Below are 57,671 nucleotides of genomic sequence, written 5' to 3' on the forward strand. Positions count from 1 at the left end.
AACAACTTATGCGACTGATGTTGCCAAAGGTTACGATGTGCCTATTATGCACGTAAATGCTGATGATGTTGAAGCAACTATCGAAGCTATTGATATTGCTATGGAATTTAGAAAGACCTTTAATAAAGATGTTGTCATTGATTTAGTAGGTTATCGTCGATTTGGTCATAATGAGATGGATGAGCCGACTTTAACGAATCCATTACCATACAAAAACATAAAAAAACATGACACTGTTGAAATTATTTATGGTAATAAATTGATTGAAGAGGGCATCATTAATAAAGAAGAGATGGATGAAGTTATTTCAAATGTTCAAAAAGAAATGCGTCAAGCGCATGATTCTATCGATAAAAACGATAAAAACGACAACACAGAAATGGAGATACCTGAAGGAATTTCTAAACCTCTTCAAAGTAATGAAAGTGAATTGTCCTTAGAACGTCTCAAAGAAATCAATGAGGCGATGCTCAACTATCCAGAAGGATTTAACGTATTTAAAAAATTAAATCGTATTTTAGAGCAACGTCGCAGTCCTTTTGAAAGTGAAGATGGATTAGTGGACTGGGCGCATGCAGAACAACTTGCATTTGCAACAGTGATGCAAGAAGGTACACCTATCCGTATGACTGGACAAGATAGCGAGCGAGGAACTTTTAGTCATCGTCACGCGGTCCTACACGACCAAGAAAATGGAGATGTTTTCATTCCATTGCAACATGTTCCTCAACAAAAAGCGACATTTGATATTCATAATTCACCGCTTTCAGAAGCTGCTGTCGTTGGCTTTGAATATGGTTATAATGTGGAACATCCAGCTTCATTTAATATTTGGGAGGCACAATTTGGGGACTTCTCGAATATGGCTCAAATTTACTTTGACAATTTTATTTTCTCTGGCAATGCCAAGTGGGGTGAACGTTCAGGTTTAACATTCTTTTTACCTCACGCTTTTGAAGGTCAAGGACCAGAACATTCATCTGCGAGACTCGAGCGCTTTTTACAACTCGCAGCTGAAAATAATATGACGGTTTGTAACTTATCAAGCTCAAGTAACTATTTCCATCTTTTACGCGCTCAAGCAGCAAGTTTAAATACTGAGGCAATGCGACCATTGGTTATCATGTCACCTAAAGGCCTATTACGTAATAAAACAGTTGCTAAACCAATTAGCGAATTTACACAAGGTGGTTTTGAACCAATTTTAGTAGAAGACTACGATGCTTCTAAGGTGAAAAAAGTTATTTTAGCAACAGGTAAAATGTTTATCGACCTTAAAGAACGACTTCAAAAAGAACCTAACTCAGAAATTCTATTAGTCGCTATCGAACGATTATACCCATTCCCAGAAGATGAAATAGCTGAGTTATTGCAATCAATTAAAGGCTTAGAATCCGTGACTTGGGTTCAGGAAGAACCTCAAAACCAAGGGGCATGGCACTATTTATATCCAATCCTTACACGCTTCCTTGGTAAAGATCTTCCACTACATTATGAAGGCCGTAAACATCGTGCAGCGCCTTCAGAGGGTGATGGAGAAATACACAAACTCGTTCAAAATATTATTATTGAAAATAGTTTAAATATTTAGGGGGCATATAAAAATGGCAGAGGTTAAAGTTCCAGAATTAGCTGAATCAATTACAGAAGGTACCATAGCTGAATGGTTAAAAAAAGTTGGCGACACTGTAGAGAAAGGTGAAGCCATTCTCGAATTAGAAACAGACAAAGTCAATGTTGAAGTTGTTTCAGAAGAAGCAGGTACGTTACAAGAATTACTTGCTGAAGAAGGGGACACAGTTGAAGTAGGTCAAGCGATTGCTGTTGTTGGTGAAGGTAGTGGTAATGCAAGTTCAGAACAATCTACATCATCAGACGACGATTCCAAAAAATCTGAAGAGACTGCGTCAAAAGAACAACAAGATAATCAATCAAAAGATCAACCTACTCAAAAAGAGGAAACTTCCTCTAACGACCGTATCAATGCGACACCTTCAGCACGTCGTGCCGCTCGAGAAAAAGGTGTAAGTTTAAATGAAGTTCAAAGTATTGTGCGAAAAGAAGATGTTGAACGCGGCCAACAAGCTAAAAGCGCTTCATCAAACACATCTTCTTCTAATCAAGATACAAAACCACAAAAATCGGCAACACCATCTAAACCTGTCATTCGTGAGAAAATGAGTCGCAGAAAACAAACTGCAGCAAAAAAATTACTCGAAGTAAGTAATAACACTGCAATGTTGACAACGTTCAACGAAGTCGACATGACGAATGTCATGAACTTACGAAAACGTAAAAAAGAAAAATTTATGGAAGATCATAATGGTACTAAATTAGGCTTTATGTCTTTCTTCACTAAAGCCGCTGTAGCAGCATTGAAAAAATATCCAGAAGTCAATGCTGAAATCGACGGTGACTATATGGTTACTAAACAATTTTATGATATTGGTGTGGCAGTTTCGACACCAGGTGGATTATTAGTACCGAATGTACGCGATTGTGATAAGAAAAATTTTGCCGAAATTGAAGAAGAAATTGCGAACTTAGCTGCCAAAGCACGTGATAACAAGCTCTCTTTAGATGATATGATGAACGGTTCGTTTACAATTACAAACGGTGGTATTTTTGGTTCTATGATGTCAACACCAATTATAAATGGTAACCAAGCTGCCATCTTAGGTATGCACTCAATCATCACAAGACCTATTGCTGTTGATGGCGATAAAATTGAAAACCGACCAATGATGTATCTTGCATTAAGCTATGATCACCGTATTATCGACGGTAAAGAAGCTGTTGGTTTCTTAAAAACGATTAAAGAGTTAATCGAGAACCCTGAAGATTTACTATTAGAATCTTAATATCTATTTTTAAATTAGCCTCCACCTAGCGAGCTGTTAGGTGGGGGCTATTTAATATGGGATCTATTTGAGGAGCTATAGTAAATTTTTCTAGCTATCATTTGTTATGGCTAAGCATTCACATATATTATTATATAGATCATTTATATCTCCATTTCTTATAAAAGCGAGTGCTAATTCACAGATAATCGTTTTCTTTATTAAGTTTTAATCTGTAAACTCAACAATCCTCGTTCTTTATGTTAAACTAAAGCATATACTCACTTTAATTAGAGGTCAGTGGAGGTCGTATCATGACGGGTATTCGAAGTATAACTCTAGCAACTCAAAATTTAAATCAAACAATCCAATTATTTCATCAAAAGTTAGGACTACATTTTGAAAAACGCGAAGGAGCCGTTCAATTTGGCGATGCTCTTCTTTCGCCTGGGACACGTATTCAGTTTGTCGAAATACCTGGAGGATTAGCTGAACAATATCAGCATTTTGATGCTATAGGTTTAAGAACACCTTCTGATGAAGGCATACAAACATATACTTCTATCTTGAACGAAGCCAACATCCCAACTTCTCAGCCAAGTCAATTAAATGGTCATGTATATATCGATTTTAAAGATGAAATGCATCAAAAATTTTCTATCTTTTCAAATGAACATAACACAGGTATCGGTCTTGGTGTCCCTGTTGAAAACAGTACCGTTAATCCACTACATCAAATTCAAGGCTTAGGGCCGGTTATTTTAAAAACAAATGAGATGATGATTACTTACTCACTTTTAACAAAAGTGTTTGATTTTGAACCTCTGGGTGAATACACTATAAATGATGGTCAAACGAAGGTCATTGTTCTACATAAAGACAATGGAGGCTTAGGTTCTGAAATTCATCTTTATGAACCTTCTGTACCAATTCAATTTCCTGAAGTAGGGATTGTAGAACAAATCGAGTTCACTGCTAAAGATGCAACGCAATTTGAAAATGCTTTGCAACAACTTGAGATGAATGAACTTCCGTATCAACAATTAAAAAATGAACAAGCGAAAACACGTGCTCTCCGTATCAGTGATGTGAGTGGTATTTCGTTTATTTTAACATTAGATGAATAATTGAAAGGTGATGCGTATGTTACATCAAACATGGAAAAATAATACACCTATTAAACAGGTGAAAGTTGTCCACACGGATGCAAAAAAATTCACAGTCAGTGATATGTTAACTGTTGGAAAAGTATATGATGTGGTTAATGAAACAGAAGAGTATTATCAAATTATAGATAATTCCGGTCTCGTCGGTGGCTACTATAAAGACTATTTTGAAGAAGTAAAATAATGAAAAATCAAAAGCGGGAGTACATTTGTACTCACGTCTTTTTTCTTGTAAGGAAAGGTGAATGAAAGTGACACAACAATTTAAGGGATATATAAACTCAGACGAAAACATTTTTGGGGACGCTGCTAAATTATTTGAATTAAACAAAAATATTTTACTAAAAGGGCCTACAGGTTCTGGCAAAACAAAACTTGCCGAAACTTTAAGTCAAACTTTGAATATACCTATGCATCAAGTGAACTGTTCCGTTGATTTGGATGCCGAAAGTCTGCTTGGATTTAAAACAATAAAAACAAGTGAAAACGGGCATCAGGAAATTGTTTTTATAGATGGACCCGTCATTAAAGCAATGAAAGAAGGTCATATTTTATACATTGATGAAATCAATATGGCTAAACCAGAAACACTCCCTATTTTAAATGGCGTTTTAGATTATAGACGTCAATTGACAAATCCATTTACTGGAGAGGTTATCCATGCTGCTGAAGGCTTTAAAGTCATTGCAGCAATCAATGAAGGTTACGTTGGAACATTGCCGATGAATGAAGCATTAAAGAACCGTTTTGTTGTGATTAACGTGGATTATATTGATGGAGAGACATTGCACGATGTTATTCGTGAGCAAAGTTTACTTAAAGATTCTCAATTGATACATCAAATTATCAAATTTAATGAAGACTTGAGAACGATGACTAAACAAGGACAATTGTCAGAAGAAGCAGCAAGTATTCGTGCATTATTAGACTTGAGTGACCTTGCAACTGTAATTCCAATTGAAAGGGCGATTCAAAGAACAATCGTTGATAAATTGGAAGATGAAAGAGAACAACAAGCTGTTCAAAATGCCGTAGAATTAAACTTTTAGAAGGTGATTACATGAGTGATCGTTTTATCTTATTTAATGATGAACAGTTAGATGCTATGAAAGTCATGATGCTACAAGATTTATCCCGTTTATTATTAAAAAATTCAGCTACACAAGTAAAAATTCATAAATTTCCATACTATGATGCACTTCAAAATGAAGTGATCTGTAGTTCATTTTGGTCTCATCGACCTGAACACATTGAAAAAACAGGATTAAAAACAGATGTCTTACTTGCAACATATAGTTACTTTAATATGTCGCCTCAAATCGTCAATGAAATCCTTAACAATGATGAAGGTTTCGAACACCCAAAATTCTACCGACAATTATTCAAACTCATTGAAGAAATGCGTATTTTAAATATTATTGAAAACCAAAGACCACGCACCTCTAAAATGATTAAAATGCGACGTGAAATTCGTCTTCAATATTGTCAGACACAAATTAATGTTTATCGTACAAAAACGATGTATACAGATCTTCTTTTTTTAAATTTAGAACAGGCTTTTTTAAACGAAAACTTTTATGATGTGCCTTTTGTTCACGATGATTTATCAGGGATTTTGGAACATATGTATCAGTACTTGCCTGACTTTTTTAATCTTCAGAGTAGTGAAGATGCGATGTATCTTACGCAACGGATTATGTTTCAAGTTGATCAATGGCTCAATGAGGATATGCTAAATGAATATTATCATATCCCTCGAAAAGTGTATGAAGTCCTTAGTGATTATACGTTGGACGATATTAAACGCATGGATGCTGCTAATGTTGATGGAGGTACTGATGAGTCTGACGAAGTAGAAACAGAATCTGTTGAAACTAAATCAGCTGATAGTGAAACTTCTGGTGGCGCTTATTTAGAAATGGAGTTACATGAAGGTCAAAATAGCGACGTATTAAATGATAACGAGACTGCAAGAGAAGGGGACAGTACAGACGACATGACAAATGTGTCTTCCAAAAAAGGCCAAGGTTCAAACGATGTACTTGATAGCGAAGAAGGCGGTTCACAGTATGGTCGATATCCATTATTAGCACTAAACGGCATTAATCAGTATGTCGATATACGTTGGCATCAGCCAGAGATACAACCCGAACATTTTGATGCCTATAAGCAAGTCCAACAATCCGTCCAATATGAAACACGTGATTTAATCGAAATCATTAAAAAAACAATTGACCGTGAATATCAAGATAAACGTGTTAACTTAATGAAAGGGCGCTTGCAAAAAAACTTAATTAATTGGTTTGTTGATGATCAATACAAAGTCTTTTATAAAAAGGCAGATTTAAGTCAAAGTTTTGATGCGACATTTACGCTATTGATAGATGCTTCAGCAAGTATGTACGATAAAATGGATGAAACAATTAAAGGTGTTGTCTTATTCCATGAAACATTGAAAGCATTGAACGTTCGCCACGAAATACTCGCTTTTAACGAAGATGCTTTTGATGCTGATGAAACGCATCAACCAAATATCATCGATGAAATCATACAGTATCATCAATCCATTTATCCCAGCGAAGCCCCGCGTATTATGACTTTACGTCCACAAGACGATAATCGTGATGGTGTCGCAATCAGAATTGCAAGCGAAAGATTGTTATCGCGCTCTGAAAAGCAGAAGTTTTTAATTGTTTTTTCAGATGGTGAACCTTCTGCCTTTAATTATAGTCAAGATGGTATTTTAGATACCTATGAGGCAGTTGAGAACAGTCGTAAGCTAGGGATAGAAATATTTAATGTCTTTTTGAGCCAAGACCCTATCACTGAAGCAACTGAGCAAACCATTCATAATATATATGGCGCTTTTGCAATATTTGTAGAAGGGGTGGAAAACTTACCAAGTTTACTGTCTCCATTGCTTAAAAAACTATTACTGAAATCATTTTAGCGCATTAAAGCTCAAAATGGCGAAAATATTTTCTAATTTTCAGAATTTTTATAGACGTTATAATTTTTATGTGATAGAATGAAGCATAAATTTCAAAAGTTGGATTGAAGGAGCAGCAATATGAACAAAAATACACTTGTCATTGGGTTTATGTTATTCGCCATTTTCTTTGGAGCGGGTAACTTAATTTTTCCACCAAATTTAGGTCTTTCGAGTGGTCAATACTTTTGGCCCTCCATTATAGCATTTGTTTTAACTGGAATAGGATTACCACTATTAGGTATTGTAGTTGGGGCAATTGATAAACAAGGTTATATAGGTGCAATCAACAAAATACACCCTGCATTCTCAGTGATTTTCTTAGTCGCTATATATTTGACGATTGGACCGCTTTTTGCGATTCCTCGTACTGCATCAACATCATTTGAGATGACAATTACACCGATTATTGGGACGAGTAATCCAATTGCTTTATTTATTTTTACAGTTATCTATTTTGCACTTGTACTTTACTTGTGTTTAAACCCAGGTAAAATTGTAGATCGTATCGGTGCAATTCTCACACCATTATTACTGATTACAATTTTAGCAATGATTGTAAAAGGATTCATCGATTTCGGGGGCGGCCCTCAAAATCAGGCAGATCCAAAAATTTATTCATCAAATTTAGCAGGTTTTTCTAAAGGGTTTACTGAAGGCTATTTAACGATGGATGCCATTGCGGCCATCGCATTCTCGATGATTGTGATTAATGCGATAAAAGCTACAGGGGTTAAACATGCCAACCAAATTTTTAAACAAACTGCACTTGCTGGCTTAATCGCTGCTTTTGCATTAGCCATCATTTATATTTCATTAGGATTTATCGGTAACCATATTATTTTATCTGAAGCAACAATGAATAAATTGGTAGCCAACAATCAAAATATTGGTGCACATTTACTTGTCACAATGGCCAATACTGGTTATGGCGCATTTGGTAAATATTTACTAGGTATTATTGTGGCACTGGCTTGTTTAACAACAGCTTGTGGATTAGTCGTTTCCGTAAGTGAATATTTCCATAGTTTATTCCCTAAAGTTTCATATAAAATTTTCGTGATTATTTTTATATTAATTAGCTTATTCTTATCAAATCTAGGACTCAATGCAGTGATTCAATTATCTGTCCCTGTTCTTTCAATTGTGTATCCAGTCGCTATTACTACAGTTTTGCTTATATTAATCGCGCGTTTTATTCCAACACGTCGTATTACACAGCAAATCACTGTAGTCATTGTATCAATTGAATCTATTTTAAGTGTGATGCATACTAATGGATGGGCAAACTTTGGTTTTATCAGCAAATTGCCATTACACCAATTTGCACTTGAATGGTTTCCAATCATGATTGTTACATTAATTATTGCTTATGTTATTGGTGCTTTTGTCAAAAAATCAAAAGTCATCGTCTACGAAAAAGAATAGATACAAAAATCCCCATTTCGTTGGAAAATGGGGATTTTTATTCTCTATAAAAACATTAAAGTAGGGCGTAAAACATTCAATTTCAAACCATTGATGCTATTTTCCGCTAATTAGAAACTCAATCTCTAAAATGCTCTATCTATATAAGTCCGTTTGGTTACGCTGATGTTCTGCATCACTTAAACGGCGACGAAGATTTGATTCCAATTGTTGCAAGTCTTTTTCAGCTTGCATTCGTTTTTGTCGACCTTCTGCTTGAATTTGTAAAGTTTCTTCAATCGTTTGAATAATATTATCTTGTGTTGTTTTTAGTGTTTCAATGTCGACAATGCCACGTTCATTTTCTTCTGCTGTCATTCTTGCATTTTGACGAAGCATTTCAGAATTTCGAATTAAAATTTCATTTGTGGTATCTGTCACCTGTTTTTGAGCGATAGCCGCTTTATTTTGTCGTTGCAATGTGAGGGCAATCGCCATTTGATTTTTCCATAGTGGAATACTCGTTAAAATCGAACTTTGGATTTTTTCGGCAAGCGCTTGATTGATATTTTGGATCATACGAATTTGTGGTGCAGATTGAAGTGTGATTTGACGAGATAACTGTAAATCATAAATTCGTTTTTCTAGACGATCCACAAATTGTTCCATGTCTGCAACATCTTGAACAGCCATTTGGTTGTCCTCTTGTTGAACCTTCGTGCGCATTTCAGGCAATACTTTAGTTTCTATTTCTTGTTTCTTTTGTTCTGCTGCTGCAATATAAAGGTTGAGGACATCGTAGTAATCTTTATTTTGTGTATAGAGTTGATCTAGCAATTTAATATCTTTAACAAGTAATGATTTATTTTTATCAAGTTCAACCGAGATTCTATCCACTTGTGCACTGACGGACTGCATCCGCGAAAAAAGCTGTTGCATAGAATTTTTAGAACGTTTAAATAATTTCTTTAACATGCCATCGTTTTTTTGAGATAGCTCTTCTGGATTCACTTCTTTTAACTTCTTCATTAAACTTTCTAACGTATCTCCAATAGGGCCAACGTCCTTAGATTGAATTTCGTTTAACATTTGATGAGAAAATTGCGAAAGATGTGATTGCGCATTGGCTCCGAAATGTAATAAGCTATCATGATCTAAGGGCTTAATTTGATTAGATAAACTTGTAATTTTCTCTTGATCTTGCTTTGAGAATTTAGGTTGACTAGATTGCGCAAGTCCCGTAGTTTCTTTTTGAGAATGATGCGGTGACAATGTATCATTTTCAAAACTGTTAAAGTATGAATCTAGGGGATGATTTTGCTCTGAGTTTGATAAATCATTTTCTCTCATTTTTCATGCTCCATTTCTTTCCGATTTTGATAAATCTTATTTAGCCTCATCTCTGTATCAAGTTGTTCATAGTCTTGTGCATTGACCTGTTTCAAATCAGCCACTAACGTACGTCTAACTTCTTCCAAAGTAATTCTTGTTTGTTGTAACATCTGACGCTCATCTTGAGATTTAACTGGCATCTTAGCTAAACGCGTGTAACTTTCAATTAAATTGAGCGCATTATCGATATGAGTATAATAAAAGCTTTCTACATTGAAGAATTGATTAGGGCGTTGACGTACAGTCATATTCACCGTTTTTGAAATACGATAAATATCATTCACTAATTTGAAATCATTGATTGAACGAACTTTTATAAACGTCTTAAATATGCGCTTTATTTTACTTTGTGCTGTGTTTACTTGATGATTAATATATCTGTAATCTTTTCTAGATAATTTTAACTCTTTCAAATAGCTTTTCGATGTTAATCTTTGAGTAGGGATATAACCTAATACAAATCCTGCCGAACCGATTAACATGTCATAAATAAAAGATATATCAAAAGTTAAAATACTTGTAAAAAAAGCAATAACTGCTACAGGAATCCCTACAAGTCCTCCGAAAAGTCTTGAAAATTGATATCTCATAGTCATCTTCCTTTTATATTCATTCAGTTTTAAATGTCGTTAAATGCTTGTTAATCTCACGCTCTTCAATAGTATAATCATTGACTTCTGATGCAGGAGACGCCCCGTGAGTCACCTCTTGAGTAAATGAAGATAAATCCTCAATTTCTCCTTGAGCATCTATTTCCACATGATCTTGAACATTTTTAACATAGCCTGTAATGTTGTATTTTTGTGCTAATTTTTGTGTAAAATAGCGAAAACCTACGCCTTGGACACGGCCATATACTTTTATGAATTGATGTTTCATATTAACCACCTCTTACTTCTAATTATACGGATTTCTTCGTTAAAAAACTAATAATTAGCCGGCGTTAAACGACTTCCTCATTTGAATAAAAACAAAACTTAATTGACTAACGATTAAAAATTTCATTACGGAAAAAGCGTCGAGTATTGCATAAGTAGCTATTGTTTTAATTCCTCAAGCGTTTCATTGGAAGTTGTGCTATTTTAGCGTGATAATAGGGCAATAGACAATCATTTACATTTAGCGTTATGATATTCATACATATTCACTTGCATTCTGGTAAAAAAAAGATTATTTTGAGAATTGCTATATTAGAATTATTGGAGGCTTTACATATGTGGACAGTAACAAAAATACGTACTGATTATGAGGGCTGGTGGTTATTTGAAGATTGGAAAAATCATATAATTGAAACTTATTGCTTTGACACATATGACTCATTTCTAAAAAATTATGAAAAACTTATCAAAGAGGCTAAAGCGAATTATGACAATTGTATAGTAGGGAAATATAACATGTATGCTTTTTATAATAATTGCGATATGAATTACTGTGAACATTGTGATGAAGATTTGCAAATATTTGATAGCTTTATCATTTTGAACAATGAAAAAATTTATTATAATTTACCTTTAATTGACTAAACTAAAAATTTTCATTTCGTTATTGCAAATCGTGTAGTGTTAACGTATAATAGTTTTTAAGCAATTGCATTATTCCATATTGCAAAGAATATTTTATCTGTTTACATTGTAAAAATAGTATTTTTTGTAATATGCGAATAGCGCATATTGAATTTTAGTCTTGGAGGTTTCACAGATTATGAAACAAGGTACAGTAAAATGGTTTAACGCTGAAAAAGGTTTTGGATTTATCGAAGTTGAAGGAGAAAACGACGTATTCGTACACTTCTCAGCTATCAACCAAGAAGGTTACAAATCATTAGAAGAAGGTCAATCAGTTGAATTTGAAGTAGTTGAAGGCGACCGCGGTCCACAAGCTGCAAACGTTGTAAAACTATAATAAATAGATGCAATATTGACTTATACAAAACAGTGAGGACTGCTTCACTGTTTTTTTATTTTTTTTAAATACTTTTCTTTTTAAAAGCATCTACAGTTTCTTTGAAGTCTATTTGAAATTATAACCTCTTTTAGAGTAGGGGAGCACACCTAAGCAATGTACGAATTTTATTTCAAAAAAGCATATAAGCCCGTTATAGTAAAATGTTGAGGGGCTTATATGCTTTTGGACAACGATGAAGTATTCAATTGTATTATTTAATGTCGTTAATAATTAGTTGGCGAAGGGATTGACGTTTAATCACTTCACGGGCTTTGCCGTTAGAAACAAAAAATACAGCTGGTTTTTGTATTTGATTATAATTTGATGCCATACTATAGTGGTATGCACCTGTTGATAAAACAGCTAAATAATCTCCACGTTTTACACTTTGCGGAAGCTGTGCTTCATGAATGAGAATATCTCCCGATTCACAGAGTTTTCCAGCTATTGTCACCGTTTCATTAGCTTCTTCATTTCTATTCACGAGTTTTACTTGATATTTTGCATCATAAAGTGCCGTTCTAATATGATCACTCATTCCACCATCAACAGATACATATTTGTTGACGTTTGGAATCTCTTTGATAGATCCTACTTCATATAAAGTAACTGCTGCTTCTGCCACTATCGAACGGCCAGGTTCAATACTAATTGTTGGAACAGGGTAAGATAATGAAGTACAAGTTGACTTTATATTCTCCACAATTTCAGGAATACCTTCTTCAATATTGAAAGCGCGATCTCCATCGACATAATGAACACTAAATCCGCCTCCAATATTTAACAGGTCAATGTTTAAATCAATTTCTTTTAGCCATGTCAAAACGATTTTCGCCGTTTCTTTCATGCCTGTGGTTTCTTCAATTTGCGATCCAATATGAAAGTGAATACCTTTAAGATTTAAATGTTCACTCTTCTGAATTTGTTGTACGGCTTTATCTGCTAATCCGTGTTTTATCAAAAGACCAAATTTACTTTTTTCTTGGCCTGTCTGGATAAATTCATGGGTATGTGCCTCAACTCCAGGGTTTACCCGAATGAGCACATCTACAGTTGAAGTAGCCAGTTCATCAATCAATTCTATTTCATCTAACGCATCAATTACAAAGTAGCCAATGCCACTTTCTAATGCGTACTGTATTTCTTCTTTAGTTTTGTTATTACCGTGAAAATGAATGCGTTCAGGTGCATATCCTGCTTCTAGAGCAGTATAAAGTTCACCTATAGAAACAACATCTAAATCAAAATTTTCTTCTTCAGCTAATTTAACCATTTGTATACATGTAAATGCTTTAGAGGCGTAGGATAATATATAATCGACACCCGTTGTACTAAATGCCGTATGGTAGCGCCGCATTTGATGTCTTATCTGTTCTTCATCATAAACAATGGTAGGTGTGCCAAAGCTTTGCGCTAGTGTTTTTAAATTGGTATTCCCGAGTGTTAACTCTCCATTTTGATTATATTGTATCGTCATGATTGATACTCCTTTATTAAAGAATCTATGTTTAATGCACTTAATTGTTCCGAATTAGCTCCAACGCCTTTAAATGTATAATCATCTATGCGTAGTTCTGGACTGTATATCACAACTTCATCATTTGCCATCACGTCATCGTCAACTTCAACAAACATATGACTCATCATAAGGGCGCGAATAGGGTAACGCTTACCATGAATAAGTACTTCATGTTGCGCTCTTGTACGTAAAATGCCATCACCATACCCTACGTCAACAACAGCCAGCTGTGTCTTTTTTGGCGCAGTATAAGCAAAGCTGTACCCACAATGATCTCCTTCATTCACTGTTCGTACTTGAATAACATTGGCTTTGACGGTTAACGCTTGTTGTATATGTTCACGAGGCATTTGAGAATAAGGACGAGAACCGTATAATGCAATACCTACGCGTGCATGCGTATGATGAGGGAAAAGTTGTTTTTCGCGCATATAACTTGCACTATTTTGCGCATGTATAAATTCAAATTGATAACCTTCTTGAGTGAGCACACTCACAATATTGAGCCATGCTTCTTTTTCTATTTCATAATCATTTACATCAAATTCATCTGCATAACCAAAATGAGTCCAAAGGCCTGTGATTTTCATTTTTTCATCTTGGTTTTTTTCGTGATCACGCAAAACATCTTGTATTTCTTCTAAGTTTTTCAATCCAGAACGATGTAATAAATTCTCAAATTCTAAGTGAACTTGAATATCATAAAGTTCATTTTTATATTGAAAGTAAAATTCCTTTGATGGTAATGTCATATGAATATTGTGCTTACGTAGTAAATCAAACTCTCGACTCACATTCATTAGAAAAATAGTGGCGTGGGGGGCAATTTCTCTAATACGAATCGCTTCTGAAAGTGACGTCGTACTGAAAGTATGAATACCTTCATCTAAAAATGTACGCACTGCAAAAGTTAAACCATAATTATAAGCATTATTTTTAACTACCGCCATTACAGTGTTATCCTGAACAACATTTCTCACATTTTGTCGAAAAACTTGTTCATTTAATTGCCAAACTGCTGTCATAGTCACACCTCATTATAATTAAATAAAAGTCGTTCGTAATAATTAGCAATACGAATTAAAATATGTTCATCAAAGTTAAGATGTGGCGTATGTAAACCACTCACATATTGTTTTAATTCGTTTTTAGTCCCTACAAACACAAAATAGCTAGGCGCAATTTGGCCGTAAAAACTAAAGTCTTCTCCAAATAAATAAGGCGTTTCGTTTTCAATGACGGTGTTCCCATTGTATTCAATGCTTTCAACCACATATTTTTTTAATGACGGATCATTCATCGTAGGGGGATAGCCTTCTGCAAAATCTACTTTGCATTTGACCCCAAACAAACTATGAACGCTATCTGCAATCTTTTGCATTTGCGTTTTTATAATACTTAAATCATCCATGCTATAAGTTCTGATTGTCCCTTCTAGGTAGCCATTTGATGGGACAGTATTGATGGCTTCTCCCGCATTAAAATGACCAATATGAACGATATTTCGCTGTAAACCATTTAAATGATACTGTTGAATTTGTGATAATTGCGTTATGACGTGATGTAAAGCTTCCCCAGCTGAACGTCCTTGTTCTTTATTGGCCACATGGCTCGATTGACCTTCTAAGTAAAAGCGATACTCTGTTGCGCTTGCCGTAATTTCGTCATTTCTTATAGCAATCGCTCCTTCTTCTACAAATGGCATGACATGGACGCCGTAAATAGCGTTGATTTGATAACGCGCAAGGGCATTGGCTTTTATAAGAAGGTTCGCACCTCCACCTGATTCTTCGGCAGGTTGAAAAATAAATACTACATTATGGGGGAGTTCGCCTTTATCGAAAAGGGCTTTGCAACGTTTGGCAAATAACATTAGTGCTGTTGTATGCCCGTCGTGCCCACACGCATGCATTTTATTATCGTATTTGCTTCGGTAATCCACCTCATTTTGCTCATGGATGGGTAGGGCATCAATGTCTGCACGAAAGGCCAAAGTTTCGTCACTTTCACCTTCTAAATATCCAATAATTCCAGTTTCTAATGGCCGTTCGTAAGGAATTTGAAGGGATGATAAAAAGCGTTCTAAATAAGCTGTTGTTTCATATTCTTCTAAACTTAGTTCCGGATATTGATGTAGATGTCGACGATGTTCTGTTACAAATTGAAGTTCATCCATTGAATTTCACCTCTTTGTTTATGTAAAAAGGGGAGAGGAATGCTCTGTCAAACACGGTCTTTAGACAGTAGCTTCTACTCATCCCCATCAATGTGCTTTATCTTATTCTATTTACCACTTTTCTTATCACTCACTTCATACATATCTGAAGTAAGTAGAACCTTGGAATGGTTTTCTTTGTTTCGCTTTAGTCATCTAATTTTCGCAATGCAGATACAATCTCACGTTTTGAGTCGGCAACTTCATGAGTTTGTTTAATCACTTTAGCAGGAGTTCCCGCTACAACGGCTCCAGCAGGTACGTCTTGTGTAACAATAGCACCGGCTGCTACAATAGCACCTTCACCTACACGAACACCTTCTAAAATCACCGCATTCGCACCAATTAATACGTTATCTTCTATCACTACAGGTTCAGCACTTGGTGGTTCAATAACTCCAGCTAACACTGCGCCCGCACCAACGTGCACATTTTTACCAGTAGTGGCACGACCCCCAAGTGTGGCATTCATATCTACCATAGTACCTTCGCCAACCACTGCACCAATATTGACAGTAGCGCCCATCATAATGACAGCACCATCGCCAATCACAGCATGTTCACGAATAAAAGCACCCGGTTCAATGCGTGCATTAGTATTTGTTAAATCTTTTAAGGGGATGGCTGAATTTCTGCGATCCATTTCGATTTCTAGATCTTCGATGAGCATATGATTTTGTTCATAAAATTTTTTCCAGTCATCCGCTTCACAAAAAATGACTTTAGAGTTTTCCGAACCAAAAACATTGAATTGATCTGGAAATGTGATTTCACTAAATTCACCGTTAATGTAGACTTTAATCGGCGTCGACTTTTTAGCATCACTAATATATTGAATGATTTCTTCAGCTGTGAAATTTTTTACCATATTTTGATTCTCTCCCTTTATAAGTTATCAAATGTATAATACCCATTTTCTTTATGAATTAATTGTGTTGCCGCTTCTAGCGCTCCATTTGCAAATATATCTTTCGATTGCGCCCGATGCGTTAATGTAATTGTTTCGTCAATTCCAGCAAATAATACATCGTGTTCGCCAACGATTGTGCCTCCACGAATGGCATGAACACCTATTTCATCAGCATCACGTTTTTCTTGCTTTTCATCACGGTGATAGACAGGATAGCTTTTTTCACGTAATGATTTAATGACATCATATAATTTCACAAGCGTTCCACTCGGGGCATCAACTTTCTTATTATGATGTGCTTCCGTCAGCTCAATATCATAATCTTTAAGAAGGGGGACAGCCACTTCTAAAAGTTTTGTAAGAACATGAACGCCATAACTCATATTTGCGCTAAAAAAGACAGGCATCCGTTCACTTAGTTGTTGTAATTTGTCAGTAATTTGTTCTTTTTCACCAGTAGTCGCAATCACTAGAGGTAATTGGAAATTATCTTCTAACACTGGTAACAATAAGTCTGGATGCGAGAAATCAATAGCGACATCCGCAGAGTCTACTTCACTAATTTTAGTGAAAGTAGGGTAGGGAAGGTCCTGATTTTGTTGGCGCGCAATCACACCAACGATTTCGTGTCCTTTTTCTTCTGCTAATCGTGCAACACGTTGGTTCATTGCACCATAACCTATGAGTAAAATTTTCAAGATTGAACACCTACTTTGAATTGTTGATAAGCTTCTTTTAATTGTTGCTGTTCTGACTCATTTAATGGAACTAGAGGTAAGCGCAATTCATATTTGCCAAATCCTTCAAGTGAGGCTAAATATTTAATAGGTATTGGATTAATATCGATAGCCAATGCCTCTAAAAGTTCTGAGATAGGACGGAAACGAGATTCACGTTGATTAGCATTTGTATAGATTTCTTGAAATGCTTTTGGAATGACGTTTGCTACGACGGAAATAACGCCGTGACCTCCTTGTGCATAATAATTAACAATGTTATCGTCATTGCCACTATAAAGTGCAAATGTATTCGTATCGATTTTACTTTGAATTTCAGACAAGTAGTCAAAATCGTTTGTTGCATCTTTAAGTGCGACAATATAAGGATTTTTACTCAAATGAACTAGCGTCTCGACTTCGATCGTTGAGTTTGTTCGAGAAGGGACATTATACAAAATTACTGGTAATTCTACCGCATTAGCAATCGATTCAAAATGCGCAATTAAGCCACGTTGACTTGTTTTCAAATAATAAGGGGTAATGAGCATTATTGCGTCAGCTCCGAGCGCTTTTGCGCGTAAAGATGCTTGTATTGACTTGTCAGTATTATTTGTGCCAGTGCCTACAATAATTGGCACACGTGATGCGTTAGTTTCTATCACTGTTTTCAAAATTTGATCTTTTTCATCATCAGTCAGTGTTGGATTTTCAGCCGTTGTGCCATTCACCACAATGGATTGTATGTCATTATCTATTAAAAAGTTTACTTGATTTTTAATCGCTTCATAATCCACTTTACCATTTGAAAAAGGGGTAATTAATGCCACGCCCGTTCCTTCAAAAATATGTGTCATAATATCCGACTCCCTTCAAAATTACGCTCTAAGTTTTAATACTTGTTCTAACACTTGTACAGCGTTTAGAGCTGCACCTTTTAATAGATTGTCTGACGTGCACCAAATATGAAATGTATTTTCTAAAGAGTCATCTTTACGTATACGCCCCACAAACACTTCATCTTTGCCAGTAGAGTGAATCGCTAATGGATACGCATTGCTTGATGGATCATCCACTAAAACCACGCGATCGTCTTTTTCAAACAAGTCGCGAATTTGGTCTACTGTCGTAGGTTGATCTAGCGTTACATTAATATGCACACTATGACTATCTTGAACAGGGACGCGAACGCAAGTTGCTGTCACTTTTAAATCAGGTGAGTTTAAAATTTTACGTGTTTCATCAATCATTTTTTGTTCTTCTTTAGTGTAGTCATTTTCTAAAAAAACATCGATGTGAGGTAACACATTATTATAAATTGGATGTGGGTATGCTTTAGGTTCAGCGCCATGTGCGCCATCTTCTAAATCTTTCTTTCCTTGCATTCCTGAACCTGATACCGCTTGATACGTTGTATAAGCGACCCGTTTTAAACCGAATGTATCTTGAAGGGGTTTTAATGGCACGACTGATTGTATTGTTGAACAATTAGGGTTGGCAATGATACCACGTTTAAACGTCGGCTCATTGACTTCAGGAACAATGAGGTCAATATCTTTAGTCATTCGCCATTGACTTGAGTTATCAATCACAAGCGCACCATGTTTTTCAAAAAGAGGGGCGAATTTTTCACTTGTACCACCACCAGCGCTCATTAACACGTAATCAAATTCGCCGTCAGTCGCTTCTTCTGTCAATTCTTGAACAGTGTAGGTTTTACCTTTAAAAGACACTTGTTGACCTGCTGAACGTTTTGAAGAAAATAAAATCAATTCATCAAAAGGGATTTCTTTACGTTCAATTGTTTCTAATATTTTTGTTCCAACTAATCCTGTTGCACCTACAACTGCTAATTTTGTCATATCATTCACTCCATTTAATTTAATGTTTAATTGATGAGAAACATGTCACTCATGCATGATTGATACTCTTGAATATACAAAAAAACAAGTTCGGTGTGCGAACTTGTTAGTCTTTATATACAAGTGATGCACTCCATTATCCGCAAATAATGACAGATTCTCAGCTCTTAACCATAGAATCCAACAAACAGTCCCTGCAAATTCTGTTTATTTCGGCATCTCACCCTTTCGACATATCTTGCTTGCAGACAAAAACGATATGGCTACTCATGATTAATGCGCCTCATCAATAATGATTTAATTGTTATGAGTCTCATTATACATAGCGCAACTCTTCATGTAAACAGAAAAGGGGGATTTTTTGAAATTTACTGAAAATTGAAAGGTAAAAAAATGTTATCCCATACGAAAGTACGAGATAACATTTTTCTCTTAACCATTAAATTCATAATGGGGTTATTTTGTTTTTAATAAGCCTTTTTCTTCTAAATAACGTTCATATGAAATTTCTTTTGACAGTCCGCCTTTTTCATCTAAATCTATCACTCGATTTGCAATCGTATTTATAAACTCAAAATCATGTGAAGTAAAGATGATGGAACCTTTGAAAGATTTTAATCCTTCATTGACTGAAGTAATACTTTCTAAATCTAAATGGTTCGTCGGCTCATCTAATAATAAGACATTTGCACTTGAAAGCATCATTTTACTTAACATACAACGTACTTTTTCTCCACCTGAAAGTACACTTGCTTTTTTCTTAACTTCTTCGCCACTAAATAACATACGGCCTAGGAAACCACGTAAAAATGTTTCCGTTTGCTCATCCTCAGGTGCATATTGACGTAACCATTCAACTAAGTCCATATTTACATTATCAAAGTATTCAGAGTTATCTTTAGGGAAGTAACTTTGTGATGTTGTTACACCCCATTTAACAGAACCTTCATCTGGTTCCATTTCACCGGCTAAAATTTTAAGAAGTGTTGTTTTAGCAATCTCACTTTGACCCATTAATACGGCTTTATCATTTGGATTCATTGTAAATGATATATTATCTAACACTTTTTCTCCATCAATTGTTTTTGAGACATTTTGAACAAATAATAAATCATTTCCAATTTCACGTTCAGGTGTGAATTTCACGAATGGATAGCGACGAGATGAAGGTTGAATATCATCAAGTTCTATTTTTTCTAATTGTTTTTTACGACTAGTTGCTTGTTTAGATTTTGAAGCATTTGCTGAAAATCGCGCAATGAAGTCTTGCAATTCTTTAATTTTTTCTTCTTTTTTCTTATTTTGTTCTTGAGCCATTTTTTGAGCCAACTGACTTGATTGATACCAAAAATCATAGTTACCGACATAAATTTTTATTTTGCCAAAATCTAAGTCTGCAATATGCGTACATACATTGTTTAAGAAATGTCGGTCATGCGAAACAACAATAACTGTATTCTCAAAATTAATTAAAAAGTCTTCCAACCAACTGATAGCTTGGATGTCAAGACCATTGGTAGGCTCATCCAGTAACAGAACATCCGGTTCACCAAATAAACTTTGGGCAAGGAGTACTTTTACTTTTTGATTATTTTCAAGTTCTGACATTTTTTTATCATGCAAGTCTGTTGAAATACCAAGACCTGATAAAAGGGTAGCTGCATCAGATTCTGCATTCCAACCATTCATTTCAGCAAATTCGCCTTCTAATTCAGCCGCACGTATACCATCTTCATCACTAAAATCAGGTTTCATGTAAATGGCATCCTTTTCTTGCATTACTTCAAATAAGCGCTCATGTCCTTTAATTACCACATCTAACACACGTTCATCTTCATAGGCAAAGTGGTCCTGTTTTAATACGGCTAAACGTTCGTCTTTTCCTAAAGAGACGTGGCCTGTTTGTGAATCAATCTCTCCAGAAAGAATTTTTAAAAAAGTAGATTTTCCTGCACCATTTGCACCAATTAGTCCATAACAGTTGCCAGGAGTGAATTTTATATTAACATCTTCGAATAATTTACGATCACCAAAACGTAAACTTACATCAGTAACTTGTAGCATGCATTTTCTCCTTTTTACATTAATAGTAACGGAAGCATTATACCATATAATTTATAGCGTTTCGATAGAAGGATTTGAATCGTACCATTGAACACTTAATGATTATAGGTTCTAGTCATGATATAATAGAACCATTAAACATTAGAGGAGTAAATTATGTCTTTTAAAGAAAATGAAATCGCTGGGACAATAGACTTTTTAGAAGTAAAATCCCAAGAAGGATCTACTTATATTTTAGAGGGACCAAATAAAGAAAAGGTAAAATTGAATCCGTCTGAAATCAATGACGACGATGAATTAGAAATAGGGGAATCCTACAGTTTCTTTATTTTCCCAAACCGTTCAGGCGAACTATTCGCCACGCAAAATATGCCAGATATCACTGTAGGCCGTTATGATTTTGTCAAAGTCATCAGTACTGATCGTGATGGGGCACGTGTCGACGTTGGCTTACCTCGTGAAGTACTTATCCCTTGGGAAGACTTACCGAAAATCAAGACTTTATGGCCACAAAAAGGGGATGAAGTCCTTTGTACATTACGTATTGACCGTGAACGTCAAATGTTTGCACGTTTAGCTTCTGAGACCACTGTACAAAACATGTTCACTCCTGTGCATAATGATGAATATCAAAATAAAACCATCAAGGCGAGACCTTATCGCTTACTCCGTGTCGGCACCTTTTTATTATCCGAAAAAGGACACAAAATTTTCGTGCATGAATCCGAACGTAAAGAAGAACCGAGACTTGGAGAATTAATAGAAGTACGTATCATTGGTCATAATGAAAAAGGAGAGCTTAATGGGTCATTTCTACCTTTAGCTCATGAACGTTTAGATGACGATGGCGAAAAGATTATTAGCCTTTTAGTAGAATACGATGGGGAACTTCCATTTTGGGATAAGTCTAGCCCTGAAGCCATCAAAGAAGTCTTTCATATGAGTAAAGGTGCTTTCAAACGTGCAATTGGTCACCTTTATAAAAAACGTCTCATTAATATAGAAACAGGTAAAATTGTGCTCACTAAAAAGGGGTGGGCGCACAGTGAAAATCATGCATAAATAAACAGAGAGGCCGGGACTATGTCCCAGGCCTCTCCGTTTGTATAAGTAAGTTTTTATAAAGCCACTACTGAAATTTTTGGCAACAAATTTTCAAAATCTTGAACGTCCACGTGACCTGTTTCATGTTGTAAAGCATTCGCCATACCTGCTGCCATCGCATATTGCGTTGCTTTTTGAATGTCGTTCGTTTGTATAAGCCCTAAACAAAAGCCCGCAATAGAACTGTCACCTGAACCTACGGCATTCACTGCATCAATACTTGGAATAATCACTTGATAAAATTGATTTTTATGTTTTAATAACGCTCCGTTTTTACCTAAAGTGACAAACACATTGGGTAAATGATCAAAAATAGGTTGCTTTAACGCATCTTTTAATGCATCTATAGACGCAAGATGAGACGCGCCCGTTAGTTCTGCTATTTCTTCTTCATTCGGTTTAATCAAGTCTGGTTTAACAGAAGCATCCATTTGTAAAACAGAGGCGAGGGTCTTCCCATTAACATCTAAAATGACAAATTTATCTTGTTTTTTCGCAATTTGAATTAACTCATGATAAATTTCTGTTTGTAAACCAGGGGGAATACTGCCAGAAATAGCAACGATGTCATAATCCTGAATAAGCGTTTCATAAAAATTAATAAATTGTGCCTGTATAGATGCATCTAAAGGAAGTCCACTTTCTAAAATTTCCGTTTGCGCCTCTTCCGTAATCATGGCTATACAAAATCTAGACTCTAATCCACTATCTAAAAACTGATGAGGAATATGTAATCGATCTAATTGTTGTTTAATAAATAAGCCTGATGTACCACCAACTATGCCACTTGCTGTAACGTCTAAGCCTAGCTGATGACCTACGCGTGTCACATTTAAACCTTTGCCTCCAGCAGTTTTTGAAACATTGGAGACACGATTAGTTGTATTGATTTTTAAATTAGGTAAATGATATGAAATGTCAATTGATGCATTTAAGGTAATAGTTAGCACTTTTTTCATTTTGATCATCCTTTATTGTACGTGTTCGTTTTTGTTTGATTGTGTTGTTTACATGTTAAATATATAATGATTATATGTTTAAGTCAAACACAAATAGCACCAATGCGCCTAGACACATTGAGTGCTTCTTTAATTATATCTTTTTAATTACTTTCAATAATTTGTGTTAATCGTTCAATTTCATCTACCATTTGGCCAATATATCGAATTGTATCTCTTAAGGGTTGATCGATAGACATATCGATACCAGCTTGTTTAATCAATTCAAGAGGGGACATATTGCCACCTGATTTTAAAACATTGAGCCAATCTTGAACAGCTACATCTCCTTCATTTTCAATACGTTGTGCCATCAACGTCCCAATGGTTAAACCTGCTGAATAGGTATAAGGGTATAATCCCATATAATAGTGAGGTTGGCGCATCCATGTTAACTCTGCACCTGAAGTTAATTCAACACCATCTCCCCAAAAAGTAGCAATGACTTGTTTTTTTAGTGCATTTAACTTTTCAGCAGTTAAGTGTTCACCGCGGTCTACACAATAATAAACTTCACGCTGATAGGCCGCCTCAAGTAAATGCGTCACCATATTATGATAATACGTACGTGAAATCATTGAACTTAACACCCAACGTTTAAAACGTGCGTTATTAGGACTAGTCTTTAACAAGTAATGCGCCATTAACATTTCATTCATCGTAGAAGGGGCTTCCACAAAATACATGGAGGCTTCAGATTGTAATATGTTTTGATGTTTTTGCGCTAAATGAAAATGACCGGCATGTCCCAATTCATGCGCAAGTACGAACACTTCGTTCATCTTACCCGTCCAAGAGATAAAAATATAACTATGTGTAAAATATGGGCTTGCACAATAAGCACCCGTTTCTTTTCCTTTGTTTTGTGGAAAATCAATCCAACGCTCACGATACGCTTTTTCTGTCATCGCTAAATAATCTTTACCTAATACACCTAAGGCGTTATAAATATATTCCTGAGACTCTTGGATAGAAATCTCTGGTTCATATTCAGGATCAATTGAAATTTTTAAATCTTCATATCTCAAAACATCTAAATGGTGAGCTTTCTTTAAGAGACGCGCGTAACGTCGCATAATAGGGGCGAGCTCCGTCATAATGATATCAATTTGTCTATGATACATTTCAGGAGTTACATCTTGTTCTTCTAATAAAAAGTCAATTACAGACGCATATCCTCTTAAGTTAGCCTCAAGTTTTTCATTTTGAACGTGTGCATTATAAGCAGCCGCTATAGTATGTTGATATTCTCTTAATTTACGGCTAAAATGCGCAAAACTTTGATGTCTTAATTCTTTATCTGTACTGTCCTCATAAATCCCTTCAAATGTTGTATAATCCATATTATAGACTTGTCCATTGGCTTCAAACTGGCCAAAATCAATATCCAACATTTTTGTCACTTCATAAATTTCTGAAGGTACATTCATCGCATGAGCCATATGAGCAAGTGTTTTTTCAGCTTCAGGATGTAATTGATAAGGTTGTTTTTTCAACAATCTTGTTAAATAATAAGGATATTTTGTCGTCTTAATCGCGTCTTTTATGATTTGTGGGTCAAGTTGCAATAGTTCTGATTCTATAAAAGTTAAACAACTGCTTATTTCACCATAATTTTGACTAAACAGGGCACTTAGACGTTGTTTTTCAGCATCTGTAGTATCAACGCTATATTGTAACTGTGCATAATTTCCTACACGATCAATCTCGATAAGTAAGTCACAATATTCATCCAAGACTGTTTCAATAGACTGTTTATCAGTTAAAGTATTTGTAAAGTGATTTTGAAAATTTTTTGCACGTGTAACAAGGCTTTTGATAGCATTTTCATAGGCTTCATCACTTTCAAAGATATCTGTTAAGTCCCAAGTTTCTAAAGGTTGTACGTCATCTCGGGAAACAAGTTTTTGTGTCATCAAAATTCCTCCTTTTATGGCTCGTTTAATCTATTATACATTATAATATAAGAAAACTATTGTTTACACATGCACACACGTACCTTGAAGTCATGTATAATGAAAAAATGATGGTAAGGAGGGTCAAACAATGTCCATTTTAGATATGCCAAATTACCTATGGATTTCCATAGCGTTTATGATTGTGCTTACAGTTTTTTGTACCTTGGTCTTAAATAAATGGTTTTTCACAGCAATCTTAAGTTTTATTATTCTAGGAAGTCTAGCTTTTGTTTTGCCTAATTTTTATGATATTACGTATGAGCCATTATTAGGATTTGCTGCATTCGTAGCTGTACTAAGTTTAATCATTAGTTTAATACTTTGGTATTTAACACGCTCTTGGCGCAAACAACGCCAAAAGAAAAAATATGAAAAAGAACTATCACGTGTCGAACAAAAATACAAACCATAACAAAATTCAAAAGCCTCGCTAGCATGTGTACATTGCATTGCTAACGGGGCTTTAATTAGGGAGAAGATTTCAAAGTAAGTCGCTATAGTTAACTTCCTATAATATATATTATGTAAACTAATTTGTTTTTTCGAAATTACACATACACTTTATATACTAATTTGCTTTTTACTAATGAACCAAAAATTATGCGTCATTTATGTGTACTAAACTCATATATATACCTATACATATACTACGGTTTTTATGGTGTTTTATTTACTTTTATTTGTAAGATGCCGCATCTCAGACGATTTTCCGATGAGTTTAGCGTATCTTTTTATTTTAATACTTGCTAAAGAAATAGTATAAGACTATTAGGTTTACATAACATAAATATGTTCAAATTTTTGATTTTTAAATTTCTATTGATTTAGAACTTCATTTTCATTACTGTACATTTTCTCTCTCTATTCCTGCTTAAATTACGTTTTTTGAAAAAAAAACGGTCAGTGACTTATTTCACTAACCGTTAAATAATCTCTAAAGCTATTTTTTTATTTTAGTGCGTATCTTGTTTAAAGTATTAAACAGAATATACTTCGGTTTATTAATCGGTTTATAGAAATCTCCAATTAACTCTTCAATTTGAACGTTAAATCCACGTTTAAAGCGATAAACACCATAATCCTCACTATTTTCAGTGAAGTCTCCGGATAAGCCATAAAAATTATAACGTTCATAACCGTGTTCAAAGCAATAATTAATCATATACCAGTGCATTGCATAAGGTCCCATAAAGTGATTGTACTTTTCACTGGAGCCTCCTGAAAAATAATTGATTTCGTAAGCGTTCGCAAAATACACACCTGAGGCAAGATTTAAAATTTGACCATCTGTTTTGCGAAGTTCACTTACTTTTAGCATTTCACTTTTATCATGATCGATTTGCTTGTCGAGTTCAGCAATTTTTTTCAATTGCTTATCTGACTTGTTTTCATTCGCCATCATTTGATCACGACGATTTTCTTTATCATTTAAGCTTTCTTGCAACGTCGTAATATACTCGTCCAAATCAATGTAAGCTAAAGGTACAAGCGCCTTGCTACCATAATTTTGAATGAAATTTCTAAAGTACTCATCCGTTTTAGACACAAATCCTGCACGCGCTTCAGTTTCACGATAAAGTTCTAAAAATTGATCAAATTCATTTTCTTGTAAAAATTTAACACGAATACCATAATTAATCGCTTTATTCACATTGCGCTTGCGTTGACTATCAAATTTCTTTTTAATCGTTGAGGGCGTCTGATCTTTTAAATTTAAAACTCCCATCCAGCGCACTTGACTTGAAGTGTCATAGCTTGTAGTGAAACCATGATGTTCATAACCATGTGATTTAAATAATTGAACCAATTTTTCATTAGATTCTTGTCCTGATAAAGGCTTAATGTCTTTATCATAAACTTGATACAACCAGTATGGATCCATTTTTACATAAAGACATTTATTTTTTTGCAAATAAGTTTCGAGCTCTTTCAAATAAAAATCAACGAGACCTAAATCAGAATAATCCATCACTGGACCTCGATTAGAATAATAAACATAGCTTCCCATTGTAGGGATTTTTGAAAATAGACTTGCTGCTAGAATTTGATTGTTTTCACCTTTAATACCGAGTAATACGACTTGAAACCCGTCTGCTTCACGTGTTCCAATATTTTCTTTAACTTGGAAATAATGGCTTTCTAAAGCAGGATTTTGAACAAATTGGTCATATTCTTCAACTGTTAGTTCTGTAAATTTCATACCAATGAATCCCCTTCTTTTACATTACTTTCTATCTTTTATTTTCTTGAGTTGTGTATAAATGCGATACATAGGTTGATTTATTGGTTTAATAAAATCTCCTACGTATTCAATGACGTCCGCATTAAAACCTTTTTTGAATTTTACTACGCCAGCATCTTCAGCGTTTTCCGAGAAATCTCCGCTGACACCATAAAAATTATAACGTGGGATGCCATGGTCAATCGCATAATTAATCATTTCCCATTGTATTGCATAGCTACCTGCAAAATGGCGAAACTCATTTGACGTTCCACCAGCATAATAAACAACTTCGAATGGGTTGATGATGAAATAAGCTGCTGAAATCGGTAATTCATTCCCATGTTCAGCTTGTAAACGCTTTGCTTCCTCGATTTTAGACAAGTGTGTCTCAAGTTGTTGCTCAAGATTTTGTTTTTTATTCACTGCTTTTTTGTTTTCAGGACGTTTTTCTATATCTTTTTCTGCTTTTCCAATTTCTTTTCTTAATACGGCTTCTTCTTGGTTCAGTTCTTCAATATATTCATTGAAGTCAATATAAGCTAATGGAACAAGCACACGTTCTTTATAGTGTTTGTAACGATCATAATAAAAATCGTCTTCACGGTCTAAAAAGTCTTTTGCTTCAGAAGTATCTTCCATAAAAGATCTAAAAATATGTAGCTCATCTTCTTTTAAAAATCGGACTTTTACACCATTTTTTTGAACTTTTTTAGTATTTCTTTTACGTAAACTGTCCATATTATTGAGCACATCTTTTGCCGTTTTACCTTCTAAATCTAATACCGAATGAAAACGAATTTGTTTTATAGGGTCGAAACCAACTGAAAAACCGTCGTGTTCGTAACCTAATTCCGCCATTTTATCAAATATCCAATCATTGTTAAAACGCTCAATCACTTCTCCATCATGGTTACGTTTTAACATCGGTAAATAAGGGTCAACACGCAAATATAATGCATTGTATTTTTTTACATATGATGCGAGTTCATTGTAGAAAAAGTGGACTAATTCTTTATTTTCATAATCTATAATTGGTCCGCGGTTACTATAGAAATATTTAAAAAATTTCATAACAGGTGTAGCAGTTAATAAACATGCGGCGAGGATATTGTTTTGATTATCCTTAATCCCCACGAGGTGTGTCTCTACACCTTCTGCTACTTTAAGTTCGTAATTCCCTACCATTTGAGTAAAATGGCTATACGGCATCGAATCGGCAAATGCGCCAAATTCTGCCGTCGTCAAGTTTGTAAATTTCATTTTTTAACTCCTATTTCTCTGAAATCTTTTTTTATTGTTATTTATAAAGGAGAGGATTGCTTTTATTCATTTCTGCTATCTTGGTGTTAAAAAACTGTACATGTTGCTCTATGCTCGTCAGATAGTCCTAACCTAATAAATAGCTTTTCACCTAAATATAAAGATGTCTATTATTTTTAGACATGATTATTTTTATGCTTTTTATCTCATTTTATTTTAACGTATTCCGCGATAATAAGCCAATATCGGAGTAGACTTCACCCTCATTTTTTATTATTGTACTTTAAACATTTTGTATGTCTATATGAAATCACTTACTATTTTTGATGAAATTTGAGATATTGTTTTTGTATTAATCTCACTTTTCATGCATGGTTTTTTAGGAATTGTTCACTTATAATTCGTTATTTATCTGTTTTTTTAACGCTTGTCTGATTATTTCTACATCTTCTATTGCAATTAAACGCTTTAAAATGTTAAAATATCTGAATATTATTACAATAGGTGGTGCATTATGACGAATATATTTTTTGTAGGTTTAGGACTCATCGGAGGAAGTTTAGCAAGCAACTTTAAATATTTTTATGAAGATATCCATATCACTGCTTATGATGCCAATCACCATCAATTACAACGTGCGATTTCTATGGGAATTGTTGATACGATTACTACTGATTATGCATATGGGCTTTCTCAAGCAGATATCATTATTTTCGCCACACCTGTTCATACAACGACGTCATATCTTGCATCGATGTCTCAATATAACACACGTCCTGGCTTAATTGTCACAGATACAGGAAGTACTAAATCTACTATTCAAGCTTTTGAAAGTGAATTGCTTCAACAAGATATTCATCTCATAGGCGGACATCCCATGGCTGGGAGCCATAAAAGTGGCGTACTTAATGCCAAAAAACATCTTTTTGAAAATGCATATTATGTTCTTGTTCATGATATGCCTGAAAATGATGTCGCGCATGAACGAATTAAGAATCTTTTACAACATACACGTGCGCATATTATTTCGATGACGGCTGATGAACACGATCACGTTACCGGTATTGTTAGTCATGTCCCCCACTTTGTGGCCTCTAGCCTCGTCAATTTAAATGCTTACTATGCACCGGAATCAGAGTGGATTAAACAACTTGCCGCTGGTGGTTTTAGAGATATTACACGCATTGCAAGCAGTAACCCAGAAATGTGGAGAGATATCTCTATTGAAAATAGAACACATATTTTATCTGTAATGAAGCATCTTCAGTCTGATTTTAGTAAAATTATCGACCTTCTTGAGCGTCAAGATTCTGACGGGCTCTATGATTTTTTCAATAATGCTAAGCAATATCGTGATGCCCTCCCTATTCGCAGCCAAGGTGCAATGAACAGTTCATTCGATTTATATGTTGATATTCCGGATAAACCTGGTACAATTTCGCAAGTTTTAGATATTTTAAGCCACGAACGTATTTCTATTAGTAATGTGAGAATTTTAGAAGTTCGTGAAGATATTTATGGCGCCTTGCGTGTCAGTTTTAAAACTGCCTCAGATCGTGATGCTGGACGACTTGCCCTTTCGCATCAATTCGATACGTATATTAACTAACATAAAAAGAAGTAGCGCTCCTCCCTTAGCTACTTCTTTTTATATTTCATATCCTCCCATAATAGTTTACATAATATAATTATAGTTTTTAAATTTTTATAATGAAGGGCTCTTAAGCTATTTGCTTTTTAGCTACATTTTGTGACCTGCCATTAACCCTAACCGTGTGTGTTTCGTCCCCGCTTCAGTAAAAGAGATTGCCTTCGAAACGCTCCCTTTGCCATATTTTTGATGTAAGGCATCAATAGTTTTGGCTAACGCTTCTTCTCTTCTACGTTGGTACTCATCGATAAATAAGTTAAGCTGTCGATCATTGTCCGATACAAAATGCGTCAAAGAAACACTCAATGTACGATATATTTGGGAGGTGTCACAGTGGTCGTCAGCTAAACGCAACACAGTTTGAAGAATGTCTCGGTCTAAATTTGTCGCATCTTGTAATGTATACTGTTTGGAGACGCCTCCGCCTTCTTTATATCCAAAAGAGAAATGAATCGTTTTTGCAAATTGCTTACGCGCACGCAAACGACTGGCCACATCTTCAATTAACTCACGCATAACGACTTTCGTTTCTTCGTAAGTATAATCCCTCATTAAAATCTGACTTTTACAAATAGAAGGATTGATAACACGATAACTATCACTAATGTGACTTTGATCAATGCCATTTGCATGCAGATGTAAATCCACGCCTATAATCCCAAAATCTCTTTTTAAATATTGATATGGATATTGTGCCAGTTGCCCAATATTAAAAATCCCCCGTTGATTAAGTTTCTTTTCTGTTCGTGTGCTAATCCCCCAAAAATCACGCAAGGGTTCTATTTTCCAGAGTTTTGTTGGGACATCTTCATAACGCCATTCAGCGATATGGTTCTCATTGTGTTTAGCCTCATTATCAAGTGCCACTTTACTCAGCAGCATATTAGGGCCAATCCCTATCGCGCAATGAATGTGCGTCTCATCTAAAATCTCTTTGATGAGTCTTTCGCAAAATGATAAAAGTGTCGTATTAAAGCGATAATAACTTTTCGTCACATCCATAAAAAACTCATCGATACTATATTGATGTAAATCCTCTGCTGGCACATAACGTAAAGCAATTTGAGAAATTTTTAGAGAGACCTCAAGATACTTTCTCATACTCGGATTAATAATATAAATGTCATTACGATGAGGAATTTCAAATAATCGCGAACCTGTTTTAATTCCTAATGCTTTGAGTGTCGGCGTCGCCGCAAGTACAACGGATCCTTGACGTTTTGTATCAGCCACCACAGCCAGTTTTGTCGTAAGTGGATCTAGTCCTTTTTCAATACAGGAAACACTTGCAAAAAAGCTCTTTTGGTCTATACATAAAATATCTCTATTTTCTAATAAATGATAATCATACATCTTACCGCCCCCAATTTTTATCATTTGAGATATTTCTATTATATACGAACATATGTTCTATTTTCAAGGAAAAGAGAAAATCCGTTCGCTTATAATCATAAAAAAGCACAACACCTTTTTAATAAGATGTTGTGTCTGTTATAACTATAATATTTAAGCTTTGTTATAAGGAATCAACTCTTCTACTTCTTCATCTATACCTAAATCAATATAGACATGCGCTTGTAAATAAACCCGACTCTCTTTACATTGGAAATTCAAGTCTTCTGGTTTGAACTCAAATGTGACTTGTTGTGGGTTCGCTTTATCTACTGTGAAACGCTCTTCTAACACAAAGCGATCTAATTCATTTTCAAGTTGCGAAAACTCGCTTGTTTCATCCTTATTTTCATACTTTTCAATGAGTTTGACTTCTGTATGTGTGACAGTTTGTATACTGTCTCCCGCTTTAAAGTAAATACATCCTGTAATCGCATCTGAAACCTCATACGTTTTTTGGTCCAAACGAATATAGACATGCATCCCATTAATTCCTAATGATGTTAAAATATTTTCAAAACCCATAAAGTACCTCCTGAAACACTTTCTTTATCATATCTTTTATAGAATTCACTTTGCAACTCATATGTAAAATTTAAAAAATGATTAAGAAGATACGCACATTCTGTTAAGATAATACTATACTGAGATAAAGGAGGCGACACACATGCCTATCGTAACTGTTCAACTACTTGAAGGTCGTACTGATGAACAATTAAAAGCACTTGTTGCTGAAGTCACTGATGCTGTTGAAAAAACTACTCATGCCCAACGCGATGCCATTTCTGTGATTGTCGAAGAAATGAAACCTCAACACTACGGTGTGGGAGGAACACGTAAATCAGACGTATAACATTGAAAACGGGGTAGGAAAAATCCTACCCCGTTTTGTTTATTCTTCATTTAAGAACTGCTGTATTTTCTTCTTATTAGCTTCTTTATCAATACCTAAAGCACTTCCACCGTCACTCGTCGTAACGTTTTCATAAGTCCCTTTCGCTGGGACACTTAACGTTTTAATATTTTTATCACCACGTACGATAAAGCTCATTCCTGTTTGATAAATGGCAGAGTCTGGCATGTCCGTAGCTACATACCCACGCATAATCCCTGCAAGTTTCGGTAGTTTAAATACGGATGACGGTTGCACCAATTCTTGTTTAAGTGCATTCATCACTTGTTGTTGACGTCTTACGCGACCAAAATCGCCCTCTTCATCATGTCGAAAACGCGCATAGCCTAACAATTCTTTACCATTTAAACGATGCTCACCTTTTTTCAATGAGACCCCAATTTTAGCAGACATATCTTTTTCTACGTTAATAGGGACACCTTGAGGGCTTAATTCATCAATCATGGCTTCAAACCCTTTAAAATCTAAAGTGGCATAATATTCCGGTTCGATGCCTAAATTCTCTTTGAGCGTTTGACGTAATAATTCAGGTCCACCTAGGGAATAGGCTGTATTGATTTTATAACGATTGTATCCTGGAATATCGGCGTAGATATCACGCATGACAGAAACAATTTTCATATCTTTATGTAGGAAATCATATTGCGCAATCATAATGGAATCTGTTCGGGAGACACCACCATCTTCTCGGTCAGATCCTAAAATTAATACCGTGGCTTTGCCATCGTTTTTAGAGACACCATTAAATTTATGTAACTTTGGTGCTTGTTTATGTTCTTTGGCTACATCTAAGCCAGCACGATAACTCGAAATAGTAAAAGCAATAGCGATAATCAAAAGCAATATTAGCGCTAAAATAACAAAAGGTAGTTTGCGAATGCGTCTCTTTTTACGTCGTCTGACTTGCTGTTTTGGATTTCTGTGTTCATAATTATTTTCACTCATCTTATCAACCTTATACCTTCAAAATTGGGATAGTCTGTACTATAATTAATACATATTAACGTTATATAAAATTATTTTAAAAATCAAGCAAAAACTTTAAAAATCATACTAAGGTCTAAAATTTATGGGGAAAGGGTGTCGACATGAATATCAATGTGGCTTATTTTGCGGGAGGATGTTTTTGGTGTATGGTACAACCGTTCGATACAAATGAAGGTATAGAAAAAGTCACTTCAGGTTATATGGGCGGTCATACCAAACATCCTACATACGAGGAAGTAAAAACAGGAGAGACAGGGCACTATGAGGCTGTGCGCATTGAATATGATGTGGCACTCTTTTCATACAATAAACTATTAGAAATTTTCTTTTCCGTCATTGATCCTACCGATGCCGGTGGACAGTTCCAAGATAGAGGGCCTCAATACCAAACAGCAATATTTTATACGAATGAAGACCAAAAAGCGCTTGCCGAAGCGTATATTGAGTCACTTCAACATACCATAAATCATGATAAAGCTATTGCGACAAAAGTATTACCCGCTTCTGAATTTTACGAAGCAGAGGCGTATCATCAAGATTTTTATAAAAAGAACCCTGAGCGTTACCAACAAGAAAAAGCCGACCGCGCCCGCTATCAATCTGACTCAATTTCGTAAAGAAAACTCAAGTAAATCTTCTCTTTTAGCTCTCCAGTCATTATGATGCACCGGCATACACATGATTAACAAATAGGCGTCGAGACATAATATCAAGTCTCAACGCCTATTTGTATGTGCCTTCTTTACTGCTTCTCACGTTCCAATACCAAAAGAAGTGAGGTACAAAATACCTCACTCCCATACTTCTATTTATGCATTTTTACGAATGACACGTGTCACCTTAATAAGACTTTCCCAAACATTTTGGCGACGATGATAAACTAAAAAGCGCGATTCCCATTGAGGATTAAACTTACTTTTATATTTACGTAGCCCTTGGAAACTGTATAGCCCATTGAAATGTTCATATAAGCGTCCAGCAAACTTCTCACGCATATGTCCATACGGCATTTGGCCAACGTTCGATAATGTAGCCATACCCATATTGAAATAAGCATATCCTGAATCTTTTGCCCATTGAAGCATATTCAAATATAACGCATCCATAAAAGGCACATCGATCGATTTATCCCAACGAATTAAATCAACAGAGACGACCCTTTCTCCATCTACAGGCATTAATGTAACGAAAGCATCAATGCGCCCTTCTTCAGTCTTTAACACGCCAATAGGTGCTGCATCCAAGTATTCACGTGAAAAATTTCCAACTGAAAAATAAAATTCTTTCTCTTGACCAAGCCAACCGTCACTCACTTCTTTTAAGCGTTTAAACGTCGCTTCATCAACAGGAGACTCAAGTATCTCAAAAGTATATCCCATCGACTCTACTTTATTTAAAGTCGCACGGAAACCACGTCGTTTTTTACCTGAGGTCGTGAACGCTTGTGCATCAATAAGCGCCTCTTCACCTAATTTAAAGAATTGGTTTCCAAAATCATGATAAAGTGATAAATGTTTTTCAGAGACTTGGTAAAATATGACTTCGGCACCTAAATACGTCGCATGCTCATAAAACTTTTCTAAAAGCGAGGCAAAGTGCGCTTCATTTCCGACAGGATCTCCTAACACAATATAAGAATTGCGGTAGTAACGATACATTAAAAAGGCATCCTGTGCTTCATTCACAAACATATTTTTATCGCCACTAAATAAAAGGTGGCTTAAATTATGTCCGCCATATTGATTAATAATATGCTGTCCCACTTCAAAATCTACACTTTCTCGCGGTGTCCGATAATGACGTTCGAAAATATAAATGATAATTCCTACAATTAAGGACATTCCAATAATAGAAAGCCAAAAAGCAGAACGCAAAATGAAATAATCTACTTTAGGCGGTTGCGTATCAATCACTAATAAAAATTCTTTCACTAACACTTGGTTAACAAATAATATCACTGCACTGATAACAATAATATAAATCAATGTCTTTAAACGTAGTGCACGTTTTAACACATGCGCCTTGCGGTATGCGAAAATTAATGGCGCGATTATAAGTGCCGCCGCAATCAACTCAATAGAAATACCGTATACATAGAAATTAGACACAATCAGTATACATAGCGCAACAATGGTAAATAAAATTGCCCGCTGACTCCGATCAAAAATCCCTCTCAGATTTAAAATTAAAATTAAGCTTGCACTCACATTAAAAATATACAAAACAATAAATATTAAATGATGTTTAGAATGTGCTGCATCGACAATAATTCCAAAATTCACTAATAAAAAGATTAAACTTGTCACACCTACTAAAATACTCAAAATAAAAGAAGGTAAGGCATTAATCGCATCTTTTTGAAAAGAGAACACAAATCCCGACACGTCACGTGCAGGTACGAAAAACCGTGAATCGGAAATATAATTTTTGGCATGGGGACCAAATTCGAATATTGTCAAAATTAATGAAATGAAAAGCGGGAAGAAATAATAAGCAAAACGATACACAAGCAGTGCTAACACAATTTTTTCTTCTGAAATGCCAACATATTTCAAACCTAAAAGGACAATTAAATCAAATGCCCCAAATCCACCAGGGATAAATGAAGCTAAACCAGAAATTGCTGCCACGATAAAGACGCTCAAAACGACAGGAAACGATGGGTTAGCCCCTACAATATGTAATGAAAAATAAAGAACGATACTTGCACAAATCCACTCTAAGCTCGAAATTAATGTAAATAATGAACCTAGCCAACGTGCTTTTTGATCAATTGGTGATATTAAAGAAACGATAATAAAGACAGGTAACAATAAAGCAACAATATAAAGAAGGATTTTAATCCAAATAGATGTGTGCTCTAAAAAGCTAACATCTAAAATATGTGTCACGATAAGCAATGATAAAAAGCTTAACCCCGTCAACATCGACGTTAGCATGTAAGAAATAAATTTCACGAGCTTTTTACGTTCATTCGAATAGTTACTATAGAACCATAAACGAACGCCTGCACCAATAAAACCACCAAAACCAATAATGTTATTGAATGCATTAATAATATAGCCTACACGTAACGCTTTAAATTTTGACACTGGGAGTTTAAAACGTGACACTAACACCCAATCAAAAAATGATAACAGTAAAAGTGCAAACGCCCCTAATAAGAATAAACCTAACAGTTCAAATCGGTTAATATGGTTAAAGAGCAAAAATGTTTTCTTAAAATCAATGTGCGATAGCTCTTTCACTAAAACCGTCGTCACGATGACAATGAGCACCATGACAAATGCTATTTTTAAGTACCTCATAATATTTTTATTTAAAGACATACGACACGACCTTTCTGACTGATTGAATACTACTAGGATCAAAGGGTGTAAAGCTTTGATACCTGCAATATTTAAACTGACTGAATTAAACATGCTACAGGATAAACCTAACGTTTGACAAGTACGATAGGCTTATCTCGCAACATATTTAAGCTAATTTTAAGTTCCTTGCATAGAAACACTTTAAAGTGTTTTTTGATTGGATTTTGTCGCCGCATATTCTTCTTCAGGCATTTCATAAAGTCCCGCATCATCAGCGTAGAATTTATTATAACGACGTTTAAATAATAAGAAGATATGCGATACAAGTACTTTCAAAATGGCATAAGCTGGAATACCTAAAATCACACCCACAATTCCTAGTAAGTTACCTGCACTCAACAATACAAAAATAATCGTTAACGGGTGAATTTTTAAAGTTTTTCCCATGACGTTTGGAGAAATAAAATGCCCCTCAATAAATTGTACAGCTGTCCATACAATGATTAATTTAATCAACATAAATGGTGATGTAATGATAGAGATAATAATTGCTGGTGATATGGCAATTGTCGGTCCTAAGTATGGAACAACACTTGTCACTGCAGCTATACTTGCTAATATAAGCGCATAATCAAGTCCAATAATGGAATAACCAATAAATAGTAAAAATCCAATACAAAAAGAAACGATGATTTGGCCTTGAATATAAGATCCTACTTGATGGCTCATTTTGTCTAATAAATCATGTGTATCTTTACGGAATTTAGGCGGGGTAATTTTATTAATAAATCCTTTAAATTTATGGCCATCTTTGAGCATAAAGAACAGTACAAATGGGACTGTGATGAGTACGACGGTCGCATTGACTAATGTTTCAGCAAACGTACGAATTCTAGGTGCGATATTGTCAGACATATTCGGCAAACGCTCTTTTAGGGTGGTCAATGTGCTTTCAATTTGTGTTGAATATTTTTCTAAAAATGGAAAATGCATGACCCGATTTGCAAACTCACTTACTTTTTGAATATAAAAAGGTGCGTTTGAAATAAGACGATCTAATTGGATGGAAACAAGTGGAATTAACAAATTAACGATAATCGTAATAATTCCAGCAATCCCTACAAACAGAATGGTAATCCCCCATATCCGCTTAATATTATAACGTTCCATCAAGTTGATAATCGGATTAAATAAATAGAATAAAATCAACCCAATAATAATCGGTGCAGCTATTGTATTAAATACAATAATAAATGGTTGGAAGACATACGACACTTTATCAAAAATAAAAATTACGATGCCTAATAAGATGAAAATCATTAGTGCAAAAAGTAAATCTTTTCCCCCAAAAAATTTCATAAAACGACTTTCTCGAAAATCAAGGTTTTGACGTTCAAACCCTTGAGATGGTTTGTGTTCCGACATCTAATCCTCACCCTACTTTACTTAAATTAATTATAGTGTATCGTTTTTTTAAATAAATTAAAACATATACCCGCTTCAGGAACATTAAATTTACCTTAGATTTGTTATGAACGATGTGCATTTTATCGTTCAATATACCACAAAAATAAAAGTCGAAACAAAAATACCTATGTAGTCGCTCACGCGGTACATAGGTATGAAATGAATGATTAGGCTTTAAATAAGCTTTCACCGAATTGTAAGGATTGACCTTCTGTTAAATCAACCTCTTGAATATTGCCTTGTGTCACGATGATAGGTGTAATATCACTTTTCGCATTTTCACGAATGTAGTCTAAATCAAATGTTAATAAAACATCACCTGGTTGAATGGTTTGTCCTTCTTCAACGTGCATTGTGAATCCTTCACCATTTAATTTCACAGTTTCGAGACCTACATGAATTAAAAGCTCTACACCTTCGTTTGAAACAAGACCAATGGCATGCTTAGTTGGGAAGAACATTTGTACTTTACCACTGAATGGTGCACGGACTTCACCTTTAGAAGGTTGAATCGCAATGCCATCTCCCATCATTTTTTCACGGAACACTTGATCAGGAACTTCAGAAAGTGGAACGTATGTCCCTTCAAGTGGTGCAACAACCTGCGTATGTTTCGGTGTTACGGTTTCATCAGCTGAATCTGTGGTTTCAACCACGACAGGTTCATCATCCTGATCGTCTAGAGAAACCGGTCTTACTGCTTTACCATCCATAATATGTTGCATTTCATGTTTAATTTGATCTGATTTCGGTCCAAATATCGCTTGCATATTGTTACCGACTTCTAAGACACCAGAGGCACCTAAATCTTTCAAACGCGCCACATCTACTTTACCTTTATCTGCCACTTCAACACGTAAACGAGTGATACAAGCATCTAAATGTTTGATGTTTTCCTGACCTCCCATAGATTCAAGAACGGCATAAGGTAGTTCACTAGCTTCTACTGAAGAAGTTTCTGCCTTTTTATCTTCACGGCCTGGCGTTTTAAAGTTGAATTTTGTAATTAAGAAGCGGAAGATTGTATAGTAAATGACTGCGTATACTAAACCAACAGGAATCACAAGCCACCAAGCTGTTTTGTTCGGTAAAATTCCAAGTAGTACAAAATCAATAAAACCACCAGAGAATGTATAACCTAAATGTAAATCAAGTAAATATAAAATTACGAATGAGAAACCATCAAGTACCGCATGAATAAAGAATAATAATGGTGCAACGAACAAGAATGAAAATTCTAATGGTTCAGTAATACCTGTTAAAAATGATGTTAAACCTGCTGATATCATTAAACCTGCAACAACTTTTTTATTTTCAGGTTTTGCCGTATGGTAAATGGCTAAAGCTGCAGCTGGTAAACCAAACATCATCACAGGGAATTCCCCTTGCATGAATTTACCTGCTGTTAAATGAGACCCTTCACGAATTTGTTCTAAGAAAATACGTTGGTCCCCTTTGAAAATTTCTCCTGCAGCATTTGTATATGAACCAAATTCAAACCAGAATGGTGCATGGAAAATATGATGCAATCCAAAAGGAATTAATAAACGTTTAATAAAACCAAAGAAAAAGACGGCAAGCCCCGTATTAGAATCCAATAAACCAGAACTAAAAGCATTCAACCCAGTTTGAATCGTTGGCCAAATTAATGCCATTGGAAACGCAAGAATAAATGAGAGTGTCGCCATCATAATCGGCACAAATCGTTTTCCTGCGAAGAAACCTAGATACGTCGGTAATGAAATGTTATAAAACTTGTTATAACACCATGCCGCAAGCGCACCAATGATAATACCTCCAAATACCCCTGTTTGAAGCGTTGGAATCCCAAGCACACTTGCAAAACCTTTATCGGCTTGACCTGCCATCTCAGGTGTCACATGTAAAAAGGCCCCCATCGTTTTGTTGAGAATCACAAATCCAACAAATGCTGCGATGGCTGCAACCCCGTCACCACCAGCAAGACCTATGGCAACCCCCATCGCAAAAATAATCGGCAAGTTATCAAAAATAACACTACCTGCCCCCGTCATCATAGAGGCGACGCTTTGTACACCTTCATTTTGAATGAACGGAAGATAATGTTGTAATGCTTCCCCTTGTAGCGCGACCCCAAATGCTAAAAGCAATCCGGCTGCAGGTAGAATCGCAACAGGTAACATTAATGCTTTACCTATGCGTTGCAACTGTCCAAATAGTTTTTTTCCCACTGTAATACCTCCAATTTTTATGATACCAACACAAAAAAGGCATGAGTAAAAATCTATGAATGGTTTTTCACAGATCTGAACTCATGCCTAATCTCACTTAGTAACACGTTACATATTTGATTGAGAAGTCGTAGAAAGTTGTTGAATATGCATTGTTAAATATGCGATTTCAGCTTGATACACCTCTACGCTACTTTGTGTTTGAATCATTTTTACTATTTTAACAGCTATATTGTAGCATAAAGGATATTGTGATTTCAATAACGTTTCAAAATTTAATTCGACGTGCGCACGCTCTCCATTACGAACACGTTGTAATAAAAAATGGATGTGTCTCACAAAACGTTGATATTGAATCGATTGTACTGGAATTTTAATTTGTAAATCATGTTCAATTATTTTAACTGCAGTTTTAATTAACTTTGGTACTTGTTGCGTTTGTTCGATGTCAATTTGATTCGTCTGTGAAGCAATATGTAAAGCAATAAATCCAACTTCATCATCTGGAAAATCAACATTTAACTGTAAATTGATTCTCGCTACGACACGCTTCGCAATTTTATAGGCTTCAGGGTAACTGTACTTCGTCTCACTTAGAAAGGGATTTTGTATAAATTGGTTTTGTTGATAACGCTTAAGTGCAAAGACAATATGATCTGTGAGCGATACGATAAATGACTCATTTTGACTCAAATCAAAGTGCGCCATGATAAGTTGTACAGATTCTATAACAACTTTAACTACGTCTTCATCTGTATGTTCAAGTACCATTTTATAATGGTCTTGTTCTTGTTTATTTTGTAAAGTGAAAATTTTTTCAATGACTTTGTCTGGTTCAATATACTTTCCTGCTTTTTGATTAAAGCCCAACCCTTTGCCAATGACAATGACTTCTTCTTTACGGTATTCACATATTAAGACATTATTATTGAGTACTTTTTTGATTAAGTATGATGGCATAATTTTTTCTCCTCTATCACTTAATAATGATTATATATGGAATATAAAAATAAATAAAGCCACTTTTAAATGATTCAGCGCTTTGGATATGTGATTTAGAAACGTGAAAAGGAGCTAGAACAAGATAATGTCCTAGCCCCAATAGAAAAGCAATTCACTATGTTTAAAATTTATCATATTGTTTTAATCGTTTTTGTGCATCTCCCCAACATTCAATACCAAACAAATTAATTTCTAATTCTTCTGGTCTAAAGATTGGACGTTTACCTTCTTTACGTTGACGTTGATAGTCTTTTGCAACCGCAAAAGCTACATTTGATAAACCAATAATCGCCACTAAGTTCACAATGGCCATCATTCCCATAAATAGGTCGGCTGCTCCCCAAACTGTTTCAGTTTTAACAACAGCACCCACAAATACTAGTAAAACAACAAAACAACGGAAGATGAAGAGTACAATCTTATTTTCAGACAAAAATTCAATATTAGATTGACCATAGTAATAGTTTCCAATTACAGATGAAAACGCAAATAACGTAATCGCAATAGTTAAGAAAATACCACCTGCTGACCCTAAATGTTCGTTAAGGGCGGATTGTGTAACTGCTACACCTTGGGTAGCCCCTTCACCAAACTCTAGGCCTGAATATAATAAAATCATAATCGCTGTCGCTGTACATACGAGTAATGTATCAAAGAACACCCCTAAAGATTGGATTAATCCTTGTTTTACTGGGTGAGGTACTGCAGCAGTGGCAGCCGCGTTTGGTGCTGAACCCATACCCGCTTCATTAGAGAACAATCCACGTTTAACACCTTGTAAGACTGCAAAACCAACAGCACCACCTGCTGCTTGATTCAAACCAAAAGCACTTTTAATTATGGTCATAATCATCGGCACAATTTGATCGATATGTGTCACTAAAATGAACAATACCATCAAAATGTAAATAATCGCCATAATTGGAACGATGAATGATGAGAGCGTCGCAATACTACGCACACCACCAAATATAATAATTGCTGTAATCACCGCTAAAACAATACCTGTAATCACTGGATTCACATTGTATTGCGTATTTAAAGATTCTGCAATTGTATTTGATTGAACCGTGTTAAAAACAAAAGCGAATGTAATGGTAATTAATATCGCAAATACCACACCAAGCCATTTTTGATTTAAACCTTTAGTAATATAATAAGCCGGTCCACCTCGGAAACCGCCTTCTTTATCAGGAACTTTGTAAACTTGAGCTAAAGTCGCCTCAATAAAGGCACTTGCTGCACCGATAATGGCAATAATCCACATCCAAAATACAGCACCAGGTCCTCCTAAAACAATAGCTGTCGCAACACCGGCAATATTTCCTGTACCTACACGTGATCCCGCACTAATAGCGAAAGCTTGGAAAGGAGAAATACCTTTTTCACCGGAATCCAAAGTTTCTGGCTTCTCCGTTAAGGTCCTAAACATTTCAGGCAGCCACCTAATTTGAATAAACTTAGAGCTAATTGAGAAAAATAGCCCAGCTGTCAATAGTAAACCAATTAAATATTGGGACCAAATTAAGTCATTACCTTCAGTAACAATTGTTTTGAACCAATCCGGAATTAAACTATCAAAATCTTTCACTTTAATCCCTCTTTACTTATCAAATTTTCAATATACTCATTTTAAAAAACAACTAGTATCATTCTATCATTGTTATAGAAAAGTGACTATCAATTTTTTAAATGTGCATCGATTTCAAGATGCTTTATTTCACCAAACGTCGTTACATCAACAACGAAACTACCATTTGTATATTGCTCTGATAAGTGGATATCACTAATTTGACCTTGATAATGTTCATTTTCTGAACATAATGTAAATGTATTATTTTCCGGATGACAGACGCGCGCCGCAACCACGCGATGAGGGTTCTTCTTAAGTTCTTTCAGTAAAGTCATGCCACGTTGTGCACGTTTAGCAGACTGTAATAGTGAGGCTTTAATACGTTTTAAAGCACCTCTTTGCGTAGCGATGAGTATGGTATCTTCATTATTAACCGTATCAACTAAAATCACAACGTCTTCATCTTTAAGATTAATCGCTTTAACACCTGCAGCACGTAACCCAGTATCTGGCAACTCAGAGAGTGGGTATGTTAAAGACATGCCTTTATGTGTTAATAAAGTTATCAACTGTAGATCGTTCGTCGCGTTCACTTTCATCACTGAAACAATTTCATCTCCAGCTTTCACTTTCGATGCGACGAGTGGCTTATTCGTACGTGTGGATTTAAAACCTGAAAGCAAGCTTTTTTTTATCATACCATTTCGCGTTGCTGTCACAATCGCTTCTTCATCTGTGAACTGTGACACGACATAGGCTTGAATCACCGTTTCATCTTCATCAATAGGGACAATTTGAGACACGTGCTGTCCTAAATCTTTCCATTTAATATCTGGTAATTTGTGGACGGAAATAAGTAAATAACGGCCTTTATTCGTAAAGACTAAAGCTGTATCTTGTGTGTTAACTTCTTGAATCGTAAGTATTGCATCTTTGTCTTTAAGTCCAATTTCTTCTTTGCCACTTGCATTAAAGCTGCGTAATGATGTCCGTTTAATATACCCTTCACGCGTTAAACTCATGACCACCGTCTCACTTGGCACTATCACTTCTTTATCAATTTTGATTTCAGCGATTTCTTTTTCAATGACAGAAAGACGTGGGGATTTGAATTGTGACTTGATCTCACTCAATTCATCTTTAATCACACTAAGTAAAGCGTCATGATCATCTAAAATATGTTTAAGTTCTGCAATGCGTGCTTCCAGTTCTTTATGTTCATCTTGTAAAGCCACAATATCAGTGTTTGTCAAACGATAAAGTTGTAACATGACAATGGCTTCTGCTTGTTCTTGGGTAAAGTCAAACTCAGAAACAAGATTATTTTTAGCATCACTTTTATTCTTAGAATTACGAATAATTGTGATGACTTCATCAAGAATTGATAACGCCTTGATCAAACCTTCAACAATATGCATCCGTGCCTCCGCATGGCTTAAATCAAATTGAGTGCGTCGTGTCACGACTTCAATTTGATGATTTAAATAGCTATCGATCATTGGTTTGATGCCCATCAATTTTGGTCGTCCTTCACTGATGGCAACCATATTGAAGTTATATGCGACTTGTAAATCTGTATTTTTAAATAAGTAATTTAAAATCGCTGTAGCGTTAACGTCTTTCTTAAGCTCAATCGCAACACGTAGTCCACTTCGATCCGTTTCATCACGCACTTCGACAATACCATCAACTTTTTTATCTGCACGAAGTTCATCAATTTTTTTAACGAGGTTACTTTTATTGACTTCATAAGGGATTTCAGTCACCACAATTTGAGAGCGACCATTCCGTAACGATTCTATTTCAGTTTTTGAACGAATAATAATTTTGCCTTTCCCCGTCTCATAAGCCTTTTTAATGCCATCAATTCCTTGAATAATACCTCCTGTAGGAAAATCAGGACCTTTGATATATTTCATTAATTGACTGACTGAAATTTCAGGTTGGTCAATATATTTTAGAGTTGCAGTAATTACTTCTGCTAAATTATGTGGAGGAATATCTGTGGCGTACCCCGCTGAAATTCCTGTAGATCCATTGACTAGTAGATTCGGAAAACGTGCTGGGAGCACCATAGGTTCCATTTCAGTGTCGTCATAATTCGGTACGAAATCGACCGTTTCTTTATGAATGTCCCGTAGAAGCTGTGCGGATAGTACGCTTAGTTTTGCCTCTGTATAACGCATCGCAGCAGGAGGGTCATTGTCAATACTCCCATTGTTACCATGCATTTCTACGAGCACATGTCGCAATTTCCAATCTTGACTCAAACGTACCATGGCATCATAGACTGATGAATCACCGTGTGGATGAAATTGTCCAATGACATCCCCGACGGTTTTCGCACTTTTACGGAAGTTTTTATCATACGTATTGCCACTGGCATACATCGCATATAATATTCGACGTTGAACAGGTTTTAAACCATCGCGTACATCAGGTAAAGCACGTTCTTGAATAATATATTTACTGTAACGTCCGAAGCGGTCACCAATGACATCTTCTAAAGGTAAACTTTGGATGATTTCAGCCATTATGCATTCTCCTCTTCAGATTCATCATTTAAAATTTGAATTTCATCATTTTCTAAAATACTTTGATCTTCTTGCATACCAAATTGAACATGACGTTCAATCCACTCACGACGTGGGGCAACTTTATCTCCCATTAACGTAGAAACACGCTTAGATGACCGTACTTCATCTTCTATTTGAACACGAATTAATGTACGCGTTTCAGGATTCATCGTCGTTTCCCATAATTGATCAGGATTCATTTCACCTAAACCTTTGTATCGTTGTAAAATAAAACCTTTACCAAACTCTTTTTGTAAATCTTCAAGCTCTTCATCTGTCCAAGCGTAAGCGACTTTTTTATTTTTATTTTTACCTTTTTCTAACTTGTACAATGGAGGCAAGGCAATAAATACGCGCCCCGCCGCTACTAATGGACGCATATATTTAAAGAAGAACGTTAACAATAAGACTTGTATGTGTGCCCCATCAGTATCAGCATCCGTCATAATAATGACGCGATTGTAGTTACTATCCTCTATATTAAAGTCATTACCTACACCGGCACCTATTGTATGAATTATCGTGTTGATTTCTTCATTTTTAAAAATATCTTCAAGTTTCGCTTTTTCAGTATTAATCACTTTTCCTCGTAAAGGTAAGATAGCTTGAAACTTACGATCACGTCCTAATTTTGCAGATCCTCCGGCAGAGTCTCCCTCTACAAGGTATAATTCATTTTTATCCGTATTTTTACTTTGTGCTGGTGTTAATTTACCTGATAATAAGGTATCTTTGCGCTTATTCTTTTTCCCTGAACGGGCATCTTCACGTGCTTTTCGTGCCGCTTCCCTTGCTTGTTGTGCTTTAATGGCTTTTTTGACTAAAGCTTTAGACAATTGCCCTTTTTCTTCTAAGTAGTAAGGTAATTTTTCTGAAACTACTGAATCTACCGCACTTCTCGCTTCAGGTGTCCCTAACTTGGACTTGGTTTGACCTTCGAATTGTAATAAATGTTCTGGGATACGAACAGAAATAATCGCCGTTAACCCTTCACGAATATCATTACCTTCTAAATTTTTATCTTTTGCCTTTAAATCACCTGTGCGTCGCGCATAATCGTTAAAGACACGCGTCATCGCTGTTTTAAATCCAACCTCATGTGTTCCGCCATCTTTAGTTCTAACGTTGTTGACAAAACTCATGATACTTTCTGAATATTGGTCATTGTATTGAAAGGAAACATCTACTTCAATTTCGTTAGATTCTCCTTGGAAAAATGCAACATCATGTAAAGTTTCTTTTCCTTCATTTACATACTTTACAAATTCTTTAATACCCTCTTCATAATGATAAACTTCAGTACGTTCCTTATCAGCACGACGATCCTCTAAGGTAATTTTTAACCCTTTAAGTAAAAAAGCTGATTCTTGTAGGCGTTCACTTAACGTATCAAAATTAAATGAAGTTGCATTTTTAAAGATTTCAGGGTCTGGTTTAAAAGTGACTGTTGTCCCTGTTTTTTTTGTTTTGCCTTTCGCAATAAGTTTTGTTTGCGGGATACCCCCATGTTTAAATTGTTGTTCAACAATTTTTCCATCACGATGAATTTGAACCGTGAGCCACTCACTTAAAGCATTCACTACAGAAGCACCAACACCATGCAAACCACCAGAGGTTTTATAGCCTCCTTGACCAAACTTACCTCCTGCATGGAGAACAGTGAATATGACTTCGACTGTAGGTTTACCTGATTGATGCATTCCTGTTGGCATTCCTCGTCCATTATCGGAAATCGTAATACTTTCATCTGCATTAATTGTGACATTAATTTCGTCACCATAGCCATTTAAAATTTCGTCCATGGAGTTGTCTACAACTTCATATACTAAATGGTGTAGGCCACGCTTATCCGTTGAACCGATGTACATCCCTGGTCTTTTACGAACTGCTTCAAGACCCTCTAGTACTTGAATTGCATCATCAGAATAGTTGTGATTTGTTTTCGCTGACACTCAATTCCCCTCCTACAAACATATGTTCGTTCATAAAACTATACAATAGTTATTCTTATATAAATCGCTTTAAAATGCAAGTCACAATTTGAATTCACGCTATGTTTCATAACACGAGATGGACAAATTACTTATTTAGTAACACCAAAAAACATGACGCTTTTCAAAATTTCGGGTAAAATGGTAGTAGGTACTAAAAGGATGTGAGTATACATGACGCTTTTCCTAGTGATTATTTTAAGTTACCTTATCGGAGCAATACCAAGTGGTTATTTGATAGGTAAACTGTTTTTTAAAAAAGATATACGACAATACGGCAGTGGGAATACAGGGGCGACAAATAGCTTTAGAGTCCTAGGCAAACCTGCAGGCTTCGCTGTCACTTTTTTTGATATTTTCAAAGGCTTCATTGTTGTATTTCTCCCCCCTCTATTTAACGTTGATATACACGGCGTTTTAATTGGTATTTTTGCGATATTGGGTCATGTTTTTCCAATTTATTTAAAATTCCGCGGTGGGAAAGCTGTAGCAACAAGTGCAGGCGTCTTACTAGGTGTAAATCCAATTTTATGTTTAGTCTTAATTTCAATATTTTTTGCATTACTCTATTTAACAAAATACGTCTCACTCTCTAGTATTATTGCAGGTATTTGTTGCGTGATTGGTTCTTTCTTCATCCGCGATTATATTCTACTGTTTATCAGTATGGCAGTCGCCTTATTGCTTATTGTACGCCATACAAGCAATATTAAACGTATTATTAAAGGAACTGAACCTAAAATTAAATGGATGTAACCCATATCGATTTATTTTCACGGTAAATCCATATAAAATGTTGATATAAGTGATCAGCCTTAAATACGAGAGGAGTTTTATGTATGCAATTAGACATGACAGATAACGCAATTCAATGGTTTAAAAAAGAATTAGAATTACCTCAAGAAGGCAAAACGCTCCATTTCTTTGTAAGATATGGTGGAGAATTTCAGTTAAAACAAGGTTTTAGCCCGGCATTTAATATTGAAAATATTAGTGACATTGATGAAATCGGCTACGAAGAAACATTAGATGGTTTAAAATTGATGATTGCTGAAAAAGACCTATGGTATTTTGAAGATCATCGACTAAAAATCGATGTACAAAATGATGAAGTCATTTATGAAGCTGAAGAAAATTAAAATATACCATCCATAAAATAGACGCTTTAATAAGTAAAGACCTGTTCAACATCATATATAACTGTTGAACAGGTCTTCTCTTTTTTAACCCGTGTGTTGATTAACTCGTGCGATAAAAATACATCTATTTTCCGCCATATTTACCAAGTTGTCCTTAGCATGTAAGCTCTTTTTCAACCCCAGCTTGATTTTGCTCATCCACGGAACGATAAACTTCAAACCAGTTAGGAAAAGCTTTATCCAGACGGATAGGTTTACGGCCATCTTTTGTAATAATGACATTATCTGTATAGCCAGTGGTCACTATTTCACCTTTTTCATTATATATCTCATACTGATATCTTGAACGTAATCGCGAAAATTTAGAAACCCATGTTTTGACAATCACTTTTTCAGGATATGTAACACTTTTTTTATAGTTAATATTTAACTCTGTCACAGGAGAAACAACCCCTGCATTTTCCATTTCACTATAATCCAAACCTAGTTTACGAATATAATCCGTACGTGCCACTTCAAACCAAGTAGCATAATTTCCATGATAAATCACACCCATTTGGTCTGTTTCTTGATATCTTGATTCGATTTCTGTTAAAGCATATAGCATGATACGTCCCTCTTTCTTTTGGTCATTATATAACAGTGTATCATAAAGTCCCAACGAATCCTTTTAAGAACCTTTACTGCATGAGATAGCATTTTAAACAAATACAACGAAAACTAAAAATAATTTATGTATAGCGACAAAAAAAGACGAGGACATGAAGATGCCCTCGTTTTTTTCATAATTATATCATTAATTGGCTAACTTTTTACGAAGTACTAGTTGTAAGATACCACCATGACGATAGTATTCGATTTCAACTTTTGAATCAAATCGTGCAAGTGCATTAAATTCAATAATTTGACCGTCTTCTTTTTTCGCTGTAACTTTGACTTCTTGGCCAGGTTCGATATTTTCTGTAATATCAACTGAAATATGTTCTGTGCCATCAAGGCCAAGTGCATCAGCGGAATCCCCTTGTTTGAATTGTAATGGTAATACACCCATCATCACAAGATTTGAACGGTGAATACGTTCATAACTTTGCGCAATGACTGTTTTTACACCTAATAAATTCGTTCCTTTAGCTGCCCAGTCACGTGAAGAGCCCATACCATAGTCGTTACCAGCTAATACAACTAGACCTGTGCCATCTTCTTTATACTTCATGGCTGCATCATAAATGGACATCACTTCTTTTGTTGGCCAGTATGTTGTATAGCCACCTTCTGTACCTGGAGCTAATTGGTTTTTAATACGAATGTTTGCGAAAGTACCACGAACCATGACTTCGTGATTACCACGGCGTGAACCATAAGAGTTGAAATCACGTGGAGAAACGCCATTATCTAATAAATATTTACCTGCTGGTGTATCTTTACCAATAGCACCCGCTGGTGAAATATGGTCTGTTGTTACAGAATCACCGAATTTACCCATCACGCGTAAATCATTTAATGGAGCAATTTGACCCGGTTCTTTTGATAAACCTTGGAAGAAAGTAGGGTTTTGAATATACGTAGATGATGGATCAAAATCATATAAAGGTTGATCTGTCGTTTCAATTTTGTTCCACAACTCGTTATTTTCGTATACGTTTTTATACTCTTCTTTAAATAATTCCGGTGTAACTACGCTGTCTACTGCATCTGAAACTTCTTGAATAGAAGGCCAAATGTCTTTTAAGTAGACATCGTTACCTTGAGCGTCTTTACCAAGTGCTTCGTTTTGAAGGTCGATGTCCACTGTTCCAGCTAATGCGTATGCTACAACAAGTTGTGGTGAAGCAAGATAGTTCGCTTTTACTAATGGGTGAATACGTCCTTCAAAGTTACGGTTACCTGACAATACAGAAGTTACTAAAAGATCTTCTTTAGCCACTGCACGTTCAATTTCTTCAAGTAATGGTCCTGAGTTACCAATACATGTTGTACAGCCGTAACCTACTAGATTAAATCCTAATTGATCTAAATAGTCTTGTAAGCCCGCATCACGTAAATATCCAGTCACGACTTTTGAGCCAGGCGCTAAAGATGTTTTTACGTATTCAGGAACTTTTAAGCCTTTTTCAACAGCTTTTTTAGCAAGTAAACCTGCACCTAACATGACGTATGGATTAGATGTGTTCGTACATGAAGTGATTGCGGCAATAGCAATATCTCCTGTTTTCATTTCAGTTGTACGACCATCTTTGAATTCGATTGTAGCTTTTTTATCAAATTCACTCTTATCAAGTCCATGACCGTGGTTGCCTGCAGGTGCAGTCACTGATTTTTGGAAAGCATCTTTCATGTCGCTTAAGAAGATAAGGTCTTGTGGTCGTTTTGGACCTGATAATGAAGCTTCTACTGTAGATAAATCCAAATCAACAACATCAGTGTAATTTGGTTCAGCTGAAGCATCAAAGAACATATGATTTTCTTTTAAATATTGGTCAACTGTTGCAATTTGTTCTTCTGAACGTCCAGTTAAGCGTAAATATTTTAATGTTTCATCATCAACTGGGAAGAAACCACATGTTGCACCGTATTCAGGCGCCATGTTTGCAATCGTTGCACGGTCTGCAAGTGGCAATTTTTCAACGCCTGGACCGAAAAATTCGACAAATTTGCCCACAACACCTTTTTTACGTAACAATTCAGTCACACGTAATGCAAGGTCTGTCGCTGTTGAACCTTGTGGTAATTCGTTTGTTAAACGTACGCCAATCACTTCTGGAATTGGGAAATATGAAGGTTGACCAAGCATACCTGCTTCAGCTTCAATACCGCCAACGCCCCAGCCTAAGACACCAAGACCATTAATCATTGTCGTATGTGAGTCAGTACCAACAAGTGTATCTGGGAAAGCAACTTGATCTCCCTCAATGTCACGGACATGGACCACATTTGCTAAGTATTCAAGGTTGACTTGGTGAACAATACCTGTTGCAGGTGGTACTGCATTATAGTTTTGAAAAGCTTTTGTTGCCCAATTCAAAAATTGGTAACGCTCATAGTTTCTTTCAAATTCTAATTTCATGTTACGTTCAAGTGCATCAGGATTTGCATAGCTATCCACTTGTACAGAGTGGTCAATAACTAAATCTACGGGCACTTCTGGATTGATTTTCGTTAAGTCTCCACCCACATCATCCATTGCTTTACGTAATGACGCTAAGTCAACGACTGCCGGTACACCCGTAAAGTCTTGTAAGATAACACGAGATGGTTTAAAAGGAACTTCCCCTTTTTCATTTTCTTTGCCAAATGTAGATAAAGCTTTAATGTGTTCATCCGTAATGACAAATCCATCTTCTTGACGTAAAACCGATTCTAAAAGTACTCGAATTGAATAAGGTAAACGACTTACTTCTGTTAAACCTTGCTCTTCTAGAGATTTAAGGTCGTAATAAGTTAACGTTTTACCATTGACTTGAAATGACTTTTTAGCTTGCTCTTTTAATTTTGAAGCCATAGAATATCCCCCCTGATATTATTATATGCCGTTACTTCAATTGTATAATTATCCTTCTCTGAAAACAACAGTCTACCTATGAAAACCCTTAATTCAATGTTTCGTCTTTTGAATCAGATATTATAAGTATAAATTATCAACCACATTGAGTGTAATAAGTATATTTTATCCAATCACCTTATATCTCCATATAAGCTCTCGTCGTTAAAGTGAAATAAAGCATAAAAAAACTGATTACAAAGCGCATAAACTTTGTAATCAGTTGTTTAAAGTCAATTATCTTTCAGAATCTCGTAGTGACTTGCGTTTTGAGATCAGTTCTTCTTCGTAATCATTACGAGAATTTTCAACATATTCTTTTAAGCGGTGTTTATTGGGTGTTAACGTTAATCCTAAGAATTTACGTTCTTTGTTCGCATCTTTGTAGAAACTAATCATCATCAAAATGACGACAAATGAAAATGGCAACGCACTTATAATCGCAGCGTTTTGCAGTGCCGTAAGACCTGCTTCACCATCACCGCCACCTGATAATAATAGAACAAATGCAATTAGTGATTGTGCAACACCCCATGTCACTTTAACAAAAGCGCTTGGATTTTGAGAACCAAATGTAGTTTGCATTCCTAATACAAATGTTGCAGAGTCTGCAGATGTAATAAAGAAAGAGGCAATTAATAATAAAGCAATGATTGAGAGTACCATACCCATAGGCAGATGATGGAATACACCAAACAATTGCGTTTCAACTGACATATCGAAAATTTCTTTATGTTTTTTAGCCGTCTCAATACCTAGGACACCAAATACACTAAACCAGATAAAACTTACAATCACCGGTACTAATAAAACCCCTGAAATAAATTCACGAATTGAACGCCCTTTAGATACACGTGCGATAAACACACCAACGAATGGGCTCCAGCTTAACCACCAACCCCAATAATAGAGTGTCCAACTTGCCATCCACTCTCTTTTTTGAGGGTTAGTTGCAGCTGCATCAAAGCTATTAAATAAGAAAGAATTGAGCAAGCTACCTGTAGAACTGGTCAACATATTTAAAATTAAAATCGTCGGTCCAATAAATAATGCTGCGATTAATAAAACTGTACCTAAACCAATATTTAAATTACTTAAATATTGGATACCTTTACTTAAACCAGACCATGCACTCATAATAAATAAAATCGTAACTACGACAATAATAATTGATTGCGTAATGATGTTGTTAGGAATATTAAATAAATAGTGTAAACCGCCAGCAATTTGTAAGGCGCCCATACCTAGTGATACAGCGACACCTACAACTGTAGCAAAAACAGCTAAAACATCAATCAATGTACCAATTGGCCCATCGACACGGTCCCCTAAAATAGGTCTCAACGTTTTTGAAAGGAGACCTGGTTCACCTTTTCTAAATTGAGAATAAGCTAGTGCTAAAGCGACAACACCATAAACTGCCCAAGCATGAAATCCCCAATGAAAGAATGTTGAACGCAGTGATTCAGTAAAAGCTTCTGTCGATTTCGGATCGGCATTCGGCGGAGAAGCAAAATGCGCAATCGGTTCTGCTGCACCATAGAAAACTAGGCCAATTCCCATCCCTGCACTGAAGAGCATCGCAAACCAAGAAACCGTGTTGAATTCTGGTTTGTCATTAGGTCTTCCAAGTTTTAATTTACCAATTGGACTGAAAATTAAAAATACACAGAAGAATACGATAACCGTAGTCAAAATGAGATAATACCAACCTAATGTACTTGTAATCCAAGCAGTAATTGAGGAAGTAATACCTCCAAATTGTTTTGGTATAAGGACCCCAACTAATACAATCGCAAAAACAATAATTGAACTAAATATAAATACTGGTGAAAACTTCTTACCATTTTGCTGTGGATTTGAAGAATTCATATCAATACCTACTCCCTTTCACTCTATTAAATTTTCAAAGATTAGTGCATTTTTATTAATTCTGTATATTTAAAGTGCTCAAACGCTAAAAATGCAATCGTCATATATACAATAACAAAACAACAAAACATAATCAACGTGGCATTACTATTTAGGTTTTTATAAAAAATTGCTTGTTGCAATATTATGTTATTGAGGTATAATTTTTAAAGTGATTGAAATATGACAAACAGGAGGAACATCATGTTAAAAGAATTTAAAGAATTTGCATTAAAAGGGAACGTGCTTGAACTTGCTGTTGCCGTAGTTATGGGAGCTGCTTTCAATAAGATTGTCACTTCTCTCGTTGAAAACGTAATTATGCCAGTCATCGGTCTTTTATTTGGTGAAATCGATTTCGCTAAAAATTGGACGATTTATGGTATTAAGTATGGTATCTTTATTCAATCTATTATCGACTTCATTATCATTGCTTTTGCGTTATTTATCTTTATTAAAATCGCGAATACAATTGTTAAACCAAAAGAAGTTGTTGAAGAAATTGAAGAAAATACAGTTTTATTAACTGAAATTCGCGACTTATTACGTGAACAAAATAAAAAATCATAAAACGATCTAAAAATATTCAAGAAGTTTTTTCTTATATTAAGAACTTCACCTTTGCCGACAGTTTTTTTATGTTTTTTTCAGTGAGTGTTATAACCTAAGTCAAAGGTCAAAAATTTGATGATGTGAAAGTATATATATGAACATAAGAATAGAAAAATGAACTCCGCTTATAAACAGGCGGAGTTCAATGTTATGATCAACTATATAATTAATGTGCGCTAATATGTCTCAAGTGGAGATGAATCTCTTATCCCTTAAACTCATATTACTCATTATGCTTGATAGTTGTTGAGCTATAATATTGAGATGAATTTACCTCCAATATTAATGGAATACGATTTTTTAATTCTGTGACGTGTGAAATAATACCGACTAGTCGACCACTTGCTTGTAAGTGTATCAATGTATCTAGCGCTGTTTCTAATGTTTCTTGATCTAACGTACCAAATCCTTCATCAATAAACATTGCATCCAGTGAAATCCCTCCTTGTTCATTTTGAACGACTTCACTAAGACCTAATGCTAATGCTAAAGAAGCCTGAAAAGTTTCCCCACCAGAAAGAGAAGTAATATGTCGCGTTTGATTAGAATAATAATCGTAAACTTCGATTTCAAGACCGCTATAACCTCTACCTTTATCCCCTTTACGAACCAACTCGTAACGTTGTCCTGTCATATTAAGTAAACGCTTATTTGCCGATTCTAAGATATGTTCTAAATAATAAATCAACACATAGTTTTCTAATGTTAAATTTTGCTGATTTTTCCCAGAAATGACTTCTGCTAAATGGAATAGTGAACGGTGTTCAGACATCGCTTGTTGAATCTCATTCAATATTTGCTCAATTTTTTGTGTTTTAACTTTATTTTGTTGAATTTGAAATTGAGTTTCATTGAATTGTTGTGTGACATCCGCAAGCTTTTCTTGAACAGATGTATACTCATTTTGTAAAGTTTCAAGTGGTTGTTTGGGGAGCTCTTGCAATTTTTGATATACGGATTCTTTTTGTGCAGTATATTTTTGAAGTGCTTGATGATACTGTTGCACACGCATTTCTAATGCTTGAACTTCATGAGCTTCAGTCATTAATTGTTCCAATTCTGAAACTGACTTTATATTTAATTTTTTCATTTCTTCATGAAGTGTTGAATTTAATTTTTGTTCTTGCGCTTGAAGTGAAGTCGCACGTTCTCGTTGATGTTTTAAATCATTTTCAAATATATTGTAGTGACCCTGAAGTTCTTGTACTGCATTTTTTAATTCTTCATAAGTTTTTGTAAAAACGTTAACTTCTAGCTCCATTTTTTCATAAGTTGATTTGAAGTCATCATACTGATCAAAATCAGTATCGTCTTTAAATTGTTTTACTTTTTGCATGGCCATCTCAAGTTGATATTGATTCAACTCAATGTGTTGTTTCAATTCTTGATATTGTGCTTCTTGCTCTTGCTTTTTCGTTTTAAGCTTTTCAAAATTTAATTTTGCTTCCGCCATTTCTTCTAACTGTTCTTCGCATTTATTCTTTAACACCGTTAGTTCTCTCTTTTTTGATTCAACATTTTGCACATCTTTTAACGTTTCAAGCTGAGATTGAATTTGTTCTAACGTTGCTTTCTTCTTAATTAATTGCTTTTCAATTTGACGCAGTTGCTGGTCTATGCCATCATTTTCTTTTAGTTTTTCCCTCAAGGGTTCAACTTGGTGGACTGCATCTAATTCATGAACAATTTGACCACAAACAGGACACGGTTCGGCTAATTGTATCTCTGATTGTAACGTTTGAATCATTTTATCATGTGACAAGATGGATTGATCTGTTTTAGAAAATACATGCTTTTTCTCTTCCAGCTGTTTTGTCTTAATTTCCAGTTCATCAATTTCACTTTTAAGTGATTTTTGTTCGGTTTCATGTTTAAGTTTCAATTGATATTGTTGTTCAGTAAATTCGATTTTTTCTAACTCAGTTCTTAAACTAAAATGATGCTCTTTCAGACTATCCATTTGCTCGAAATCAAATGTTTGGTCTTTATATTTTTCCATCGTGCGTTGATATTGTTGTTCTAAATCAGTCAAATCCTTTTGTGACTGTTTAATTTTATTGCCCAAAGCATTTTGCTTTTCAAAAGCCTTTTGCATCTCACGCTCGTTCTGATAGTAATAATGCGTGTTCTTAAGTGTTTGTGTTTTTATATCTATTTCCGTTTGTTGTGAATCTAACTGCTTGAGCTGCTTTTGCTGTTCATTCATCTTATTTTTAAGCGCTTCACTTTTACTTTGAAGCGCTTTAATACTAGATTCATTGGTGGCGTGTTCTTTTTTTACTTCCTCTCGCTCATTTAATGTATGTAATGCGAACTGACTTTGTTTTAATATATGAATTTTTTGTTCTAATTGCTGTATTTGTTCTTTTTCAGTCTCTAACGAAGTCAATTGTTGTGTGACTGTATTGTACTCTTGTTGTAGTTGTCGTCTTAAAGTTTCTTGATCCAAACATTCCTGTATATGTTTTAATTGTTTTTCGAGTTCTAATTTCTTTTGAGATAAGCGTGATATCTTTTGTTCTCCAATCGCTTCAAAGATAGGAATGACCTCACGAATTTTTTCGTGCTGATGGATATCTATGTGTCGATATTCATTTAAAGTGTCGTCTTCTAAAGTATAGAGATCATGCCAATATGTCTCCAATTTATTTGAAGTTTTATCCATTTCATTTTGAATAGACTTCGTTTTTTCTTTTAGTTCATTTTTTAAATCTTCATACATTACTGTATTAAAGAGGGTTCTTAAAATCGATTGTTTATCCTGACTTTTAGAAACTAAAAATGATTTAAACTCACCTTGAGGGAGGATAAATAACTGCCTAAATTGATC

At 35.2% G+C, this 57,671-nt stretch carries 46 protein-coding genes and 1 riboswitch (2 of these 47 cut by a window edge); of the genes, 17 read left to right on the forward strand and 29 right to left on the reverse strand.

Going from position 1 to position 57,671, the window contains the following annotated elements; translation table 11 throughout:
• The 7 genes from G8Y84_RS03440 to brnQ3 form a co-directional block, all read left to right on the forward strand.
• Positions 1–1,591, forward strand: partial view of a 2-oxoglutarate dehydrogenase E1 component gene (locus G8Y84_RS03440; RefSeq protein ID WP_037573639.1) — the 3' portion only. 1,199 nt of this gene lie to the left of the window's left edge; only the last 1,591 of its 2,790 coding nucleotides appear in the window; the start codon falls outside the window, past its left edge; the stop codon is at positions 1,589–1,591.
• Positions 1,592–1,604: 13 nt separating this feature from the next.
• Positions 1,605–2,861 carry a dihydrolipoyllysine-residue succinyltransferase gene (gene sucB, locus G8Y84_RS03445; protein ID WP_037573635.1) on the forward strand — a complete coding sequence of 419 codons (1,257 nt, stop codon included), beginning with the start codon at positions 1,605–1,607 and terminating at the stop codon, positions 2,859–2,861.
• A 293-nt stretch (positions 2,862–3,154) separates the two neighbouring features.
• Complete coding sequence (locus G8Y84_RS03450) at positions 3,155–3,967, forward strand: VOC family protein (RefSeq protein ID WP_037573632.1); 813 nt, start codon at positions 3,155–3,157, stop codon at positions 3,965–3,967.
• Positions 3,968–3,983: 16 nt separating this feature from the next.
• On the forward strand, positions 3,984–4,190 hold the full coding sequence (locus tag G8Y84_RS03455; protein WP_037573629.1) for a DUF6501 family protein: 207 nt from the start codon (positions 3,984–3,986) through the stop codon (positions 4,188–4,190).
• A 61-nt stretch (positions 4,191–4,251) separates the two neighbouring features.
• Complete coding sequence (locus G8Y84_RS03460; RefSeq protein ID WP_037573626.1) at positions 4,252–5,055, forward strand: ATP-binding protein; 804 nt, start codon at positions 4,252–4,254, stop codon at positions 5,053–5,055.
• 11 nt (positions 5,056–5,066) lie between these two features.
• Complete coding sequence (locus G8Y84_RS03465) at positions 5,067–6,956, forward strand: vWA domain-containing protein (RefSeq protein WP_037573623.1); 1,890 nt, start codon at positions 5,067–5,069, stop codon at positions 6,954–6,956.
• Positions 6,957–7,076: 120 nt separating this feature from the next.
• Complete coding sequence (gene brnQ3, locus G8Y84_RS03470; RefSeq protein WP_037573621.1) at positions 7,077–8,423, forward strand: branched-chain amino acid-like transporter carrier protein BrnQ3; 1,347 nt, start codon at positions 7,077–7,079, stop codon at positions 8,421–8,423.
• Positions 8,424–8,558: 135 nt separating this feature from the next.
• Here the strand turns inward: brnQ3 and G8Y84_RS03475 are convergent, their stop codons facing one another.
• The 3 genes from G8Y84_RS03475 to G8Y84_RS03485 are packed head-to-tail and all read right to left on the reverse strand — an operon-like array spanning position 8,559 to position 10,673.
• The gene (locus G8Y84_RS03475) at positions 8,559–9,752 is read right to left on the reverse strand and encodes a toxic anion resistance protein (protein ID WP_037573619.1); all 1,194 of its coding nucleotides are present in this window, start codon (positions 9,750–9,752) and stop codon (positions 8,559–8,561) included.
• Entirely contained in the window at positions 9,749–10,384 is a 636-nt protein-coding gene (locus G8Y84_RS03480) for a 5-bromo-4-chloroindolyl phosphate hydrolysis family protein (protein ID WP_037573617.1), read from the reverse strand. The genes G8Y84_RS03475 and G8Y84_RS03480 overlap by 4 nt, the downstream gene beginning before the upstream one ends.
• 19 nt (positions 10,385–10,403) lie before the next feature.
• Positions 10,404–10,673: an acylphosphatase gene (locus G8Y84_RS03485; protein ID WP_037573614.1), complete on the reverse strand. Its 270-nt coding sequence runs from the start codon at positions 10,671–10,673 to the stop codon at positions 10,404–10,406.
• Between the two features lie 335 nt (positions 10,674–11,008).
• Between G8Y84_RS03485 and msaA the strand changes: the two genes are divergently transcribed.
• Together msaA and cspA are read left to right on the forward strand one after the other, a co-directional pair.
• On the forward strand, positions 11,009–11,317 hold the full coding sequence (gene msaA / locus G8Y84_RS03490) for a regulatory protein MsaA (protein ID WP_037573611.1): 309 nt from the start codon (positions 11,009–11,011) through the stop codon (positions 11,315–11,317).
• 178 nt (positions 11,318–11,495) lie between these two features.
• Positions 11,496–11,696, forward strand: coding sequence for a cold shock protein CspA (cspA, locus tag G8Y84_RS03495; RefSeq protein ID WP_001831260.1), 201 nt, complete (start codon positions 11,496–11,498; stop codon positions 11,694–11,696).
• 253 nt (positions 11,697–11,949) lie between these two features.
• On the opposite strand, the gene lysA is transcribed toward cspA, so the two are convergent.
• The 8 genes from lysA to G8Y84_RS03535 all read right to left on the reverse strand — a co-directional run bounded on the left by lysA (position 11,950) and on the right by G8Y84_RS03535 (position 21,024).
• Positions 11,950–13,215, reverse strand: a complete 1,266-nt coding sequence (gene lysA, locus G8Y84_RS03500) for a diaminopimelate decarboxylase (RefSeq protein ID WP_165806117.1) — start codon at positions 13,213–13,215, stop codon at positions 11,950–11,952.
• Positions 13,212–14,282: an alanine racemase gene (gene alr / locus G8Y84_RS03505; RefSeq protein WP_165806118.1), complete on the reverse strand. Its 1,071-nt coding sequence runs from the start codon at positions 14,280–14,282 to the stop codon at positions 13,212–13,214. The genes lysA and alr overlap by 4 nt, the downstream gene beginning before the upstream one ends.
• A gap of 2 nt (positions 14,283–14,284) precedes the next feature.
• Entirely contained in the window at positions 14,285–15,433 is a 1,149-nt protein-coding gene (locus tag G8Y84_RS03510) for a M20 metallopeptidase family protein (RefSeq protein WP_165806119.1), read from the reverse strand.
• Positions 15,434–15,620: 187 nt separating this feature from the next.
• On the reverse strand, positions 15,621–16,340 hold the full coding sequence (gene dapD / locus G8Y84_RS03515; RefSeq protein ID WP_119505179.1) for a 2,3,4,5-tetrahydropyridine-2,6-dicarboxylate N-acetyltransferase: 720 nt from the start codon (positions 16,338–16,340) through the stop codon (positions 15,621–15,623).
• A gap of 17 nt (positions 16,341–16,357) precedes the next feature.
• Complete coding sequence (gene dapB / locus G8Y84_RS03520) at positions 16,358–17,080, reverse strand: 4-hydroxy-tetrahydrodipicolinate reductase (RefSeq protein ID WP_107364051.1); 723 nt, start codon at positions 17,078–17,080, stop codon at positions 16,358–16,360.
• Positions 17,077–17,955: a 4-hydroxy-tetrahydrodipicolinate synthase gene (gene dapA, locus G8Y84_RS03525; RefSeq protein ID WP_165806120.1), complete on the reverse strand. Its 879-nt coding sequence runs from the start codon at positions 17,953–17,955 to the stop codon at positions 17,077–17,079. Before dapA ends, dapB begins: the two co-directional genes overlap by 4 nt.
• A gap of 21 nt (positions 17,956–17,976) precedes the next feature.
• On the reverse strand, positions 17,977–18,960 hold the full coding sequence (locus tag G8Y84_RS03530) for an aspartate-semialdehyde dehydrogenase (RefSeq protein WP_037573594.1): 984 nt from the start codon (positions 18,958–18,960) through the stop codon (positions 17,977–17,979).
• A gap of 118 nt (positions 18,961–19,078) precedes the next feature.
• Positions 19,079–19,255, reverse strand: a riboswitch (Lysine riboswitch).
• Positions 19,256–19,416: 161 nt separating this feature from the next.
• Positions 19,417–21,024 carry an ABC-F family ATP-binding cassette domain-containing protein gene (locus G8Y84_RS03535; protein WP_037573587.1) on the reverse strand — a complete coding sequence of 536 codons (1,608 nt, stop codon included), beginning with the start codon at positions 21,022–21,024 and terminating at the stop codon, positions 19,417–19,419.
• A 156-nt stretch (positions 21,025–21,180) separates the two neighbouring features.
• On the opposite strand from G8Y84_RS03535, the gene G8Y84_RS03540 reads away from it, so the two are divergent.
• On the forward strand, positions 21,181–22,086 hold the full coding sequence (locus G8Y84_RS03540; RefSeq protein ID WP_103158864.1) for a CvfB family protein: 906 nt from the start codon (positions 21,181–21,183) through the stop codon (positions 22,084–22,086).
• Positions 22,087–22,142: 56 nt separating this feature from the next.
• Here G8Y84_RS03540 and G8Y84_RS03545 read toward each other — a convergent pair whose 3' ends face one another.
• Together G8Y84_RS03545 and pepF are read right to left on the reverse strand one after the other, a co-directional pair.
• Entirely contained in the window at positions 22,143–23,087 is a 945-nt protein-coding gene (locus G8Y84_RS03545) for a 1-phosphofructokinase family hexose kinase (protein ID WP_157946076.1), read from the reverse strand.
• Between the two features lie 143 nt (positions 23,088–23,230).
• Positions 23,231–25,042, reverse strand: coding sequence for an oligoendopeptidase F (gene pepF, locus G8Y84_RS03550; protein WP_165806121.1), 1,812 nt, complete (start codon positions 25,040–25,042; stop codon positions 23,231–23,233).
• Between the two features lie 130 nt (positions 25,043–25,172).
• On the opposite strand from pepF, the gene G8Y84_RS03555 reads away from it, so the two are divergent.
• Complete coding sequence (locus G8Y84_RS03555; protein ID WP_105962807.1) at positions 25,173–25,496, forward strand: hypothetical protein; 324 nt, start codon at positions 25,173–25,175, stop codon at positions 25,494–25,496.
• A 528-nt stretch (positions 25,497–26,024) separates the two neighbouring features.
• Here the strand turns inward: G8Y84_RS03555 and G8Y84_RS03560 are convergent.
• Together G8Y84_RS03560 and G8Y84_RS03565 are read right to left on the reverse strand one after the other, a co-directional pair.
• Positions 26,025–27,284 (reverse strand): aminoacyltransferase, encoded by a 1,260-nt coding sequence (locus G8Y84_RS03560; protein ID WP_103158868.1) that lies wholly within the window; start codon positions 27,282–27,284, stop codon positions 26,025–26,027.
• 24 nt (positions 27,285–27,308) lie between these two features.
• A complete protein-coding gene (locus tag G8Y84_RS03565) occupies positions 27,309–28,568 on the reverse strand; it encodes an aminoacyltransferase (protein ID WP_037573569.1) in 1,260 nt (419 codons plus the stop codon).
• A 514-nt stretch (positions 28,569–29,082) separates the two neighbouring features.
• Between G8Y84_RS03565 and G8Y84_RS03570 the strand changes: the two genes are divergently transcribed.
• Positions 29,083–30,177 (forward strand): prephenate dehydrogenase, encoded by a 1,095-nt coding sequence (locus G8Y84_RS03570; protein ID WP_105962806.1) that lies wholly within the window; start codon positions 29,083–29,085, stop codon positions 30,175–30,177.
• 132 nt (positions 30,178–30,309) lie between these two features.
• Here G8Y84_RS03570 and G8Y84_RS03575 read toward each other — a convergent pair whose 3' ends face one another.
• Both G8Y84_RS03575 and G8Y84_RS03580 read right to left on the reverse strand, forming a co-directional pair.
• The gene (locus G8Y84_RS03575) at positions 30,310–31,572 is read right to left on the reverse strand and encodes a Y-family DNA polymerase (RefSeq protein ID WP_037573565.1); all 1,263 of its coding nucleotides are present in this window, start codon (positions 31,570–31,572) and stop codon (positions 30,310–30,312) included.
• Between the two features lie 153 nt (positions 31,573–31,725).
• Positions 31,726–32,136, reverse strand: a complete 411-nt coding sequence (locus tag G8Y84_RS03580; RefSeq protein ID WP_037573563.1) for a sporulation protein — start codon at positions 32,134–32,136, stop codon at positions 31,726–31,728.
• A 142-nt stretch (positions 32,137–32,278) separates the two neighbouring features.
• Between G8Y84_RS03580 and G8Y84_RS03585 the strand changes: the two genes are divergently transcribed.
• Positions 32,279–32,464 carry a 2-hydroxymuconate tautomerase gene (locus G8Y84_RS03585; RefSeq protein ID WP_103158872.1) on the forward strand — a complete coding sequence of 62 codons (186 nt, stop codon included), beginning with the start codon at positions 32,279–32,281 and terminating at the stop codon, positions 32,462–32,464.
• 39 nt (positions 32,465–32,503) lie between these two features.
• Here the strand turns inward: G8Y84_RS03585 and G8Y84_RS03590 are convergent, their stop codons facing one another.
• Positions 32,504–33,469, reverse strand: a complete 966-nt coding sequence (locus G8Y84_RS03590; protein ID WP_105962805.1) for an LCP family protein — start codon at positions 33,467–33,469, stop codon at positions 32,504–32,506.
• A gap of 143 nt (positions 33,470–33,612) precedes the next feature.
• On the opposite strand from G8Y84_RS03590, the gene msrA reads away from it, so the two are divergent.
• A complete protein-coding gene (gene msrA, locus G8Y84_RS03595; RefSeq protein ID WP_103158874.1) occupies positions 33,613–34,128 on the forward strand; it encodes a peptide-methionine (S)-S-oxide reductase MsrA in 516 nt (171 codons plus the stop codon).
• Positions 34,129–34,320: 192 nt separating this feature from the next.
• On the opposite strand, the gene mprF is transcribed toward msrA, so the two are convergent.
• From mprF to parE, 7 genes are all read right to left on the reverse strand, one after another.
• Positions 34,321–36,840: a bifunctional lysylphosphatidylglycerol flippase/synthetase MprF gene (mprF, locus tag G8Y84_RS03600; RefSeq protein ID WP_105962803.1), complete on the reverse strand. Its 2,520-nt coding sequence runs from the start codon at positions 36,838–36,840 to the stop codon at positions 34,321–34,323.
• 183 nt (positions 36,841–37,023) lie between these two features.
• Positions 37,024–38,247 (reverse strand): AI-2E family transporter, encoded by a 1,224-nt coding sequence (locus G8Y84_RS03605; protein ID WP_037573552.1) that lies wholly within the window; start codon positions 38,245–38,247, stop codon positions 37,024–37,026.
• A 209-nt stretch (positions 38,248–38,456) separates the two neighbouring features.
• Positions 38,457–40,499: a glucose-specific PTS transporter subunit IIBC gene (gene ptsG / locus G8Y84_RS03610; RefSeq protein WP_105962802.1), complete on the reverse strand. Its 2,043-nt coding sequence runs from the start codon at positions 40,497–40,499 to the stop codon at positions 38,457–38,459.
• A gap of 108 nt (positions 40,500–40,607) precedes the next feature.
• Positions 40,608–41,459 (reverse strand): glucose PTS transporter transcription antiterminator GlcT, encoded by an 852-nt coding sequence (gene glcT / locus G8Y84_RS03615; RefSeq protein WP_037573547.1) that lies wholly within the window; start codon positions 41,457–41,459, stop codon positions 40,608–40,610.
• Positions 41,460–41,622: 163 nt separating this feature from the next.
• The gene (gene alsT / locus G8Y84_RS03620) at positions 41,623–43,092 is read right to left on the reverse strand and encodes a glutamine transporter AlsT (protein WP_037573545.1); all 1,470 of its coding nucleotides are present in this window, start codon (positions 43,090–43,092) and stop codon (positions 41,623–41,625) included.
• Positions 43,093–43,181: 89 nt separating this feature from the next.
• Entirely contained in the window at positions 43,182–45,608 is a 2,427-nt protein-coding gene (gene parC, locus G8Y84_RS03625; protein WP_105967293.1) for a DNA topoisomerase IV subunit A, read from the reverse strand.
• Positions 45,608–47,602 (reverse strand): DNA topoisomerase IV subunit B, encoded by a 1,995-nt coding sequence (gene parE, locus G8Y84_RS03630; protein WP_165806122.1) that lies wholly within the window; start codon positions 47,600–47,602, stop codon positions 45,608–45,610. The genes parC and parE overlap by 1 nt, the downstream gene beginning before the upstream one ends.
• Before the next feature lie 213 nt (positions 47,603–47,815).
• On the opposite strand from parE, the gene plsY reads away from it, so the two are divergent.
• On the forward strand, positions 47,816–48,397 hold the full coding sequence (plsY, locus tag G8Y84_RS03635; protein WP_105962799.1) for a glycerol-3-phosphate 1-O-acyltransferase PlsY: 582 nt from the start codon (positions 47,816–47,818) through the stop codon (positions 48,395–48,397).
• An 83-nt stretch (positions 48,398–48,480) separates the two neighbouring features.
• Positions 48,481–48,780 carry a HesB/YadR/YfhF family protein gene (locus G8Y84_RS03640; RefSeq protein ID WP_105962798.1) on the forward strand — a complete coding sequence of 100 codons (300 nt, stop codon included), beginning with the start codon at positions 48,481–48,483 and terminating at the stop codon, positions 48,778–48,780.
• Positions 48,781–48,934: 154 nt separating this feature from the next.
• Here G8Y84_RS03640 and menI read toward each other — a convergent pair whose 3' ends face one another.
• The 3 genes from menI to G8Y84_RS03655 form a co-directional block, all read right to left on the reverse strand.
• On the reverse strand, positions 48,935–49,387 hold the full coding sequence (gene menI / locus G8Y84_RS03645; protein ID WP_037573533.1) for a 1,4-dihydroxy-2-naphthoyl-CoA hydrolase MenI: 453 nt from the start codon (positions 49,385–49,387) through the stop codon (positions 48,935–48,937).
• A 189-nt stretch (positions 49,388–49,576) separates the two neighbouring features.
• Complete coding sequence (gene acnA, locus G8Y84_RS03650) at positions 49,577–52,279, reverse strand: aconitate hydratase AcnA (RefSeq protein ID WP_037573531.1); 2,703 nt, start codon at positions 52,277–52,279, stop codon at positions 49,577–49,579.
• Positions 52,280–52,555: 276 nt separating this feature from the next.
• Positions 52,556–54,190, reverse strand: a complete 1,635-nt coding sequence (locus tag G8Y84_RS03655; protein WP_103158881.1) for a BCCT family transporter — start codon at positions 54,188–54,190, stop codon at positions 52,556–52,558.
• Between the two features lie 243 nt (positions 54,191–54,433).
• On the opposite strand from G8Y84_RS03655, the gene mscL reads away from it, so the two are divergent.
• The gene (mscL, locus tag G8Y84_RS03660) at positions 54,434–54,799 is read left to right on the forward strand and encodes a large conductance mechanosensitive channel protein MscL (RefSeq protein WP_037573524.1); all 366 of its coding nucleotides are present in this window, start codon (positions 54,434–54,436) and stop codon (positions 54,797–54,799) included.
• Positions 54,800–55,064: 265 nt separating this feature from the next.
• On the opposite strand, the gene sbcC is transcribed toward mscL, so the two are convergent.
• Positions 55,065–57,671 carry the 3' portion of an exonuclease subunit SbcC gene (gene sbcC / locus G8Y84_RS03665; protein WP_103158882.1) on the reverse strand. The gene runs 426 nt beyond the window's last position, so 2,607 of the gene's 3,033 nt are visible here — the last part of the coding sequence; the start codon falls outside the window, past its right edge; its stop codon occupies positions 55,065–55,067.

It is taken from the genome of Staphylococcus sp. 11511212 (assembly GCF_011394755.1).
Classification (GTDB): Bacteria; Bacillota; Bacilli; order Staphylococcales; family Staphylococcaceae; genus Staphylococcus; species Staphylococcus chromogenes.

Excerpts from the sequence above, each read along its gene's own strand:
- G8Y84_RS03560 (WP_103158868.1), bottom strand. The coding sequence starts at position 27,284 with ATGAAATTTACAGAACTAACAGTTGAAGAATATGACCAATTTGTTCAA.
- dapA (WP_165806120.1), bottom strand. The coding sequence starts at position 17,955 with ATGACACATATTTTTGAAGGAACGGGCGTGGCATTAATTACCCCTTTT.
- plsY (WP_105962799.1), top strand. The coding sequence starts at position 47,816 with ATGACGCTTTTCCTAGTGATTATTTTAAGTTACCTTATCGGAGCAATA.
- G8Y84_RS03565 (WP_037573569.1), bottom strand. The coding sequence starts at position 28,568 with ATGAAATTTACAAACTTGACGACGGCAGAATTTGGCGCATTTGCCGAT.
- G8Y84_RS03485 (WP_037573614.1), bottom strand. The coding sequence starts at position 10,673 with ATGAAACATCAATTCATAAAAGTATATGGCCGTGTCCAAGGCGTAGGT.
- msrA (WP_103158874.1), top strand. The coding sequence starts at position 33,613 with ATGAATATCAATGTGGCTTATTTTGCGGGAGGATGTTTTTGGTGTATG.
- G8Y84_RS03585 (WP_103158872.1), top strand. The coding sequence starts at position 32,279 with ATGCCTATCGTAACTGTTCAACTACTTGAAGGTCGTACTGATGAACAA.
- G8Y84_RS03480 (WP_037573617.1), bottom strand. The coding sequence starts at position 10,384 with ATGAGATATCAATTTTCAAGACTTTTCGGAGGACTTGTAGGGATTCCT.
- G8Y84_RS03570 (WP_105962806.1), top strand. The coding sequence starts at position 29,083 with ATGACGAATATATTTTTTGTAGGTTTAGGACTCATCGGAGGAAGTTTA.
- alr (WP_165806118.1), bottom strand. The coding sequence starts at position 14,282 with ATGACAGCAGTTTGGCAATTAAATGAACAAGTTTTTCGACAAAATGTG.
- msaA (WP_037573611.1), top strand. The coding sequence starts at position 11,009 with ATGTGGACAGTAACAAAAATACGTACTGATTATGAGGGCTGGTGGTTA.
- dapD (WP_119505179.1), bottom strand. The coding sequence starts at position 16,340 with ATGGTAAAAAATTTCACAGCTGAAGAAATCATTCAATATATTAGTGAT.
- G8Y84_RS03640 (WP_105962798.1), top strand. The coding sequence starts at position 48,481 with ATGCAATTAGACATGACAGATAACGCAATTCAATGGTTTAAAAAAGAA.
- G8Y84_RS03530 (WP_037573594.1), bottom strand. The coding sequence starts at position 18,960 with ATGACAAAATTAGCAGTTGTAGGTGCAACAGGATTAGTTGGAACAAAA.
- brnQ3 (WP_037573621.1), top strand. The coding sequence starts at position 7,077 with ATGAACAAAAATACACTTGTCATTGGGTTTATGTTATTCGCCATTTTC.
- G8Y84_RS03510 (WP_165806119.1), bottom strand. The coding sequence starts at position 15,433 with ATGGATGAACTTCAATTTGTAACAGAACATCGTCGACATCTACATCAA.
- acnA (WP_037573531.1), bottom strand. The coding sequence starts at position 52,279 with ATGGCTTCAAAATTAAAAGAGCAAGCTAAAAAGTCATTTCAAGTCAAT.
- mscL (WP_037573524.1), top strand. The coding sequence starts at position 54,434 with ATGTTAAAAGAATTTAAAGAATTTGCATTAAAAGGGAACGTGCTTGAA.
- G8Y84_RS03465 (WP_037573623.1), top strand. The coding sequence starts at position 5,067 with ATGAGTGATCGTTTTATCTTATTTAATGATGAACAGTTAGATGCTATG.
- G8Y84_RS03590 (WP_105962805.1), bottom strand. The coding sequence starts at position 33,469 with ATGAGTGAAAATAATTATGAACACAGAAATCCAAAACAGCAAGTCAGA.
- G8Y84_RS03655 (WP_103158881.1), bottom strand. The coding sequence starts at position 54,190 with ATGAATTCTTCAAATCCACAGCAAAATGGTAAGAAGTTTTCACCAGTA.
- G8Y84_RS03460 (WP_037573626.1), top strand. The coding sequence starts at position 4,252 with ATGAAAGTGACACAACAATTTAAGGGATATATAAACTCAGACGAAAAC.
- G8Y84_RS03450 (WP_037573632.1), top strand. The coding sequence starts at position 3,155 with ATGACGGGTATTCGAAGTATAACTCTAGCAACTCAAAATTTAAATCAA.
- G8Y84_RS03555 (WP_105962807.1), top strand. The coding sequence starts at position 25,173 with ATGTCCATTTTAGATATGCCAAATTACCTATGGATTTCCATAGCGTTT.
- G8Y84_RS03475 (WP_037573619.1), bottom strand. The coding sequence starts at position 9,752 with ATGAGAGAAAATGATTTATCAAACTCAGAGCAAAATCATCCCCTAGAT.
- G8Y84_RS03580 (WP_037573563.1), bottom strand. The coding sequence starts at position 32,136 with ATGGGTTTTGAAAATATTTTAACATCATTAGGAATTAATGGGATGCAT.
- G8Y84_RS03455 (WP_037573629.1), top strand. The coding sequence starts at position 3,984 with ATGTTACATCAAACATGGAAAAATAATACACCTATTAAACAGGTGAAA.
- glcT (WP_037573547.1), bottom strand. The coding sequence starts at position 41,459 with ATGCCATCATACTTAATCAAAAAAGTACTCAATAATAATGTCTTAATA.
- G8Y84_RS03535 (WP_037573587.1), bottom strand. The coding sequence starts at position 21,024 with ATGCTACAAGTTACTGATGTAAGTTTACGTTTTGGTGATCGTAAATTA.
- cspA (WP_001831260.1), top strand. The coding sequence starts at position 11,496 with ATGAAACAAGGTACAGTAAAATGGTTTAACGCTGAAAAAGGTTTTGGA.
- G8Y84_RS03605 (WP_037573552.1), bottom strand. The coding sequence starts at position 38,247 with ATGTCGGAACACAAACCATCTCAAGGGTTTGAACGTCAAAACCTTGAT.
- mprF (WP_105962803.1), bottom strand. The coding sequence starts at position 36,840 with ATGTCTTTAAATAAAAATATTATGAGGTACTTAAAAATAGCATTTGTC.
- G8Y84_RS03545 (WP_157946076.1), bottom strand. The coding sequence starts at position 23,087 with ATGAAAAAAGTGCTAACTATTACCTTAAATGCATCAATTGACATTTCA.
- G8Y84_RS03540 (WP_103158864.1), top strand. The coding sequence starts at position 21,181 with ATGTCTTTTAAAGAAAATGAAATCGCTGGGACAATAGACTTTTTAGAA.
- G8Y84_RS03575 (WP_037573565.1), bottom strand. The coding sequence starts at position 31,572 with ATGTATGATTATCATTTATTAGAAAATAGAGATATTTTATGTATAGAC.
- parC (WP_105967293.1), bottom strand. The coding sequence starts at position 45,608 with ATGGCTGAAATCATCCAAAGTTTACCTTTAGAAGATGTCATTGGTGAC.
- menI (WP_037573533.1), bottom strand. The coding sequence starts at position 49,387 with ATGCTATATGCTTTAACAGAAATCGAATCAAGATATCAAGAAACAGAC.
- sucB (WP_037573635.1), top strand. The coding sequence starts at position 1,605 with ATGGCAGAGGTTAAAGTTCCAGAATTAGCTGAATCAATTACAGAAGGT.
- pepF (WP_165806121.1), bottom strand. The coding sequence starts at position 25,042 with ATGACACAAAAACTTGTTTCCCGAGATGACGTACAACCTTTAGAAACT.
- lysA (WP_165806117.1), bottom strand. The coding sequence starts at position 13,215 with ATGACGATACAATATAATCAAAATGGAGAGTTAACACTCGGGAATACC.